The organism is Pseudogracilibacillus sp. ICA-222130, from assembly GCF_037892545.1.
Classification (GTDB): domain Bacteria; phylum Bacillota; class Bacilli; order Bacillales; family Amphibacillaceae; genus Pseudogracilibacillus.
Map to the genome: position 1 here is coordinate 1 of NZ_JBBKBG010000020.1, position 46,701 is coordinate 46,701.

A 46,701-nucleotide genomic window follows, 5' to 3' on the forward strand; every position below is an offset into this window, starting at 1 on the left:
ATTTATGGATAGTTTTTTCTTTTGCTATAATACGTGGATGCAGAAACTGTCGATATCATTGACAACTTAGAACGCCGAGATGCTCGAACCATCAAAAAACATTTCATTCGGAATTCTCATGTAAAAGATTTGAGTAAACAACAAAATGAAACGTAGGAAATGTACGTAGACTCCTGCGTGAGGATAGGCCTAGATAAGACAAGGGAAGGCAAAGCCTGAGCTTGGCTTAGCAGCCGCACGCGGAAAGCGGAGTACATTTCCGAAGTGACATATTTACGCTATTCTTATTGGCATGTTACATGACTTTATGAAAGTCACTAACACTATTTGACAAAAAGCCAATTGTTCTCCCATGGTATTTAATGAATATTTGGTCATTAATATAAGAAAATGTATAGGTAATATGATTTGATTAGGGAAATTCCAATATCACAAAACTTGCATGAAATGGTACATAAATTTAAATTGTAATTAATTTTTACTTTTTGTCATGTTTAAAAGAAGAGCATCAGAGAAAAATGTAGTATAATAAAGAATGGCATATAATAGTTGCGTTCATTCATTTTTATATGTTTGAATGGATGTAGACGTAAAATAAAGGAGTTTTTTCATGAAGAAAGGGTTAATAGTTTTCTTATCTGCCATTCTTGTATTTATTTTAGCTGCTTGTGGTGGGGATAAGAAAGAAGAGACAGAGGAAACGACACAATTTGAAGTGCCTGAAGAGGAACGTGTCGGAGACGATGAAGTGGTTGCAGTTGTAAATGGAGAAGAAGTAAAAGGTGCAGTATATAATTTAGTATATACACAGTTAGCATTACATGCATATCAAATGCAAAAAGAAACAGAGAATGATGAATTAAAAGAAGCTGCATTAACATCTGTTATTGACCGACAAATTGTATTACAAGAGGCGAAAAAGAAAGATATTGAAGTGACAGATAAAGAAGCGGAAGAACATTTAAAGAAATTAAAAGAAGAAAGTGGCGACGAATTAGAAACACTTTTACAACAATACCAAATTTCCGAAAATGAATTTAAAGATCAGCTTGTTTTTGAATTAACTTTAAATGATTATATGGCTAAAACGGTCGATGTGGATGTAACAGAAGAGGAAATTAAAGAGTATTATGAAAAAGCGAAGGAAGGAACCGATGATATTCCTCCTTATGATGAAATAAAATTACAATTAGAAAAACAATTGTTGAATGATAAAACATTAGAGACGTTTCAAAGTCATATCGATTCTATAAAAGAAAAATCTGATATCGAAACAAAAATTTAAAGAGTTTTGCCGTTTAGCAGTAGTAAGGTGTGAACAAAATGAATAAAAAATTAACCTTTACATCGCATTTGGCGATAGGGTTTATGTTATTTGCTTTATTTTTTGGAGCTGGAAATTTAATATTTCCAGCTCAATTAGGTCAAGAGGCTGGTTCTAATGTATGGCCAGCTGTCTTTGGCTTTTTAACGACGGGTGTAACTTTACCGTTTATTGGAATTTTAGCTATCGGGTTTTCAGGTAGTAATAATTTACAAGAATTAGCAAGTAGAGTGCATCCAATATATGGAGTGCTTTTTACTTCCATTCTTTATTTATCTATTGGGCCTTTTTTTGCTGCGCCAAGAACGGCAACAGTAGCATATGAGGTCGGGATTACTCCATTTATCCAACATAGTAATAATCAAATTGGTTTATTCGTGTTTTCAATCGTATTTTTCCTTATCGCTTTATATTTTTCCTTACGCCCTGGAAAAATTGTCGAAAATATCGGAAAGATTTTAGCTCCTTTATTAGTAACTTTACTCGTTATTTTACTCATCATCGCATATATCAATCCTATGGGTGCTTTTCAAGATGCTACTGGATCCTATGTTCATCAAGCATATGTGACAGGATTTCTGGAAGGATATCATACGATGGATGCACTTGCATCATTAGTATTTGGAATTATTATTATTTCCATTATTCGCTCACATGGTGTGACATCGAAGTGGAACATATTTATTGAAACAGGTAAGTCTGGAATTATTGCGACTTGTTTATTAGCGTTTATTTATGTCGGTATTGCGCTTTTAGGCGCAAGTAGTGTAGATACAATCGGTATGCAAGAAACAGGTGGGGCTGTTCTTAGTGGTACTGCAAACCATTATTTCGGTATATTTGGAAATACGATGTTAGCCATTGTAATGATGTTAGCTTGTTTAACGACAGCAATCGGTTTAATCATGGCAAATGCGGAATATTTTCAAACATTAATTCCGAGATTTTCATACAAGCAATTCGTATATTTTTTCACGATTTTAACATTCGGATTTGCAAATTTTGGTTTAGCGAACATTATTACTTATTCTGTTCCAGTATTAATGGTCTTATATCCGTTAGCTATTGGCATAATGATGTTAAGTTTTTTATCTCCATTGTTTATGCATAAACAGTTCGTTTACATCGGTTCTGTTGCACTTATTTTTGCGGTTTCATTATTTGATGGATGTAAAGCACTTGCAGATTCATTAGGTGTTGAACCGTTCACATGGACAAAACCTTTTGTTGCATTTTATGAAAAAGTATTGCCATTGTATGAAGAAGGATTAGGATGGTTTGTACCAGCATGCTTGTTCATCCTACTAATGATTGTATTTTTCCAACTAAAACGTTTTTTTGGAAAGCGAGTTTCAACAACTTAATGAAGAATCGTTCTTGTACCTATTCTTTTTACGTTATAATATGTAGAAAGGATAGGTTTTTTTATTGGAGGGAATAGCATGCAACGTATCTTTATTATTGAAGATGATAAAAAAATCGCACAATATTTACAAGAAGAAGTACAAAAGTATGGATATGAGGTTCAAGTTGCGACAGATTTTACAAAAATAATGGACCAATTCAATGCATATGCACCTGATATCGTTTTATTGGATATAAATTTGCCGAGTTATGATGGATTTTATTGGTGTCGTCAAATCCGTCTCGTATCTACTTGTCCAGTCATTTTTATTTCTGCTCGTGTTGGGGATATGGATCAAGTGATGGCATTGGAAAATGGCGGAGATGATTTTATTACGAAACCATTCTCTCCTGAAATTGTATTAGCAAAAATTCGTAGCCACTTGCGTCGTGCATATGGAGAGTATGCGGTGCAAACGAAAGAAAGAGTTGTCGAACTGGAGGGGTTACAACTGTTTGTTGAACGATTAGAATTGCATTTTAACGGGGAAGTTGTGGCTTTGACGAAGAAAGAATCAGATATGATAGAAATGTTATTGGAACGTTTTCCGCGTGTAGCAGGAAGGGAAGCATTATTAGAAAAACTATGGGATGACCAAATGTTCGTGGATGAAAATACATTGAATGTGAATGTGACACGCGTCCGCAAAAAATTCCAAGAACTAGGAATTGAACATGCAGTCGAAACTGTACGTGGGGTAGGGTATCGTTTGCACATCACATGGTGAAGGAGCATGTGTTATGAAATTATTTATTCGTGAACATCTTTTGTTAGTGATCGTTCAATGTATTCAAATGAGTACATTTATGGGTATATTACTACTCGCTCAATTTGATGATATTGCCATTATTGCCTATTGTATTTTCATTAGTTTTTTTATTTTACTTTTGTATTTAATATATATGTATTGGACGAGAAGGCATTTTTATAAAAAGATGAGCAATCCGATTGCAACATTGGATGTATCTTTAGAAAAACTTGATATGGCACCAATTTCACAGCATTTACAAAAAGTATTAAAAACACAGTACAATGCGTATGAATCAAATCGGTTAGCTTTAGAAAAGAAGCAGGAACAATATTTTATGTTTTTAGATCGCTGGATTCATCAAATGAAAACACCTGTATCTGTACTTAATTTGATGGCAAAAGATTTAGATGAACCAGAAGCATCTAACTTTCAGGAGGAAATTGATCGGTTACAAAAAGGATTAAATATGGTGTTATATATGTCTAGAATACGTACGATGGAACATGATTTTCGTATTCAACGATTAGATTTATTACATATGGTACAAGATGTGATGAAAGAACATAAACGATTATTTATCCGCAATAAAGTGTATCCGAAAATACATATTCCAGAAAATACAATGATAGAAACAGATGAGAAGTGGTTTCATTTTATATGGACACAACTAGTCGAAAATGCTGTGAAATATTCAGCCGGTAAAAGCAATCAAATGGATATTGTTTATACGGAAACAAATAAAAGGAAAGTGCTATCGGTTTCAGATGAAGGAGTAGGGATTCCAGAAGAAGATATTCGACGTATTTTTGATCCGTTTTATACCGGAGCAAATGGACGGGTCTTTCGTGAATCAACAGGAATTGGACTCTATTTAGTAAAAGAAGTGTGCACCTACTTAGGCCATCATATAGAAGTGGAATCAACGGTCCATAAAGGGACCACTTTTCATCTTGTTTTTTAAATTTATGTTTTTCACGCTTCATTTTTTATGAAAAAGAAAAATTCCACCTTACACCAATGTAAGATAGGTGAAAGATAGTTCGATTTTTAAACATGTCTATCTGTTATAAGCTATATATAGAAGGAAGGAAAGGGGAATTCACATGTTAGAAGTGAAAAACTTAAGTAAGGTGTATGAAGGGAAAGTGCCTTACCGTGCTTTAACAGATATAAATTTGACAATTGAAAAAGGGGAATTTGTTGGGATCATGGGACCTTCAGGAAGCGGGAAAACAACATTGTTAAACATGATTGCAACGATTGACGAACCGACGACAGGAGAAATTTTAATTAATGGAAAAAATCCACATACATTAGGGAAAAATGAGTTAGCAAAATTCCGTCGCCGTGAAATGGGTTTCGTTTTCCAAGATTTTAATTTATTAAACACATTAACATTAGAAGAAAACATCGTTTTACCACTAACATTAGATAATGCAAAAGTGAAAGAAATGGAAGAAAAGGCATATGCGATTGCACAAAAACTAGGTATCGCAGAAATATTAAACAAACGAACATACGAAATTTCAGGCGGTCAAGCACAACGGGTAGCTATTGCACGTGCGATGATTCACGAACCTTCCCTTGTTTTAGCAGATGAACCGACAGGGAACTTAGATTCAAAAGCATCTAAAGATGTGATGGAAATGTTATCTCGTTTAAATAAAGAAGAAGCGGCAACAATGATGCTCGTAACACATGAAGCACAAGCAGCAAGCTATTGTGATCGTGTTATCTTTATTCGAGATGGAAAGCAATATGCTGAAATCCATCGGGGGGATAGCCAAAAAATATTCTTCCAGAAAATCATTGATACATTATCTTTGTTAGGAGGAAATGACAATGACTTTTCGGAAGTTCGCATTTAATAACGTCATCAGAAATAAGCGATTATATGCAGCATACTTCATTAGTAGTATGTTTACGGTAATGGTATTTTTTACGTTTTTAAATTTTGCATTTCATCCGTTATTTTCGGAATCAGATATCAATAAGGCTGTATTTACAGGGATGTCTGTTGCTGGTGGAATTATTTACGTGTTCTCGTTCTTTTTCATTTTATATTCGATGAGTTCTTTTTTACAGTCACGTAAAAGAGAATTCGGAATTTTAATGATTCAAGGAATGTCAACACAACAAATTCGCAAAATGGTTTTTTTAGAAAATATGTTAATCGGATTGTTAGCAACGATGCTTGGGATTATATTTGGTGTCGTCTTTTCAAAAGGTATTTTACTCATTGCAGAAAATCTTTTAGTAATGGATGAGGCATTGAATTTTTATTTCCCGACAAAGGCAATTATTGTGACGTTTATTTCGTTTATCTTATTATTTTTAGTTATTTCGATTTTCGTGACATTTATTTTAAATACGAATAAAGTCATTACGTTAATGAAAGGTGACAAAATTGGAAAAAGTGAGCCGAAAGCGAATGTCTTTTTAACCTTGCTAGCGGTAGTTTTATTAGGAACAGGTTATTTTATTGCGGTAACTGTAAAGGGTACGTCTGTAGCAGTTGCGTTATTGCCAGTAGTGATCCTCGTTACAATTGGAACATATTTATTGTTTAGTCAATTAAATGTTTACGTTATTCGTATGTTGAAAAACCGTAAAGGACTTTTTTGGAAAAAGACGAATATGTTATTGTTTTCTGATTTAGCTTTTCGGATGAAAGATAATGCGCGTGTATTTTTTATGGTGACAATTATTTCGACGGTCGCATTTAGTGCAATTGGTACATTGGTTGGTTTCAGTTCATTGATCACAAATGGAATGAAAGATGTGAATGAATTTACGTATTCCTATACACAGGCCGAAAAGGATGAAGAGGAGATAGCGACGGTTAATCGTATTTTAGATGATTATGGTTTAGAATACGAGGAGCGTGAAATAGCAGCATATTCCGCTATGATGGATGATCGTTATGTGACAATCGTTACGCCCGAAATGTACAATGAATTTGCTTCCTTAATTGATCAGGAACCAGTTTCTCTTAAAAAGGATGAAGCGATCATTGTGGAGCCAGATAGTAAGCGAGAAATGATTCCTATGAATATGATACCTTTACCGAGTACGATTATGTTGAAAGATGGTTCAACGGTAGAGGCGGTAAAAACAGAGGAAAAAGTGAATCCGAATGTGATGTTAACGATGGGAGCTTTTTATGTTGTCGGTGAAAGTATTTATGAACAATTACCTGAGCCTGAAAACATAGAATATATGTATGTATGGGAAGTAACGAAAGGTTCTAAAGAGGACATTATCGATGCTGGTAGAGAGATATCACAAGAAATAGTAGGACTCACAGCAGTTGATTATATTGTTTACGATATTAATAAAGTATGGAGTCCTGTGTTATTTGTCGGCTTATTTATTGGGATTGTATTCTTCGTTTCAGCTGGTAGCTTTTTATATTTTCGACTGTATACGGATTTAGATAGCGATAGAGAAAAATTCGCCGCAATAAGTAAAATTGGTTTAACAGAAAAAGAGATGAACAAAGTGATTAGCAAGCAAATTGGTTTACTCTTCTTTATTCCGATGAGTGTGGCGGTCATTCATGGTGCAGTTGCATTAACAGCATTATCACACATGTTCGGTCATAATTTAGTGAAAGAATCCGTGATGGTTTTAGGGAGCTTTTTCATTATTCAGGTACTCTATTTTATCGTCATACGTTATTTTTATACTAAACAAATTCGCCGTGCGATGTAATAGGGCACACAAAAAGGTTGGGAAAACGAGGAAGAGATCCTTGTCTTTCCCAACCTATTTTTATGGACGGATGATTCGTTTGATCGCCCCTAGAAGTGTCGCCATTTCTTCATCCGTACCAATCGTAATACGTACATATTGTTGGATGAAAGTAGTTCCAAAATAACGGATTAAAATATCTTCCTCGCGTAATGTTTCATAGAGCATTTTCGCATCGACATTTGGATGTGTCACAAATACAAAATTTGCACTAGATGGGAGTACATGAAACCCTAAAGATTGTAGCTCCTCCGTTGTTTTTTCACGTGTTGCAATAATTTGCTTCGTCGTTTCTTCAAAATATGCCTCATCTTCAATCGCTGCAATCGCCCCTGCCATTGCGAGGCGATCAACTGGATAGGAGTTAAAAGAATCTTTCATACGAATGAGTGCTTCAATTAATGTTTCATGTCCGATAGCAAAACCGACACGCAGTCCTGCAAGGGAACGTGATTTTGACATCGTTTGGATGACGAGTATATTATTATATTTCTTCGTTAAAGAAATAGCAGAAGCTTCTGCGAAATCTACATATGCTTCATCGACGATCACAACACTGTTCGGATTATGTTGCGCAATTTTCTCTATTTGCTCTAACGGCAAATAGATGCTTGTCGGTGCGTTCGGATTTGGAAAGATCACGCCACCTTCTGAATCGAAAAATTTTTCGACGTCGATGGTAAAATCACCAAGCAATGGCACCTCTTCATAATCAATATGATATATATTCGCATAAACAGGATAAAAGCTATAGGAAATATTAGGAAATAGAATCTTTTTACCAGGTTCAAAAAATGCCATGAAGGAAAATGCTAATACTTCATCTGAACCATTTCCAATAAAAACATTTTCCTTTTGAACGTCATAATATTGACCAATGCTCTCTCGTAATGTATCCATCGTTGGAGAAGGGTACAGGCGTAAGTTGTTTCCAATTTCCGCCTTTATGGCTTCTGCGACTTTGGGAGAGGGACCATATGGATTTTCATTCGTATTTAATTTAATAATATTTGTTTTATTTACTTGTTCCCCTGGAATATAAGGTTTGGCACGTTTTGCCATGGAACTCCAATATTTACTCATGTCACTCTTCCTTTTTTGCAAGATGTCTTTCATATAACACGTTTTTTATATCTGTGATCGTAACGTCCGTCATGTTCATTAAAACGAGCGTGTGGTAAACGAGATCGGCAATTTCCCACTTAATTTCTTCTTTATCATTATTTTTTGCACCGATAATGACTTCTGCCGCTTCTTCGCCCACTTTCTTTAACACTTTATCGATACCTTCGTTAAATAAATATGTGGTATATGCACCTTCTACAGGCTGTTGTTTTCGTTGTTCAATCGTATCGACAATTGTATGGATGACGGTTCGTGTGGATGTGCCCCCGTCGACATTATGGAAAAAGCATGTACGTTCTCCCGTATGGCACGCAGGCCCGTTCGGGGTTACTTGAATGAGTAAACTATCTGCATCACAGTCTAGTTTTATTTGCTCGACTTTTTGCGTGTTGCCAGATGTTTCCCCTTTATGCCATAATGCTTGCCTAGAACGACTATAAAACCATGTTTCTTTCGTTTCTATTGTTTTTTGTAAAGATGCTTCATTCATATAGGCGAGCATGAGAACATCACCTGTTTTCGCATCTTGAACGATTGCTGGGATAAGACCATTTTCATCAAATTTTATATTATTTAACATATTTCTAGCTCCTCTTGGAATTTTAAGCATTGTTTAAAAAGTTTTTTAAGTCTGGAATGGCAATTTCGCCGTAATGGAAAACAGAAGCGGCTAAAGCTGCTTGCACATTTTTTTCTGCTAATACAGAAGAAAAGTCTTCCATCTTTCCAGCACCTCCGCTGGCAATAACCGGAATGTTAATGGCGTTTGCGACTGCTTTGTTTAACGGAAGGTCATATCCTTGTTTTACACCATCTGCATCGATAGAGTTTAATAAAATCTCTGAAGCACCGAGTGCCTCTCCACGTTTTGCCCATGCAATCACATCTAATCCACTATCGACTTTTCCGCCGTTCGTAAAAGCATGCCACTTGTTGTCCCCAATTTTTTTCGCATCGATAGATAAAATGATTTTATCGTCACCGAATGCATAAGCAGCCTGTTCGATAATCGCTGGGTCCTTAATCGCTGCACTTGTGATAGATACTTTTGTTGCGCCTGCTTGTAATGCCTTTGCGACATCTTCGACAGAACGAATGCCTCCACCGACATATAATGGAAAAGAGGTGGCTACACGGATTTCACGTACAATTTGTAAAAATGTTTGGCGATCTTTTCCATCAATATCTAATAAAAATAATGTGTCTGCATGTTCCGCTTCATATCGTTTTGCTAATTGAACTGGATCCGCAACATCTGCTACATTTTCAAATTTTTGCCCTTTTACTACCCGTCCATTTCGAATATCTAAACAAGGAATTATTTGATTACGCATATTATCCCTCCAATAATTGTTTTAATGTAATTTTTCCATCATATAAAGCTTTTCCTACAATAGCACCATACATATTTAGTTGACGTAAACGTTGTACGTCTTCTTTTGTTGTCACGCCACCAGAGGCGATAACATCCATCGTCGTTGCTTCATGGATCGTTTGTTGTTCCTCTAAGTTAGGTCCTTGTAGCATACCGTCTTTTGCGATATCCGTATAGACGATTGTTTGGACGCCGATTTTTTCTAACTTTTTCACAAGATCAAGTGCCTTTACTTCACTCGTATCAGTCCAACCATCTGTTGCAACATAGCCATTGCGTGCATCAATTGATACTGCGATTTTATCTTGGAACTTTTCTACAGCTTCTAGTAAAAATGCTGGATTTGAAATAGCAGCCGTTCCGATAATGACACGGGATACACCTGCTTCTACATACGTCTCAATTACATCGATAGAACGGATCCCGCCACCAACTTGAATCGGAATCGTAACGGATCTTGCTATTTCTTCGATGATAGCTTTATTCACAGATTCTCCTGTTTTAGCACCATTTAAGTCTACGATGTGAATGTATGAGGCCCCTTGTTTTTCCCAACTTTTTGCCATTTCTACTGGTGAATCACCGTATACACGTTCTTTATTATAATCTCCTTGGATCAGTCGAACACATTTACCATCTAAAATATCGATTGCTGGAAATATAATCATCTTGCTACTCCTTTATCTCTTTTATAGAACCCCTTTAGTCGATGGGATTCCTTTTACTCGTGGATTCAATAAACTAGCTTGATCTAATGCCCTTGCAAATGCTTTAAAAATTGCCTCAATCATATGGTGTGTATTTGTACCATATACCACTATAATATGTAGTGTCACACCTGCATGGTTCGTAAATGCTTGAAAAAACTCCTGCACTAATTCTGTATCAAATGTACCGACTTTATCTTTTAATCCTTCGACACGATACACGAAATGTGGCCTACCACTAATATCTAAATGGACCGTTGCTAATGCTTCATCCATTGGAATAGAGACGGAAGCATATCGAGTAATTCCTGCCTTATTACCGATTGCTTCACGAAATGCTTGCCCTAAAGCAATCCCGATATCTTCTGTCGTATGGTGATCATCTACTTCGGTATCTCCATCGCAATATACATCTAAATCGAATAATCCGTGCCCTTTCAATAAAACGAGCATATGATCTAAAAAACCAACCCCTGTGTCAATTTTTCCGTTTCCATCCCCATCTACATTTAAAGCTAACGAAATTTTCGTTTCTTCCGTATCTCTAGAAATTGCATGAGTTCTCAATGAAATGTCCTCCTTTATTTATTGCCTTCGAATCGAAATCGATGCTGCATGTGCAGTTAATCCTTCTGTTTGGGCAATTGTTTCAATAAATGTTGCTTCTTTCATGAATGCTTCTTTTGAATAACGAATAATACTAGATTTTTTTTGGAAGTCATACACTCCTAATGGGGAAGCAAATGTTGCGGTTCCACTCGTCGGTAATGTATGGTTTGGCCCTGCCATATAATCTCCTAATGGTTCAGGAGAATAATCTCCGAGAAAAATAGCTCCTGCATGTTTGACCTCTTGAATATAATCTGTCGCATTTTCGATCATTAATTGTAAATGTTCTGGTGCGATATCATTAACGATTGCAAATGCTTCGTTCATAGTTTGTGCGACAATGATTTTTCCGTTTTGTTCAATGGATTGTTTTGCAATGTCATAACGGTCGAGTGTTTGTAATTGTTTTTCCACTTCGATTGCGACTTGTTCAGCGAATGATTCGCTTGTCGTCACACAAATGGAGGTGGCAGCTTCGTCATGTTCTGCTTGTGATAAAAGATCGGCTGCAACATATGCCGCATTGGCATTTTCGTCCGCAACGACACAAATCTCGCTTGGGCCAGCAATCATGTCAATCGCCACATCCCCATACACCCATTTTTTCGCACGGGCGACAAAGTCATTACCAGGTCCGACAATTTTATCTACTTTTTTCACTGTTTCGGTTCCATAAGCAAAAGCTGCGACTGCTTGAGCACCGCCCATTTTATAAATCGTTTGAATGCCAACGATATTCGCTGCCGCTAATACGTATTGATTAATGGATCCATCCGTTTGCGGTGGTGTCGCAATGGCGATATTGTCGACCCCTGCAATGATCGCTGGAATAGCATTCATTAAAACAGTAGAAGGATATGCAGCTTTTCCACCAGGGATGTAAATACCGACTCTATCTAAAGGTGTGACTTGTTGACCGAGCATCACTCCTTCACGTTCATGTAGAAGCCAAGATTTTTCCTTTTGTGCTTCATGGAATGCTTGAATATTTCTTTTGGCAACCGTCATTGCTTCGATAAAAGAATCCTCAACTTGTTCTACAGCTGTTTGGATTTCTTCTGCAGAAACCGTTAATTGTTCTAAGTTTGCTCTATCAAATTGTGCTGCATAATCAAGTAGTGCGGCATCTCCTCTTTGTCGAACCGTTTGAATAATTTGTAAAACTGCTTCATCAATTTTTTCATTTCGTTCGACTTCGGTCCGCTTTTCTTCACCAAAATAATTTTCGGCACGTATTATTTTCATGTTTATCACTCCACTACAACTTTTAGTTTTTCAATGAACCGTTGAATTTCGTCTGTTTTTGTTGCAAAGCTTGCTTTATTGACCACGACCCGTGTACTTATATGTTCTATATCTTCGATGATCGTTAAGCCGTTTTCGCGTATGGTACTTCCTGTTTCAACGATATCGACAATGCAATCTGACATGCCAATTAATGGTGCAAGCTCTACAGAACCGTTTAATTTAATGGCTTCAATCGTCATCCCTTTTTTAGCGAAAAATTGCTTTGCAATATTGGGATATTTTGTCGCAACTTTTATGGTTTTTCCTTTTTGTAATGGTATATCGTGTAAGCTCGCTACAGAAAAACGACATTGCCCAATTTTTAAATCGAGAAATTCATATAAATCTGCTTCTTGTTCCAAGATGTTGTCACGACCAACGATACCGATATGTGCGGCACCTTGTTCCACATAGGTCGTTACATCGACAGATTTGACGTATAACATTTTAATCGTTTTATCTGCACTATAAAAAATTAGTTTGCGTGAATCCCCGTTAAAATCAGGGAATGTAATATTCGCCTTTTCAAGAAGTTTGATCGCATCTTTTGCTGTACGACCTTTTCCGATTGCTAAAGTAATTTGTTCCAATTATGTTCGCTCCTTTAGACGATGGATAATTCCTTGAACCGTTTGAAATGGGATTTGATCCCCGTCTAATAAAATATATTTTTTCTCTTTTTCTATGAAAATTTCAATGGCATCTTCACGTACTCGCTGCAAATCAATTCCTTTTTCATATGTGACCGTTTTGATCTGTTCTTCTCGTAATTGTTTTGCTAACTGTAACGCTTGTTTTATTTCCGATGCTTCATATAAAACTACGATATTTATTTCCTCTTTTTCTCTCGTGTCGATCCCATCGAGAAGTAATTCGACATTTGCCGCAAATCCGATTGCCGGAATGTTTGCTTGGAAGTAGTTTCCTAATGTATTGTAACGACCACCCATTAGTACGGGGCGACCGATATTCGGTATAAACCCTTGAAAAATAACGCCTGAATAGTAATCCATCTGATTGATTAAGCTAAAATCGATCGTTAAATATTGTTCTAATTCGTATGCACATAAAATTTCATAAGTTGCTTCCAATCTTTCTATTAACGTTCGTAAGCAATCATTTAATGGTAAAGTTTTCGCTTTTTTTAATACGACATCTGGTTTGCCATATAAAAATGGTAGAGCAACCATTACCTCTTTCATTTTTTCATCGATAGCTAAATCACGTAATAATAATTCGATTTCTGCAACGTTTTTCGATTGAATAAGATGAATGAGTTCTTCTAAGTCTTCCTGTGGTACATCGATTTTTTCAATCAATTTTTGAAAAAATCCTGCATGGCCGATTTCTATTTTAAAATCTTCGATGTGTAAATCTTGTAAAAGATGTGCAGCGATCGCAATAACTTCTGCATCAGCTTCTGGTGCATCATAACCGAAATATTCAATACCAGCCTGTGTGTTTTCCACATATTCATTCGTAAGCTCTGCTTGACGAAACACATCTAACATATAAAAGTAACGCAAATCTTTTGTTAATGTTTCGTTGTTCATTGCTAATTGTTGTGTAATCGGAATCGTAATGTCTGGTCGTAAAACGAGGACATTTCCATTATTATCAATTGTTTTAATCATTTCCCGTCGATTGACAGAACCATTCATTTTTGCATATAAATCATAATGCTCAAATGTAGAAGTGTAAATTTCGTCATAACCATTGGTCATGAAGCGCTCCTTTATTTGTTCCATCATCATTGTTCTACGTTTTATTTTTTCTGTGTCGATAACTAAGTCATTTTCTATGTTATGATGTAAATACATGTAATACATAACTCCTTCCATTTGAACAATTTATTGTTAATGGTGTATCTTGTTCTGTTTCTATGGATGAACAAGATGTACACGAAATGAAAAATCACTTTATTACTTTATCACTTTACCAGACTAAAGTGGACAAATATAATTGTATGCGTAATATTCGAAAAAGTCAAAGGAAAACGAGGGGGAATTTTTTATGTACGATTTTCATATGCATAGTAATTACTCAGCAGATTGCGACACACCAATGGAACAGACTATTCAATCAGCCATTCAAAAAGGGTTAAAAGAAATTTGTTTTACAGAACATGTTGATTATGATTATCCAGATCCGACGATTCAATTTGATTTGGATGTGGCACGTTACACAGAAGAAATTACGAAATTACAAAAAAAGTATCACGACCAACTTACGATTCGTAAAGGAGTCGAAATCGGTGTGCAACCACATGTCCTTAAAGCATGCGAAAAGCTAGTAGATGAAAACTACTTTGATTTTATTATTTGTTCGTTACATGCTTCTGATAGAAAAAATTTACACCATGGGGACTTTTTTGAAGGACGCACGGCGGAAGAAGCGTATCAATTTTATTATGAAGAACTACTTCAATGTGTGAAAGCTTATGAACATTATTCCATTTTAGGGCATATAGATTTAGTAAAGCGATATAAAAAATTAGACGTCGAGCGCAATTTCCATGAAATTTTAGAAGAAATTTTTCGCGTTATTATTCCTAAGGGAAAAGGAATTGAAGTAAATACTTCCGGTTTTGCTTATGGATTAGGGTCTGCAATGCCGAGTAAAGATATTTTGCAATTGTATAAAGATTGTGGGGGAGAAATTATAACGATCGGTTCCGATGCACATAAAGCGGAACATGTGGCACATGAATTTCCGAGAACATTACGATTGTTACAAACGATTGGCTTTGAATATATTGCAACATTCGAAGCGCAAAAGCCAATATTTCATTCGATTGACAATATCATTACAAGATAGCATAATCATAGGACAAAATTTGAATAATTGATTATAATAGAGAGTAAATTTGATTGATTTGAGGAATGATTTTAGTGAATATAGAAAAACGTTTAAAAGCATTATTAGGTGACGACAATGTGGAAGTAGATAAACCGTTAAAAAACCATACGTATACTCGCTTAGGCGGGAATGCGGATTATTTTGTTACTCCGAAAACAGCAGAACAAGTACAAGAAGTCGTTCGTTTAGCCAATGAATGTGACGTACCGTTTATGCTTTTAGGAAATGGTTCGAATTTAATTATTAAAGATGGTGGCATTCGTGGTATCGTTATGTATTTAGGAGAATTTAATGAAATTGAAGTTGTCGATACGACTGTCCGTGCACAAAGTGGTGCATTAATCGCAGACGTGTCAAAAGAGGCGCTGCACTATCATTTAACAGGGTTAGAATTTGCTTGTGGAATTCCTGGTTCTGTCGGTGGTGCATTATTTATGAATGCTGGTGCATATGGTGGGGAAATAAAAGACGTATTAAAAGAAGCGATCGTTATTACACCTGACGCGGAATTATTAACGATTCAGGCTGAAGATCTCCACTTATCATACCGTACGAGTACCATCCAAACGAATGGATATATCGTATTGGAGGCATTATTCGAATTAGAAGTTGGGAAGTATGAAGAAATTAAATCGATGATGGACGTATTAACATATAAACGTGAATCGAAACAACCGCTAGAATATCCAACTTGTGGAAGTGTGTTCAAGCGACCACCGGGAAATTTTGCTGGAAAATTAATTCAAGATAGCGGACTACAAGGAGTCCAAATCGGTGGAGCGGAAGTATCGAAAAAACATGCTGGCTTTATTATTAATAAAGATGAGGCGACAGCAGCAGAATATATCGCTTTAATTGAACATGTACAAAAAGTAGTAAAAGAAAACTTTGATGTGGAATTAGAGCGAGAAGTACGTATTATCGGAGAAGATAAATAGTAATAGTGATGGAGACTGCATATAATAGATCGAAAAACGCCAAACAATATGTTGCAACAGTTCTTGCTACTATGTGTGGAAAAGGCTCGTTTGTTCTTTCTATTATGCAGTCTTTTTTGTATAGTGGTTTTAAAATAGTGGAAAGGAGGCGGTGGCGTGTATATTGTTATTATTATTTTATTAGGCTATTTATTTGGATGTTTAAATGGTTCGCAAATGATTGGCAAATTAAAAAATATGAATATAAAACAGAGTGGCATGAAAAATGCGGGTGCAACAAATACGACTATTTTGCTCGGTTGGAAATTCGGATTTATCGTCGCATTTATTGATATTATAAAAGCGGTTATTTCATTGATGGTTGCAACCGTCTTTTTAAACAAAGTTGGTGTTGCCATTGAATGGCATGTTTTATTATTATATGTGAATGCATTATTCGTTATCGTTGGGCATAATTATCCAATTCAGATGAGCTTTCATGGTGGAAAGGGTACGGCATCCTTATTCGGTGTTCTATTATTTATCGATTGGAAGTTTGCGGTGTTAGGGCTATTTATTTTATTATTATTCGCAATCGTGACAAACTATTTTGTAACTGGAACATTGATGCTATACCTATCTTTCATCGGGTATTCGCTCTATTATTTTGGGCGTGGTCCAGCGATGATTGCATGTTTATTTACGATGTTGTTCGTTGTGAAACACGTTGAAAACGCGAAACGGATTATCAATAAAGAAGAAGTAAAAGTGACGAGCCTCTTCAGAAGGGAAGTAAGTTAAGTTGACCTACTTATATTGGACATTGATCATTATTTTGTTTATCCTTAGCTTTATAGGTGTGTTTGTGCCAATTATTCCTGCTGTACTTTTATTGTGGGGTGGCTTTTTATTATACCATTTTATGATCGATACAGAATCGTTATCGGTCATTTTTTGGGTCACTTCAGCTGTCTTGACAGGTGTGTTGTTCTTAGCTGAATTTTGGACCAATCGATATTATGTTAAAAAGTATGGTGGGTCTAAAACTAGTGAATGGGGCGCCGTTGTCGGTATTATAATCGGTACATTTTTATTTCCGCCATTAAGTATTATTATATTGCCATTGTTGTTTGTATTTTTCATTGAATTAATTGAAAGAAAAACAGTAAAAGAGGCTACTTTCGCGATGTATGGTGCATTTTTGGGTTTTTTAAGTGGTGTTTTTGCTAAAATTTTCATTCAACTTATGATGATTATTTTCTTTATGAGTCAAATTATATTTTGATGAAAATTGTCGAGTATTCATCATTTCCCGGGAAATATAGTGGAAATTGCCGAATGTTTCCTCTAAAATGAGTGTGATAAAGCAATTAATTTTAGGGGAAAGAAGGATTAAACATGGAAAAACCAGCAAGAGCATTGACCATTGCCGGTTCAGCAGCCGGTGGTAGTGCGGGGATTCAAGCGGATTTGAAAACGTTTCAAGAGTTAGATGTATATGGTATGAGTACAATTACAGCGATTGTTGGCCGCCATCCTGAAACAGATAAAAATGTTCACCCACAATCAATTGAGGCGATAGAGGCACAGTTCGATACAGCGAATAAGCAAATTGCTTTTGATGCAATAAAGACAGGGATGCTATTTTCAAAAGAAGTGATTGAAACGGTTTCGACATTAATTGAATCAGTTGATGTAGAGCATATCGTTGTCGATCCGGTAATGGTTGGAAAATTAGATTCTAAGTTATTAAAGGAAGACGCGATTGTTGCATTGAAGGAAAAACTAATTCCATTAGCTACCGTTATTACACCAAATATGACAGAGGCATCTATTTTATTAAATGATCGCCCATTGAAGACGGTGGATGATCTAAAACAAGCGGCGATTGATCTACATGAGTTAGGGCCAGCATTTGTTTTAGTAAAAGGTGGAAGATTAGATGGTCCTGCTGTAGATGTGTTGTATGAAGGGACGAAGCTGACAACATTAGAAGCTCCAAGAATCGATACGGTAAATACAAGTGGAGCAGGATGCACGTATTCTGCTGCGATTGCTGCATATTTAGCAAAAGGAAAAAACATTCACGATGCTGTGGCATTAGCGAAAAGTTTTATTACGACAGCGATTGAACATAGTTTTTCCTACAATGATATGGTTGGTCCGACATATCATGCAGCAGAACGGAAATTTGGCGAAGCACATCACATTCAAATCCATACGAAAAAAATATAATTTATCCTGGAGGTATTTCTGTGAAAAAAGCATTAATCAATATTGATTATACGTATGATTTTGTTGCAGAGGATGGAAAGTTAACTTGTGGAGCACCAGGACAAGCATTAGAAGATAGTATCGTGCAGCTTACAAAGGAATTTATTGAAAATGGTGATTTTGTCGCATTTGGCATTGATGCACATGAAGAAGGAGACAAGTACCATCCAGAATCGGCATTGTTCCCACCACATAATATTGTTGGAACAAGTGGCATGGAATTATATGGGGCTTTAAAAACGTTATACGAACAACATAAAACAGACGAGAATGTTTATTACTTTGAAAAAACAAGGTATAGTGCATTTGCTGGAACCAATTTAGAAATAAAATTACGTGAACGTCGAATTGAAGAAGTGCATTTAGTTGGTGTATGTACGGATATTTGTATTTTACATACCGCAGTTGATGCATATAACAAAGGTTTTAAAATTGTTGTCCATGAAAATGGGGTAGCAAGTTTTAATCAAAAAGGACATGAATGGGCATTAGAACATTTCGTAAATACGTTAGGTGCAACGGTTGTGAAGTAAGTTTTTGAATTTGTATCACAAATTTATTGACAATTGTAAAGATTTTGCTATGATAAAGATGAAAACTAAATGACATAATTATGACGAGAAAGACATGTTTGTTAATTTGGTAGCAAAAGAGAGCTAGTGGTTGGTGAAAACTAGTGCATTGAATTAATGAATAGCCCTTTTGAATAGACGGACAGAATGAAGTATGTTCGTACGTACAGTGTGCGTTAAACACGAAGCCAATGAAGACTATATGAATACATATAGTGAAAAAGGGTGGTACCGCGTAAATATAACTTTTCGCCCCTTATTTTATAAGGGGTGGAAGGTTTTTTTATTTTTATAAAAAAGAAAGAAGGGTTGTCCAGCAAAAGAAGAGCGCTAGCAAGATATGGTTGGAAGAATTGAGCGAATTATACGAAATTTTACTTAATATGAGGAGGACTACGGTCGTGTTCAAAATTTTAATTAGTGATCCTTTAAGTGAGGATGGAATTTACCCATTAAGACAGGCAGATAATTTAGAAGTTGTGATTGAAACAGATTTAACAGAGGAACAGTTATTGCAAAGAATTCCAGAGTTTGATGGTTTATTAGTACGAAGCCAAACACAAGTAACTCGTGAAGTGATTGAAAAGGGCCATAATTTAAAAGTAATTGGTCGTGCTGGTGTTGGGGTTGATAACATCGATTTAGATGCTGCGACAGAAAATGGTATTATCGTTGTGAATGCACCAGATGGAAATACAAACTCAGCTGCAGAACATACGATGGCTATGCTAATGTCTTTAGCGAGAAACATTCCACAAGCTTACTTATCTATTAAAGAGAAAAAGTGGGATCGTAAATCTTATGTTGGGGTAGAATTACGTGATAAAGTTCTAGGAATTATCGGATTAGGTCGTATCGGTGCAGAAGTAGCACGCCGTGCGAAAGGACAACGTATGAAAGTAATCGCATATGATCCGTTCTTTACAGAGGAGAAGGCTGAAGCGATGGGCATTGGGTATGCAACATTTGACCAAGTGCTAGAGGAAGCAGATTTTATTACGGTTCATACACCGTTAATGAAAGAAACACGTCATATTATTAATGAGGACGCATTTGCAAAAATGAAAGACGGCGTTCGTATTATTAACTGTGCACGTGGAGGAATCATTCAAGAGGATCATTTATATGATGCTGTTGTTAGTGGCAAGGTTGCTGGTGCAGCGCTGGACGTTTTTGAAGAGGAGCCAGCCGTAGACCATAAAGTATTAACATTACCACAAGTTATTGCGACGCCACATTTAGGTGCAAGTACAGTAGAGGCGCAAGAGAATGTTGCTATTGATGTAAGTGAAGACGTCGTCCATATTTTATCTGGTGGTTTGGCTAGAAACCCAGTAAATATTCCATCTGTACCACGTGAAATTATGCGTAAAATTGAACCATATTTCTACTTATCAGAAAAACTTGGTAAGTTCTTAGCGCAATTAGATGCGGGTGCGATTGAAGAAATTAATATTAATTATGCTGGAGATTTAACTGCTTTAGAAATTGCTCCATTAACGCAAAACACGTTAAAAGGTTTATTAAGCAAATATGTAGGTGCGCGTGTAAACAATGTTAACGCAAGCTACTTAGCAGAACGTCGTGGCATTACAGTTCATGAAAATAAAACATCAGCAGCTCGTGGATTTACCAACTTAATGACAGTTGAAATCGTAACGAAGGATGCAACACGTCGTGTATCTGGAACTTTATTAAATGGTTTAGGATCACGTATCGTTAAAGTAGATGACTACAGCATGGATGTCATTCCAGAAGGTCATTTAGTATTAATCCATCACCAAGACCAGCCTGGTGCAATCGGTCGTGTCGGAAACTTACTTGCTGCAAATGATGTAAACATCGCAACAATGCAAGTAGGTCGCTCAAAAATTGGTGGAAATGCGATTATGATGCTAACAATCGACCGTCCATTAACTGATGATGAAGTCAATCAGATCCGTGAGATGGAAGGATTTGAAAAGGTTACAAAAGTTGATCTATAAATTGCATAAAAAATCGAAGAGGCTAATAGCTTCTTCGGTTTTTTGTTTTTATAGTGGTTATGCTTATTTTTATTCTTCATTGTATCTACCACACGTTGAATTGCATCTATTTTCGCGTTTGTTGCATCTAAAATTTTGTTTATTGCATCTATTTTCGTGTTCGTTGCATCTAAAATTAGTTTATTGCATCTGATTTCGTGTTCGTTGCATCTAAATTTTATTTATTGCATCTGATTTCGCGTTCATTGCATCTGAAATTCATTTATTGCATCTATTTTCGCGTTCGTTGCATCTAAAATTTTTTTATTGCATCTGATTTCGCGTTCGTTGCATCTAAATTTTTTTTATTGCATCTGATTTCGTGTTCGTTGCATCTAAAATTCATTTATTGCATCTGTTTTTGCGTACGTTGCATCTAAAATTCATTTATTGCATCTGATTTCGTGTTCGTTGCATCTGAAACTTGTTTATTGCATCTGATTTCGTGTTCGTTGCATCTAAAATTTTTTTATTGCATCTGATTTCGCGTTTGTTGCATCTGAAATTTTTTTATTGCATCTGATTTCGCGTACGTTGCATCTGAAATTCATTTATTGCATCTATTTTCGCGTACGTTGCATCTGAAATTTGTTTATTGCATCTGATTTCGCATTCGTTGCATCTAAAATTCATTTATTGCATCTGTTTTGCTTGGAGTTGCATCTAAACTTCCATCCATCGCATCTGTTCAACTCGTGATCACATCTACACTTTCATTATCGCACCTTTTCCATCCAGAGTCGCACCCATTACACTCGCCATCGCATCTACTAGTGACACGTTTCACCTCAAATGTGCATGCTTGACAATCGCATATAGTATGTATATATTTAACAGTATACAAGGAAGAAACGTTGATGTGGAATAGTATAGTTTTTACCTCTTTTTACAGAAAGGAAATGGTGATGAGAATTTCCAAAAGAGCGAACTAGAACCTACCAGCTGAGTTTGTGTTATCTCCTTTTTAAGCTAGGAGTATAATGCACGGTACATACCGTTATAATGAAAGAGTGTATATACGAGAAGCGAACGATCCATTCATTCGTATATAAACAAGGGTGGTACCACCAAATCCTCGGTCCCTTATTGGATTTCGGGGGTATTTTTATGTTTTTTGATTGAAAATAATACAAGTGTGAGGGAATAATAATGAGTAAAAAGAAACAATTTGTGGAACAAATTACGTCGATGGAAGAAGACTTTGCACAATGGTATACAGACGTTGTCAAGGAAGCAGAATTAGTTGATTATGGTCCGGTTCGTGGGACGATGATCATTGAACCATATGGGTTTGCGTTATGGGAAAACATACGTGATGAACTCGACCGCCAAATTAAAGAAACGGGACATGAGAACGTACAATTCCCACTATTTATTCCTGAAAGTTTATTACAAAAAGAAAAAGATCATGTAGAAGGTTTCGCACCTGAAGTTGCTTGGGTAACACATGGGGGAGATGGAGAATTAGGAGAACGTATTTGTGTTCGCCCAACATCTGAAGTACTTTTCTGTGATTACTATGCAAACAAAATTCATTCTTACCGTGATCTTCCAAAATTATACAACCAATGGGCAAACGTCGTTCGTTGGGAAAAAACGACACGTCCATTTTTACGTTCGTTAGAGTTTTTATGGCAAGAAGGGCATACGGCACATGCGACACGAGAAGAGGCAGCAGCAGAAACAGACCGTATGTTAGAAGTATATGCAGATGTAGTAGAAAATTACTTAGCGATACCTGTGCTAAAAGGTCGAAAAACAGAATCTGAAAAATTCGCTGGTGCAGAATATACATTAACGATCGAAACATTAATGCATGACGGAAAAGCACTACAAGCTGGAACATCACATTTATTTGGAGATGGATTTTCACGTGCATTTGATATCACGTATTTAGATAAAGAAGGGAAACAACAATACGTACACCAAACTTCATGGGGAATTACAACTCGTTTAATTGGGGCTCTTATTATGGTACATGGAGATAACCGTGGATTAGTCATCCCACCAAAAATTGCACCGAAGCAAGTAATGATTGTTCCGATTGCACAACATAAAGAAGGTGTACTGGATCGTGCATATGACTTACGTGATCAATTAGCAAAAATTGCACGAGTGGATATAGATGCAAGTGATAAAATGCCTGGTTGGAAGTTCAATGAATGTGAAATGAAAGGTTATCCAATTCGTGTAGAAATTGGTCCGAAAGATATCGAGAAAAACCAAGCAGTACTTGTTCGACGAGATACAGGCGAAAAAGAATTTGTAGCATTAGACGAGATCGAGGCACGTATTCCAGCATTATTAGAAGAAATTCAACAAAACTTATTTGATCGAGCATTCGAACATCGCAAGAACAAGACGACTGCTGTTACGAGCGTCGATGAAATGGAAAAAGCATTAGAAGAAAATACTGGATTTATGAAAGCAATGTGGTGTGGAGATGAAGCTTGTGAAGAGGAAGTAAAAGAAGCATTACAAGTTACATCAAGATGTATTCCAAGAGAACAAGAAAAAATTGCTGACACATGTTTCTGCTGTGGAAAAGAAGCAGATCAAATGGTGTATTGGGCAAGAGCATATTAATTAATATAGATAACACCTTTAACTAGTGAACCATCCTCTAGTTAAAGGTGTTTTGTATGGAGTATATGAAATATGGTTAGGAAAACGAATTTTTATGTAATACTTGTCCATCTATATTATAATAAAAACTAAATCGTATTATGAAGGAGAAAGAGTATGATAGGAAATAGACCCGTCATCATTGGGGTAGCAGGGGGAAGTGGTAGTGGAAAGACTTCTGTTACCCGTGCGATATGTGAGCGTTTTGGAGAAGAAAAAATATTAGTTATTGAACAGGACTATTATTATAAAGATCAAAGTCACTTAACTTTTGAAGAAAGATTAGAAACAAATTATGATCATCCACTCGCATTTGATAATGAATTATTAGTGGAACATGTCAAAACATTATTAAACAATGAACCGATTGAAAAGCCGGTATATGATTATACAATACATACGCGTTCCAAAGAAGTGATTCATGTAGAGCCAAAACAAGTCATTATCGTTGAGGGAATCCTCATATTAGAACATTTACCTTTGGTTGAATTAATGGATATTAAAGTATTTGTAGATACAGATGCGGACGTACGAATTATTCGCCGCTTATTGCGAGATATTAAAGAACGTGGTCGCTCGTTAGATTCAGTTATTCAACAATATATAGAATCTGTACGTCCGATGCACTTGCAATTTGTCGAACCTGCGAAAAGATATGCAGATATTATTATTCCTGAAGGTGGAGAAAATCATGTTGCGATTGATTTGCTTGCAACAAAAGTAAAACACATATTAGATGATGTCCAAGCATAATTAAGTTAAAAAACGTTTTTTAATTTCTGGAGTGACAACTAAACATGTATGATTCGTTCGAATGATTTTATGGCGATGATTCGCAAAGAAACGGTAGGCAATATTTCGGATAAACGGTGGAATGATCACAAATGTATACAAAACTTTCCAAGGAGCCGGTAAATATTTGCAAATGTGTAACACGGCAGAAGAGGCAGTATATGCTCTGTTTTCATCGATGAAAACAAGATTATCGATGTCGTGTTGTAAATGATTTAACGCAAGTAATTCTTGACCGATATCACTTTGAAGGGGCGCGAAATGAAATAAAGCATCTCGGTCTCTTTGAATGATAAATTGTACACTTTTATTGCAAACATTACATTCTCCATCAAATAAAATAATTTTCATTTTGCTACACTCCTTATGTGTAAAAAAACGGTTTGGATTCTTGTCATTGCAATCCAAACCGTTTTGTATTATACGAGTTCTTTTTCTAATGCAGCTAAACGCTCAGCCACTTCTTCTTTAGTTAAACCATGTTCTTTCACATATAAATTTCTTTCGCTACGACGGCATGCATCTGTACATCCACGTAAATATTTATGTTCATTTTCCTCCGAACATAAAATTTGTTTGTTACAGACTGGGTCTGCACAGTTTACATATCGCTCACATGGTGTCCCATCAAAATGGTCACGTCCAACGACAACATGTTCTTTATGATTTACCGGTACGGTTAATCTATTATCAAAAACATAGCACATGCCATCCCATAGTTCTCCTTGAACTTTTGGATCTTTTCCGTATGTGACAATACCACCTTCTAATTGAGCAACATTGTCAAAACCTTCACGTTTCATCCAACCAGTGAAAATTTCACAACGAATGCCACCCGTACAATATGTTAAGATCTTTTTCTTCCCTTCAAAAAGGTCCTTATTTTCTTGGACCCATTCAGGCAATTCACGGAAGCTATCGATGTTAGGGCGAATTGCTCCTCGGAAATGTCCTACATCATATTCATATTCATTTCTTGTATCTAAAATAATGGTATCTTCATCTTGCATCGCTTCGAACCATTCTTCTGGAGATAAGTATTCTCCCGTAATTTCGTTCGGGTCTACTTCCTCATCTAAACGTAATGTGACAAGTTCCTTTCGTGGACGCACATGCATCTTTTTGAATGCATGGCCATCATGTTCATCGATTTTAAAGAAAGTGTCTTTAAAACGCTCATCAGCATGCATATGATTCATATATTTTTCTGTTTGTTCCACTGTTCCAGAGACAGTTCCATTAATTCCATTATGGTTTACTAAAATACGTCCCTTTAAACCCAATTCATTACAAAAATCTAAATGATCTTTTGCAAATTGTTCATGATCCTCAATTGGCACGAACTTGTAATACAGTAATACTTGATACTTTTCCTTTTCCATTTTACCTACCACCTATAATAATATTTACAAGATATTTTATCGGTAGCATAACGATTTTTATTACCTTGCAATTTATTATTATAACATTTTTCATGATATTATGTAATAAATGAAAACATTTATACGAAGTTTATTTACTCTTTTGTCATAATTTTGTATAGTGATATAAATAGACTAAAAATTGCATAAATTCATCTTGTAAGGGGGAATGAAAGTGGAAGAAGAACGTGATCAATGGACATCCAAAATTGGATTCATATTATCGTCTGCTGGTGCAGCGATTGGTCTTGGTGCAATCTGGAAATTACCATATGTGACAGGAATGAGCGGTGGAGGAGCATTTTTTCTTATTTTCGTTATCTTTACATTGTTAATCGGATTACCGATGCTTATTTCTGAATACATTATCGGTCGTGGTGCAGGAAAAGAGGCGATAAGCGCTTATAAAAAACTTGCCCCCGATAGTTTTTGGGTATGGATTGGCCGTATCGGTGTACTTGGTTGTTTTTTATTATTAACATTTTATAGTGTGGTTGGTGGCTGGGTATTAATTTATACGTTCAAAAGTATAATCGGGCAAGTGATACAAACTGGGGCAGATTATGAAGCGTTATTCGGCTCTGTTGTTACGAGCCCAACCGTGACATTAGGTGGACTTTTATTATTTACTTTATGTAATGTAGTCGTTATTTCCTTTGGGATAAAAAATGGAATCGAACGTGCGAACAAATATATGATGCCACTGCTATTCATTTTTTTCTTAATTATTGTCGTACGCGCGTTAACATTAGAAGGGGCAATGGAAGGAGTAAAATTCTTTTTAGCACCTGATTTTTCTAGTATTACAGGAGAAGCTGTTTTATATGCACTAGGGCAGTCCTTTTTCTCTTTAGCAGTCGGATTTTCTTGTATGGTGACGTATAGTTCCTATTTGAAAAAGGATGTAAACTTAACAAGTTCAGCAGCATCTGTCGTTGGGATGAACATTTTCGTTTCACTATTAGCAGGGCTTGCAGTGTTCCCAGTCGTTTTCGCTTTAGGAATGGAACCAGCGGAAGGGCCAGGATTACTGTTTATGGTTTTACCTGCGGCTTTTGGGGAAATTCCATTCGGTGCATTTTTCCTAAGTTTATTTTTAATTTTATTTTTATTTGCGACATTAACGTCTTCCTTCAGTTTATACGAAATTATTGTGTCCGCATTTACAGCAGATGGAAAACATTCGCGCACATCTGTTACGATGATTTTAGGAGCAGTATTGTTTATCGTTGCAATTCCGGCAGCATTATCAGATAGTTTACTGTCCGATGTGACGATAGCAGGAAAGAGCATTTTTGATGCAACAGATTATTTAGTAAGTAATATTATGTTGCCCCTCGGTAGTTTATTAATTGCATTATTTGTTGCATACAAAATGGATAAAACATTGGTAAAAGAACAATATCATATCGGTTCAACGAGCAATTTGAGCCTTTATGGGCTGTGGAGAGTACTAATGTCTATTGTTGTTCCATTGACTATTATCATCGTTTATTTAAATATGTTAGGAATTGTTGGAGGAACAATGTAAGTAAGTTGGAAATTTTTAAATAATTTAGCAATTTGCTTGCAATTTTGTTCCATAAGGAGTAAAGTAGTAAGTAGCAAAAGGCAATTGAGTAATAAAATACTTTACGATCTCTTTTATCAAGTAGGTGTAAAGGTATTGATTCAATTACTTTGCACGATATTTGTATAAGGAGGTCATTCATAATGATGACTGGTAAAGTTAAATGGTTTAACGCTGAAAAAGGATTCGGATTCATCGAACGTGAAGACGGAGATGACGTATTCGTACACTTCTCAGCTATCCAATCTGAAGGATTCAAAACTTTAGAAGAAGGTCAAGACGTTGAATTCGAAATCGTCGAAGGAGAACGTGGACCACAAGCAGCTAACGTTTCTGCACTATAATTGATAAACGTAAAAGGACTTTTCAAACTGAAAAGTCCTTTTTTGATTGGATAGATATTACATACATTAAAACGTCATGTGAGAGGTGCAAGATGAATACTTTGAAACAAGAATGGTTCGGGAATATTCGAGCAGATATTTTAGCGGGTATGGTTGTTGGGTTAGCTTTAATTCCTGAAGCATTGGCATTTGCGTTTATTGTCGGTGTAGATCCACGAGTAGCGTTGTATGCCTCATTTACAATAGCTGTTATTATTTCATTCGTCGGTGGACGGCCAGGATTAATATCTGCTGCAACAGGTGCGATGGCTTTAGTCCTTGTTAATTTAATGGCAAATCATGGTTTAGAATATGTACTGGCAGCTACTATTTTAACGGGCATTATTCAATTTTTTCTCGGTATATTTGGTGTAGCAAAGTTGATGCGATTTATTCCTAACTCCGTAATGTTAGGGTTTGTGAATGCGCTAGGTATTATGATCTTTATGACACAGATGCCTTATTTAATTGGGTTTAATATGATGACATATGTGTTTGCAATCATTACACTAATTTTAGTATATGTAATTCCCCGTTTTTTGAAGGTTATTCCAGCCCCGTTAGTTGCTATCGTCGTGATGACAACTATTGCTTTGTTAGCGGATGTTAAGCTCCAAACAATTGGAGACCTCGGAACGATGCCAAATACGTTGCCGACATTTTTTATACCGAATATTCCAATTACATTTGAAACATTGAAAATAATTTTTCCTTATGCTTTGGCATTATCGATTGTCGGTTTACTTGAATCGTTATTAACGTCACAAGTGTTAGATGATATGACAGATACCGAAAGTGATAAAAATAAAGAGGCTCGCGGGCAAGGGATTGCTAATTTTGTGAATGGATTTTTTGGAGGAATGGCTGGGTGTGCGTTGATTGGGCAATCGGTTATTAATATAAAGTCAGGTGGTCGTGGGAGATTATCTACATTTACGGCTGGAATCTTTTTAATGTTTTTAATTATTGTGTTAGGGGATACCGTTCAAAAAATACCTATGCCAGTGCTTGTTGGGGTTATGATTATGGTAAGTATGACGACATTTAATTGGGGGTCATTTAAGTTTATAAAACAAGCTCCAAAATCAGAGTCAATCGTGATGATTACAACCGTTATCATTATTTTATATACACAAAACTTAGCGATTGGGGTTGTTATTGGTGTCATTTTAAGTGCCCTTATGTTTGTCGGAAAAATTTCTCAAGTAAAAGTAATAAAGGAAAAATCGGAATATAAAGTGCAAGGTCCCTTGTTCTTTGCTTCGACAACGAAATTCATTCAATATTTTCGTCATATAGAAGAAGATCGTATCGTGATTAATTTTATCGATAGTCACATATGGGATGAATCAGCTGTAGGAGCAATTATAAAGGTAAAACAAAAGCTAGAAGAAAAAGGGGTACAAGTTCGCATCGTTGGCTTAAATTCCATGAGTAAACAATTATATGAACAATTAAGGTGAGGAGTGGTTTCATGAGGATTGCAGTAGCGATCGACGGTTCTGAAAATGCATTACGTGCTGCTAAACATAGTATTTACTTGGTAAAGCATTTACCAGAAGCGGTGCTAGAACTTATTTTTGTCGTCGACTTTGATAAAGTGAAAGATGATTATTTATTGACACAAAACAAGGATAGTTTAGTGTTAGAACGTGAGAAAAAAATAAAACCGGTCTTACAAGAAGCTGAAAAAGATCATATACCGACAACTGTCACCATTTTAAAAGGTAATCCAAGTCAAGAAATTATTCGGTATGTAAACAATGAATCGATTGATCAACTCATTCTCGGAAGCCGTGGTCTAAATTTATTCCAAGAAATGATGCTTGGAAGTGTTAGCCATAAAGTAATGAAACATGTGCAATGTCCTGTGACGATTGTAAAGTAGCCTACATATATTATTTGTTTGGTTGAAGGCCGTACGAAAAAGAAAGTTGAATGGGCAGCTAGTGTCATTATTTTCACTAGCTGCCCATAAACATGATAAAGGAAAAACTATTTATGAATGGTGGATTGTTTTCATATACCAACCACTATATTACATCTCTATTTCTTCTGCGTTTTCAATAACGTCATCTGGTACGACGATTTCATCCACCCCGTTGTAATTTGAATATGTCATTTTCATATCTTGGTTTAAGTTTATATCTTGTTCTTCCATTTTCATATCCATATCCATCGTCATATTTAATGCTTGTACATAATAATTATCTTTATCAATCTTCATTTCATAATTCAGAGAATTAAATGTCGCATTCTCAAAAATATCTCCCATCATTTGCATTTCATCTGGAAGAGATGCTTGAATCACTTCCATGAGTGAATCATCTAATGTTTCATCATCCGATTTAAAAATTAATAAATAATGATCATCTTTTTCTTCCGCTGTAAAATCCTTCATAAGTGGTTTCATTTGTACTAATTGTTGCTCAACATTTGCTTGTGCTTCGACTTGAGCTAGTAGCTGGCCTGTTATTTCATCAGGTAATTTCATCCAAGTATCAGATTCAGGATCTAACATAAAATAGCCGTCTTTTGTAAAATATGACTCTGTTTCTTGCTTTCCAGCATCAGGAATATCTGTAACAATCGTCTGTTTCATCGTCATAGGGTTCATGATGATGTCCATGGATGTGGTGGAATTAATATCCATCTCTTCTCCGTCCATCACCATTAATTGTTTCATATCTGCTTCTACTGAAAAACTTTCTAGATTATTATTCGCTTCCGTCGCTTTTTGGAGAAGTTCTTCCGCATCGCTATTTCCCTCGGCATTGTCAGTTTCTTCTTCCGCCTCTTCTCCGTTATTGTTTGCTTCATTGTTCTCGACGTTTTCTGTCTCTGTCTCAGTCTCATTGTTTGTATTATTATTGGTGGCATTTACATCGTTTGAATTATTGCCACATGCACTTAATACAATGAGTAACATTGCTGAAAAAATAGTTAGTAAAACTTTCTTCATTTGTATTCCTCCTCATACTTATTCATAATTATGTACCACATTTTATATAAGCTAAAACATCCTTTTGCAAAGACCATCCTTTTCACTCATATTAACATGTGCATCATGAGAAAAAGGTCATATGATTGGGGATAGAAAAGTATTGTAACCTCTTTTATTTTGTTTTATTTGGCATTTTTTTATCTATTGTATATTCTAGAGAATGAAGTGGAAAAAGAAGTATGAAATATCTTTTTATACAGGAAGAAAAATGAAATGTAATGTAAAAAGGGTGATGAGGATGAAACGTAGTGAACGTGATCAATTTATTATTGACCAATATACAAACGATGAAAAAATGATGGTATTAATTTTTACGCAGTGGTGTGTGAATCATGATCTTGACCCTTATGTTGTATATGAAGAAGCATACCCGCATGAACGCAAAAATAATGCAATTACAGAAGCATTAGAACAGACGGTGTCAAAAAAAGAGTCGGAAGAAATTAGTGTGGAAATTGTGCAACACGTATTACAGTTGTTTGGAAATGATGATTTAGCATTTGTCGTACAACAATATGCAGATGCAAAAAGTAAATAATCCAATGAAAAAGTGGAACAGATACGAAGACGAACGCCGTCTTTCACTGTTCCACTTTTTTAATTATTCCTCATAATATTTTAATAATGCATGAATACCGTTTTCACTTTCCCCGATTTCCGCTAGCTTTTCATACATCGTTAAAGCAAGCTCTAAGCCAGGTGTTTGCATGTTCATTTCTTTTGCAGATTCGAGTGCAATTTTCATATCTTTAATATAATGTTTGATCGCAAATCCAGGGTCAAAATTGCCGTCGATCATTCTCGGTGCATAATTGTCCATGGACCAACTTCCGGCAGCGCCTGTAGAAATGGAGGCAAGTACTTCTTTCGGATCAAGCCCAGCGTTTTTGGCATACATTAATGCTTCACAAAGTCCAACCATTGCTGGTGCAATCGAGATTTGATTTACTGCTTTCGTATGTTGTCCACTTCCAGCAGGACCTTGTAAGCGAATATTTTCTCCCATTATTTGAAATATTGGTAACATCTCACGGAAAACATTTTCTTCGCCACCGACCATAATAGCTAATTTAGCATTTTTGGCACCGACATCCCCACCAGAAACAGGTGCATCAAGCGCGTGTAAATCTTTTTCTTTTGCTTTTTCATAAATTTCTTTTGCTAAGGAAGGTTTGGAAGTCGTCATATCGATTAAATATGTACCTGGTTTTGCATGGGCAATAAGACCGTTACGGTTAAAATATACATCTTCCACATCTTTTGGTGTACCGATTATCGTAATAATAATGTCAGATTTTTTGGCGATGTTTGTAACAGAGTCTTCCCAAATCGCGCCTTCTTCCATTAATGTATGTGCCTTTTTTTTCGTACGAGTAAAAATATGTAATGGATAGCCGGCATTCATTAAATGACGTGCCATGCTTTCGCCCATCACTCCAATTCCGATAAAACCAATCGTCGCTTTTTCGGTCATATACTATTTCCTCCCTATAAATTTTTAGAGAATTAAGAAAATGATGCATATGCATATTTTAACATAAAATTGTTAGGAAATTAAAGAATCAAAAATGTGTGTTGATGCATAGTATACAAAGGACGTTTTATTTAGGAGGGATTCGATGTTAACGAATAGAAGGAAGGAAAAATTAAAGGAGATGTTGCTTGAGCGGCAAACAGAAATGATTGAAAAAGTCGGATCAGAGGAGATTAGTGAAGAAATGACAGGAGAGTTATCGAATTATGATAACCATCCGGGTGATCAGGCAACGGAGTTATATGATAAAGAAAGGTCTGCAACCTTTCAACGACATGCAGAGGAGGAATTGGAAAATATTAACGAAGCATTACATGCAATGGAAGATGGAACATATGGGATTTGTCGCGTTTGTAGTGAACCGATTTCTTATGAAAGATTGCTTGCGATACCTTCAGCAGATACATGTGTTGCACATAGTGAAAATAAAATAGATGTACCAATACAGGAGGAACGGGAACCTTTTGGGGAGATGGATATTTTCACTTTTGTCGAACGATATGGTACATCGAGCAGTTCACCAATAGATCGAAATTAAGCGGAAATTATATTTTTATCCTATTTTTTAGTTAAAAATACATGACAAGACGCATAGCATCATGTATACTAAGTACGCTTTAAGATACTTAATATAGGGAGCGTACATGAATGAATTTAAGAGAAGATATTCGAAATATCGCAATTATTGCTCACGTTGACCATGGAAAAACGACATTAGTCGATCAGTTATTACAGTACTCAGGGATTTTTCAAGAACATGAACAAGTTGAATCAAGAGCGATGGACTCTGATGATATAGAAAAAGAACGTGGTATTACCATTTTATCTAAAAATACAGCCGTTCGTCATGGCGAAACGACGATTAATATTTTAGATACACCAGGACACGCGGACTTTGGGGGAGAAGTTGAGCGAATTTTAAAAATGGTAGATGGAGTTATTTTAGTCGTAGATGCTTATGAGGGGACCATGCCACAAACGCGTTTCGTTTTAAAGAAAGCATTAGAGGCAAAAATTAAACCGATTGTCGTATTAAATAAAATTGACCGTCCGAACGCACGACCAGAGCATGTCGTTGATGAAGTGCTCGATTTATTTATTGACCTTGGTGCAGATGATGATCAACTGGAGTTTCCTGTGTTATATGCATCTGCATTAAACGGAACTTCTGGAAGAGAGCCTGAAGACCAACAACAAACGATGGATCCAATTTTTGAAACGATTATTGAACATATTCCAGCACCTGTTGATAATGTAGAGGAACCATTACAATTACAAGTGACATTATTAGATTATAACGATTATGTTGGTCGTATCGGTATTGGACGTGTCCACCGTGGTACGATTAAAGTAGGGGACCGTGTCGTTTTAATAAAACAGGATGGAACAGAAAAAAGTTTCCGGGTAACCAAACTATTCGGTTTCTTCGGCTTAGAACGTTTAGAAATTAAAGAAGCGAAAGCTGGGGACATTGTGGCAGTTTCTGGTATGGAAAATATTAATATTGGTGAAACGATTTGCCCGGCAGATCATTTAGAAGCTTTACCGTTATTGCATATTGATGAACCAACATTACAAATGACGTTTTTAGTGAATAACAGTCCGTTTGCAGGAAAAGAAGGTAAATATATTACATCAGCAAAAATTGAAGAACGTTTATTAACACAACTGGAAACGGATGTAAGTTTACGTGTTACACCGACAGAATCACCAGATGCGTGGATTGTTTCTGGGCGTGGGGAGCTCCACTTATCTATTTTAATTGAAAATATGCGTCGTGAAGGATATGAATTACAAATTTCCAAGCCACAAGTAATTACGAAGGAAATAGATGGAAAAATTTGCGAACCGATGGAGCGAGTACAAATTGATGTGCCAGAGGAATATACTGGTAGTATAATGGAGTCGATCGGGGAACGTAAGGGAGAAATGCTCGACATGATCAATGATGGAAACGGGCAAGTTCGTCTTATTTTCACGGTTCCATCTCGTGGATTACTCGGTTATATGACAGAGTTCATGTCGCAAACTCGTGGATATGGTATTTTAAACCATAGTTTCAGCGGATATGCTCCAGTTGTAAAAGGCTATGTTGGTGGCCGTCGTCAAGGTGTCCTCGTTGCACTAGAAAATGGCAAGGCGACAGCATACGGAATTTTGCATTTGGAAGATCGTGGAACAATCTTTGTAGGACCAGGAACAGAAGTATATGCAGGAATGATCGTTGGAGAACATAACCGTGAAAATGATCTAACGGTGAATATTACGCGCGAAAAACATTTAACGAATATTCGTTCTGCGCACAAAGACCAAACATCTATTATTCGTAAAACACGTTCCATGTCATTAGAGGAAGCAATTCAATATTTAAGTGACGATGAATATTGTGAAGTAACACCTGAATCAATTCGTTTACGTAAAAAATATTTAGATAAAAATAAACGCGATAAAATGTCGAAAAATAAATAGATAAAATAAAGGACCAACGCTCTTTATGAAGTGTTGGTCCTTTATTGATTTTGGTGGCGTGTTGTTATAGCATCCGTTTTGCGTCGGGTTGCATCTGTTCCACTGTTTATTGCATCCATTTTCCTCGAAGTCGCATCTGCTCTGCTGTTTATTGCATCTGTTCTGCTATTAATTGCATCTGTTTTCCGCGAAGTTGCATCTGTTCTGCTATTTATTGCATCCATTTTCCGCGAAGTTGCATCTGTTCTGCTGTTTATTGCATCCATTTTCCGCGAAGTTGCATCTGTTTTGCTGTTAATTGCATCTGTTTCCCGCGAAGTTGCATCTGTCCCACTATTTATTGCATCTGTTTAGCACGAAGTCGCATCTGTTCCACTATTTATTGCATCCGTTTCCCGCGAAATTGCATCTGTCCCACCATTTATTGCATCCGTTTAGCGCGAAGTTGCATCTGTTCTGCTATTTATTGCATCCATTTCCCGCGAAGTTGCATCTGTTCCACTATTTATTGCATCCGTTTCCCGCGAAGTTGCATCTGTTCTGCTGTTTATTGCATCCGTTTTCCGCGAAGTTGCATCTGTACCACCATTTATTGCATCCGTTTCCCACGTAGTCGCATCTGTACCACCATTTATTGCATCCGCCACCCGCTTCAACTCCACTTTTCTGCGTTTACTGAAGTCTAGTCTTTACGCACGAAGTCGTGATCTGTCTGCATATCCCACTCATGAATAGAATAATCTCTTGCACCAAGTGTAATGTAAGGATCTTCCTTCACCCAAGCTTCTACCTCTGCTCGCGTCTCAGCTTCATAAACGACGAGGCCTCCACTTCCATCTGGAAAACGACCGAAAAGTAATACTCGGTTTAATTTTCTCATTTCGTCTAAAAAGTCTAAATGAGCTTGACGGTGTGTTGCGCTTTTTTCTTCATCTTTCATCGATAAAAATACTGCGAATTTTTTCATGTTGGTCACTCACTTTCTACAAAATTACGTTCCTGCTCTTCATTGTTTTTTTTATTCGGAATGTATTTCGTGAAATAGGCAGCAAATATTAGTAACAAAAAGGCAATTGCCCATGTAGCGATGCCCGCCCATCTTACTTCAGATTTCATGCCGATAAAGACAACAATCATACTAGCAATAACGAAAATCGTCGTTAAATATCGTTTCACGACAAATCCCTCCGTATGCATTTCATTCTAGCATTATCATACCATAACATATATAATAATTCAGAAAATTACGTCTGATTTGCCATAAGCATTACATGAAATGAAAAATAATAGTACAATGTAATTAATGAATGGATGTGGGGTGAGAATATGCGTGAAGTGGTGATTGTTGAAGGATGTCGAACGGCAGTAGGAAAAAGAAACGGAGCATTAGCTCATTATCGTTCAGATGAATTGCTTGCAGACGTGTTGGAAGCGTTAGTTCAACGAGCATCGATTGAAAAGGATATGGTGGAAGATGTCATTATTGGTTCTGTTACACAAATAGGGGAACAAGCGATGAATGTCGCACGGACGTCCTCTTTAATGGCTGGTTTTCCGACGACCGTTCCGGGTGTCACGATCGACCGTCAATGTGGATCAAGTCAACAAGCTGTTCACTTTGCTGCACAAGCAATCATGGCAGGGGATATGGATGTTGTTATTGCAGGTGGGGTAGAGAGTATGACACGCGCACCGATGTTTCAAAATATTGGAGAGACAAAGCATAGTGAAAGATTACTAGAAAAACATCGTATTGTAAATCAAGGAATATCCGCAGAACTCATCGCAGAAAAATGGAAACTATCACGAGAACAATTAGACACATTTTCTGTGAAAAGCCATGAAAAAGCATTAAAAGCAATAAAGGAAGAAAAGTTTTCCGATGAAATCATACCGATTGAACTAGAAGATGGCACTATTTTTAAAGTGGACGAAGGACCTCGACAAAATAGTTCACTAGAAACGTTAGCGAATTTACAAGCCGTTTTTCAGGAAGATGGGAAAGTTACAGCAGGAAATGCGAGTCAAATGAGTGATGGAGCAAGTGCTGTATTATTAATGTCTCGTGAAAAAGCGGAAAAACTTGGACTTCGCCCGCGTGCAAAAATTGTCGCAAGGTCTGTCGTTGGTTCAGATCCGACATTGATGTTAACAGGACCGATTGCAGCGACAAAAAATGTGCTAAAAAGAGCCAACATAACGATGGATGAAATCGACTTATATGAAGTAAACGAAGCATTTGCCTCGGTCCCTTTGGCATGGCTTCAAGAAATAGACAATGCAAAAGAGGAAAAATTGAACGTAAATGGTGGAGCGATTGCTTTAGGACATCCATTAGGAGCGACAGGGACGAAATTGCTCGTTACTTTATTACATGAATTAGAACGACGCGACGGTAAGTATGGATTACTCGCGATTTGTGAAGGAATGGGAATGGCAAATGCGACCATTATAGAAAGACTTGATTATTAATAACAAGTTATAAAATTATGATGCACCATTTTAGAAGCAGTTTTCTATTCAGATGTAGAAAGGATTTGCACCATGAAGATGAAAAGAACCGTTTTCCTATTCATCATGCTCGTTGTCATATTAGCGGCATGTGGACCGAAGGAGATTTCCTTAGAACATACAATTGTACAGCATGAACAGGAAGACGAAACAGAAACGAATAATGTAGAAAAAGAAACAACAAATAATGTAGCAAAAGAATCGGAAGAAGCTCCGGTTATGAATGAAGCACAACGAGAAGCCGAACAAACCCCTAAAAAAGAGGAAACGGAAATAACGATTGCGGCTATTGGAGATGTGTTGCTCCATGATACCGTATATAAAGATGCCAAAACAGATGATGGATATGATTTTATGCCGATGTCAGAACTCGTTAAACCGTATTTAAAAGAAAGTACGATTACCTTCGCAAATCAAGAGACGATGATTGGCGGGGAAGAAATTGGTTTGTCTTCTTATCCACAATTTAATAGCCCGACAGAAATTGGCGATGCATTGAAAGAGAGTGGTGTAGATATTGTTTCACTGGCAAACAATCATACATTAGACCGTGGAGAAGAAGCGATTCAAAATGCACTCGCACATTGGGATCAAATAAATATGCCCTATGTCGGTGCATATAAAGATAAAAAAGATGCGGAAAAATTGCGTGTCGTGGAAACAGAAGAAGGAATCGATGTTGCATTTCTTGCATATACGTACGGAACAAATGGTATACCAGTACCAAAAGGGAAAGATTATTTAGTTAATCTAATTGATAAAGATAACATTGCCGCAGACATCAAACAGGCAAAATCAGAAGCGGATGTCACAATCATTAGTTTGCATTTTGGTGACGAATATAATCGATTGCCAAACGATGCACAAAAAGACCTCGTACAATTCGTTGCTGATTTGGAAGTAGACGCTGTTTTAGGGCATCATCCACATGTGTTGCAACCGACAGAATGGATAGAAGGGAAAAATGGAAATGAAACACTGGTCATTTATTCCTTAGGTAATTTTTTATCTGGACAGGATGAGTTGCATCGTTTAATTGGCGGGATGTTTCGTTTTACCGTGAAGAAGATAGTGGAAGGAGACGATGTCAGCATCGAACTCCATACACCACAATTTTTACCGACATACAATTTTTATGAAAACTGGCGCAATTTTAAAGTGATTCCGATGCATGAATTAACAGATAAACAGCTGAAAGATGCACAAAAACATTATAAGGAAATAGAAGAACATATGTCACAATGGATGCCTGAATTAGAATTTGTTCAATAAAAAAGTTGGGGCACAACTAGTTCGAAAAACGCGTTCCATAAACGGTTTTAGCTACTAATGCCCCAACCTTTATTTCTTTTTATTTAAATGAACGACGACACCACGCACATAACGAATGTTTTCATCGTCTACCGTTCCTTCTCTATCTTCCTCTATTTTTCCCCACTTAAATAATATAGCTAATAACGCAACAGCATAACTTGCTAATTGAATTAATTTCAAAATGCCTCCTGCAGCCTGTTGGTCATAGACAGCCGTAAAGGCAGGGAAAAATGTACCGGCAGTCTCTATATACATCGGAAAAAACTCGTTTTGAATAATAACATAGAAAAATCCGATTGGAAACAGTGCAACAGAAGCTAAGAAAATATACAATGCACGCATTAAATGTCCGAACCCTTTAATTTCTGGGACAGGATGAATAATTACCCACCACATGAATACAGCACTGAAAAAAATAATGACCTGTACAATATATACTACGATCACATTCATATGAACTAAGTTAAAAACAGATGGAATTAAATATAAAGTAAGCAATCCATTGAATGTAACGAGTGTTAACCATGGATGTGCTAAAATATTTAATGCAAACTTTGTTCGATGTCCCCAAATATACTTTCGTAAAAAGTTTACTGGTAAAGATAAAATAAGTAGTGGAATAATAACGAAATATGCAAAAGACATTTGGAAAACATGTACACTAAAGAAATAATGACTTCCTAATACATCTAGTGGTGTACACTTTATAAGGAAGCCTAAAAAAACTGCCGTAAAAAAATATGTTTTTTGCCATGTGGTCACATTATATAAAGGTGACTGGATAACATTTTTCACATAAAAATAAACGATGGCCAATATAAGGATGAGCCAATGAAGTTTAAACAAGGCATAAAGTGAATGTTCATGCAGTAATAATTCAAACAATGATTGACACCACCATTTCTCCTCCATATCAATTTCACTTTCACATGTTCTCTCTTAATTTTAACAGAACCGTATCGGTAAGAAAAGAACAGACTAAAAGTACTTCCCGATGAGACCGAACACAACTAACACAATTAAAATAATCCAAAAAATATTTTTTCGTAACGCAGATGGTTGACGACGCTTTTTCTTCCAACGGTCTGGATCAAATCCAATCTCATCATCGTCACGTCGTTTCACACGAACACTCGCAATAAAGAATGGAACTGCATGTTTTAAAATAATTGGTCCAGTTGCAAAGCCGGCAATAAATCCGAATATATGTGCAGCGATATTAATATTCGGCTGGATAAATGTCATAACAAATCCAATCACAAAAACGACTGTTACAATATTGGCACTACCTCTGTCTATTAAATCTTTTCGCATCCATACCATATAAATATAAAGACCGAATAAGCCGTAAATGGCCCCTGAAGCACCTAAGTGTGGTACCGATGAAGTCGGATCAATAATGTATGTACCAAGATTTCCGACAATTCCTGCAAATAGATAAACGAAAATAAATTTAGGAATACCTAACATTCTTTCAAGTGCAGGACCAAAAATGACAAGCGCAAATGAGTTGAAAATTAGATGCCCGAATTGTGCGTGTAAGAACACAGGGGTAAGGAGCCGCCAATATTCCCCATGCGATACTGAAATATTATGGCCGATTCCTAAATCAAAAATCATCGCACCAATCGGAAGGCGTAATAAAGAAAAGCTCGCCCATAAAACGAAATGGATTATAACGATGATGGAAACGACAGGATATAGTTCAAAAAACTCTTTAATGCTACGCTCTGTTCGGATGAACATATGACTTCCCTCCAAATAATAGGAATATTACATATTAATGATATGATAGAATGGACTAAAAATGAAGGAAAGGTAACTTATATGGTAAAAGGAATAGGAATTGATATTGTAGAAATAACAAGAATGAAAAAAGCGATAGATAAAAATAGCCGTGTTGTGAAACGAATTTTAACAGAAAATGAATATATCCACTATACGACATTGTCAACGGAACGAAGAAAACTTGAGTATGTTGCGGGACGTTTTGCAGCGAAAGAAGCATATGCAAAAGCAGCAGGAACAGGGCTTGGTAAATTGAGCTTGCAACATATTGAAATTTTATCTAATGAATGTGGTGCACCGGAAATGTTTGTGCAAGGCGCTTCACATGATATTTTCTTATCTATTTCACATAGTGAACATTATGCAGTTGCACAAGTTGTTTTAACATAAAAGCATAAGTACATTTTTTCTCTCATATATATGTTGTACGAACTATAGAGGAAGGGGAGAAAAAATGTGAAACGGATATTAGCAACATTTTTGACGATGCTCGCAATTATTTTATTAGCAGCTTGTTCTAATACATCGAAGGAATCAATCGTAGAAAAGTTATCATCAGAGCTCGAAGATATGACGAGCTATAAGATGGAAGCGAAGATGACCATGCATACAGGAAAAGAACCACGCACATATGATGTAGAAGTTTTATACAAAAAAGAGGAGAACGATCATTTCAAAGTAACCTTAATGAATGAAGAAGAAAAAACAGGGCAAATTATTTTGAAAAATGATGAAGGGGTGTTTGTATTAACGCCCGATATAAAAAAGACCTTTAAGTTTCAATCGGAATGGCCTGAAAACAGTAGTCAACCATATTTATACCAATCCGTCATTCGCGATATAATGGAAGATAAAGAAGTGACATTTACGGAAATGGATGATTATTATTTGTTTGAGGCGAAAACAAATTATGAACATCAATCTAATTTGCCGTCGGAAGAAATTTATATTAATAAAAAGACATTGCTCCCACAAGCGGTACATGTACTAGACGAGGAAAAAAATACATTGATTGAAGTAATTTTCTCCAATGCAGAAACAGATGTTGCATTTGAGGAGGGGACATTTCACAAAGATAAAGTGCTAGAGAGCCTACATACTAGTGTGGATGGAGAAGTTGATTCAAATGTGTTGGAAGTACAATATCCGCTGGAAACATTTGGTGCGACTTTAGTCGAGGAAAAAGAAATACCAACAGAAGATGGAAAGAGAATTATTATGACATTTGAAGGGGACGATTCGTTTACGCTCATTCAAGAAAACGAAGCAGTAAAAGATGAAACCTATACAGAAGAAGTATATGGAGAAATGGTGGAAATGAAAGATTCCGTTGCCGCCGTATCAAATGGAACGATAGAATGGACAAAAAACGGCATCAAATATTATGTTGCTAGTGAAACGATGTCTACAGAACAGTTAACAGAAGTAGCAAATTCATTAGAAGGAAAAGGGATCAAATAAACGTATGTACAAATAATTGTGACAGACAATTATAAACATCTTTTAGAACGATTCATCCTTCGTCATTTATGAATGATCATGATAGGTGAATAACATTAACTATTTATCTTTATATAACGATAAATATAATTGAAATATCCCTAATCATAAAGTAAAATTTAATCATATTAACATTTAACAAAATATTCGAAAGAAATGAACATACAGATGTAGAAAGGGGTATTTTATGTATCGTCGCACAAAAGCAGTCATAAATTTACAATCGATTGGACATAATATACGTCAGTTACAAAGTTTATTAGACGATGAAAGCCATGTAATGGGCGTTGTGAAAGCTGATGGATACGGTCATGGGAGTGTAGAAGTGGCAAATGTGCTACTTAATGCAGGGGTAGACTTTTTAATGGTAGCTTTATTAGAAGAGGCAATTCATTTACGGAAGCATGGAATTGTCGCACCAATTTTAGTTGTCGGTCGTGTCCATCCAGAAGATGCCCATGTTGCCGCATCACATCATATAACGATAAACGTCTATGAACATGCATGGGTAGAAGCGGTAAAAGAGATGCAATTTGAAGCCCCTTTACACATACATGTGGAATTTGAAACGGGAATGAACCGTACAGGAATTTGTACAGAAGAAGAATTACGACAAATCGTCACAGCAATCCATAGAAATCCACAACTAAAGTTAACAGGTGCTTTTACTCATTTCGCTACAGCAGATGTTATTGATAGTGCCCATTTCCATAGACAATATAAAAATTACGAAAAGATGTTGCATATTTTAGCGAATATACACGACGAACCAATCATGACACATGTCGGTAACAGTGCGGCAGGAATTCAATATCCTGAAAAAATGAAACGATATACGAGATTTGGTGTTTCCTTATATGGTTTATATCCATCTGCGGAAATCAGACAGTTAAATAATGTTACATTAGAACAGGCCTATTCTTTATATAGTGAACTGGTCCAAGTAAAAAAAATTAAAGCAGGGGACTTTGTCGGCTATGGCGCAAACTTTGTCGCTGAAACAGACATGTGGATTGGTACGATCCCAATTGGATATGCAGATGGTTGGACAAGAAAATTACAAGGTTTTGAAGTGCTCGTTGCTGGTAAAAGAATGCCGATTGTCGGAAGAATCTGTATGGATTCAATGATGGTGCGCTTAGATGGACCATATGAAGTGGGAGAAAAAGTTACATTAATAGGTGGCGAGGGCGATGCGTTCATCGACATGGATGAAGTAGCAAATTATCTAGAAACAATCAATTACGAAATTCCGTGTATGATAACAAGTCGAGTACCTCGACAATATTACTGAAAAAAAGACAAATTTACTGAATTCTTTTTGCATAAGCATAGATAACATGCTATTATAAAAGAAATATGTTAGGAACTTCACGGATTAATGGAGGTGTTGGGTGTTGCCAAATCGATTTGAAGAGTTACGCATTACACTACCTAAAAAACTATTTGCGGAAGTAGATATTTTGGCGAAGCACGAGAATAAAGACATTAATGAATTAATTTATCATGCAACGAAAAGTTATATTGAGTATAAACACGAAGTACGGGAGTTGCATGAGACGATGCAAAAAGGCTATGTGGAGATGGCAAAAATTAATTTACATCTTTGTTCAGAAGCATTTTTAGCTGAAGAGGAGGCCGAAAACACCTATGACCGCTTAGTGATCGGGGTGTAGCGTGTTGATCGTACAACGCGGCGATATATATTTCGCAGACCTATCACCAGTAGTCGGATCTGAACAAGGTGGGGTAAGGCCAGTATTGGTCATCCAAAATGATATCGGTAATCGTTTTAGCCCGACGATTGTAGTCGCTGCTATAACTGCGAAAATTCAAAAGGGAAAATTACCTACCCATGTTGAGATAGATGCCAAAGAACATGGACTTGAAAGAGACTCCGTTATTTTATTAGAACAGATACGGACGTTAGATAAGCAAAGATTGACAGATAAAATTACGAGATTAGATAAAAAAACGATGAAGCAAGTCGATCACGCTTTAGAGATTAGTTTAGGGCTAGGATTTAAATCGTTTTATGAAGAAGAGCAGCATGAAGACGAACGATAAATGTGGGAATAGAGCAATCATCATTCATTATTTATATCTTCCCATTTATGTTCGTCTTTTTGGTTTATATAGACGAAAAAACTATCGTAAAAAAACATCCTAGCTTCATCGTAAGCGATAGGATGTTTTTTTATTAAAGGTATTTATATCATTTCTTTTTAAAATTTCTCCATATAAAGGCAAGTACACCAATAGTACTAGCGGTTAAAATTATCGGTTTCTTTTTTAACCTATTATTTTCATATAGTTGATTTTTAATAATAAGTTCCATATTCCTTGGTCGTTCTGCTAATCTTCTCATGAAATATCCGAACCAATCTTCTCCATATGGTAAATAAACCGTGAATCGATACCCTTCATTTTTAAGTTTTTCTTGAAGCTCTTCTCTAAAACCATATAACATTTGAAACTCTACTTTATTTTTATCAATGTTTTCCTCTTCAATATATTGAAGTAGAGAACGAATCATATGATGGTCATGTGTAGCGATAGAGGTAAATCCCCCTTCTTTTAAACGTTTTTTTGCTAAGTGTAGGAATTGTGCATCAATCTCTTCTTTTTGTTGATAAGCGACTTCAGCACTTTCTTTATAGGCTCCTTTTACAATTCTTAAACGAACATCTTTTAATTGTTCCATTAAAGCCTCTGCATGATAATAATAACTTTGGATAACCGTCCCGACATACTTATAGTCCAATAATAATTCATTCAAAATACGAACTGTAGCATGATAATGTACATAATCTTCTGTATCAATATTGATGAAAATATGATAGTTATTTGCGACATCTAATATTTCCCTCATTAGTTGTAAACAAAATTCTTCAGAAATATCTAATCCGAGTTGTGTAAGTTTTAAAGAGATATGGCAATCGAGTTGTTCCTCATTTATACAGTGCATAAATTGAATGATCTTTTCTTTCGCTTGAATAGATACCTCTTTTTCTGTAACGAATTCCCCTAAGTGGTCAACCGTACAACTAAATCCTTTTGCATTTAATGTTCGGACGGTTTCTAAGGCGTCTTCTAAATTTGTTCCAGCAATGAATTGATCGGCGACAATTCGGTATCCCCATTTTTGTGCCATTGTTTGAAGTGTCTTATTGTTGGACATACCGATAAAAAGGTTTTTCATGAAATAGTGCATCGTAAAACACCTTCTTTCGATATAAGTTTATGTTTATTATATCATTACATAGTAAAAGAAAGGAGAGAAGAATTGGAGGAAACATGATGAAACAAAGCTTTTTATAATGTTGATATAAAGTAAAGACAATTCGAAAAAAACAATCAATTTGTAGCGAGCATCAAAATGATTGCATATAAAATAAAAACGATGTAATATAATTTCTAGTGTCAAACGAAGCGGTTAAAAAACCGTTGTACGCTTTAGTATATTAATTGACGAAACAGCATAAAACATGATAAATTAATTTAAGACAAACGGAATTTAAAACTTTTTCAAAAAAGAATTTAAAACTGTTGACATTGAAAAGTAATTCATGTATAGTAGTTCTTGCTGTTACAAAAAAAGTGTTATAAAACGTTCTGATGAATATTAGTATATAACACATGATAGAACAATAAGCGCAAGCGATAAGGCGAAAATGCAAACATCAAAAAACTTGCATTTCTGAGTACAATTAAATATAGTAATAAAGTAGCATTTATTATTTGTTTGTACAAAATCATCAGTAACTAAGTAATTTACAGACGAAGTGAATACTTTGTATAATTATGAAGATACAGATTATCCGAATGGATGCAAACAATCATATTCCACAGTAGCTCAGTGGTAGAGCAATCGGCTGTTAACCGATCGGTCGTAGGTTCGAACCCTACCTGTGGAGCCATTATGGAGAAGTACTCAAGAGGCTGAAGAGGTACCCCTGCTAAGGGTATAGGTCGCTATCGCGGCGCGAGGGTTCAAATCCCTCCTTCTCCGCCATTAGAATTCATGGCCCCTTGGTCAAGTGGTTAAGACATCGCCCTTTCACGGCGGTAACACGGGTTCGAATCCCGTAGGGGTCACTTTAATTTTAACCGAATCATTAAGTAATGATTGGGCTATAGCCAAGCGGTAAGGCAACGGATTTTGGTTCCGTCATTCCTAGGTTCGAATCCTAGTAGCCCAGCCATTTCTTTTTCAAATGAGTTTAAAGTATTTCAAACTTGATGCTCTGTTAGTTAATGAGTTGCCTAGTTTTGATGCTTGATCATGCGAAACATAAATAGGAGCCATTAGCTCAGGTGGTAGAGCATCTGACTTTTAATCAGAGGGTCACAGGTTCGAATCCTGTATGGCTCACCTTAATAAAGAGATAACTGAGTAAGTGAAGTAATGTCATAAACGCATATTACTTGAAAGCACATATACTTTCTGCGGTCGTGGCGGAATGGCAGACGCGCTAGGTTGAGGGCCTAGTCGGGTTTACTCGGTGGAGGTTCAAGTCCTCTCGACCGCACCAAAAAATAAATAAACAAATTTGTTGCAATTAAGTTCTGAATATGTTAAGATTGAACTTGTCGCAAAAAAACATTTACTTTTACATGCGGGTGTAGTTTAGTGGTAAAACTCCAGCCTTCCAAGCTGATGTCGGGGGTTCGATTCCCCCTACCCGCTCCATTATAACTAATATGATGGGCCTGTAGCTCAGCTGGTTAGAGCGCACGCCTGATAAGCGTGAGGTCGGTGGTTCGAGTCCACTCAGGCCCATATCGTTCAAAAATGAGCGATCGAT

General features: G+C 36.3%; 48 protein-coding genes, 8 tRNA genes and 2 other annotated features. Of the genes, 38 read left to right on the top strand and 18 right to left on the bottom strand.

Annotated elements, in window-relative coordinates; all coding sequences use genetic code 11:
* Positions 1 to 610 precede the first annotated feature (610 nt).
* The 6 genes from WKT09_RS08860 (at position 611) to WKT09_RS08885 (ending at position 7,194) form a co-directional block, all read left to right on the top strand.
* On the top strand, positions 611 to 1,285 hold the full coding sequence (locus tag WKT09_RS08860) for a SurA N-terminal domain-containing protein (RefSeq protein ID WP_340415709.1): 675 nt from the start codon (positions 611 to 613) through the stop codon (positions 1,283 to 1,285).
* A gap of 38 nt (positions 1,286 to 1,323) precedes the next feature.
* Positions 1,324 to 2,688: a branched-chain amino acid transport system II carrier protein gene (gene brnQ, locus WKT09_RS08865; RefSeq protein ID WP_340415710.1), complete on the top strand. Its 1,365-nt coding sequence runs from the start codon at positions 1,324 to 1,326 to the stop codon at positions 2,686 to 2,688.
* Positions 2,689 to 2,766: 78 nt separating this feature from the next.
* Positions 2,767 to 3,456 carry a response regulator transcription factor gene (locus WKT09_RS08870; protein ID WP_340415711.1) on the top strand — a complete coding sequence of 230 codons (690 nt, stop codon included), beginning with the start codon at positions 2,767 to 2,769 and terminating at the stop codon, positions 3,454 to 3,456.
* 13 nt (positions 3,457 to 3,469) lie between these two features.
* Positions 3,470 to 4,441: a sensor histidine kinase gene (locus tag WKT09_RS08875; RefSeq protein WP_340415712.1), complete on the top strand. Its 972-nt coding sequence runs from the start codon at positions 3,470 to 3,472 to the stop codon at positions 4,439 to 4,441.
* 142 nt (positions 4,442 to 4,583) lie between these two features.
* On the top strand, positions 4,584 to 5,348 hold the full coding sequence (locus WKT09_RS08880; RefSeq protein ID WP_340415713.1) for an ABC transporter ATP-binding protein: 765 nt from the start codon (positions 4,584 to 4,586) through the stop codon (positions 5,346 to 5,348).
* A complete protein-coding gene (locus tag WKT09_RS08885) occupies positions 5,323 to 7,194 on the top strand; it encodes an ABC transporter permease (RefSeq protein WP_340415714.1) in 1,872 nt (623 codons plus the stop codon). The genes WKT09_RS08880 and WKT09_RS08885 overlap by 26 nt, the downstream gene beginning before the upstream one ends.
* A 60-nt stretch (positions 7,195 to 7,254) precedes the next feature.
* Here WKT09_RS08885 and hisC read toward each other — a convergent pair whose 3' ends face one another.
* Genes hisC through hisZ form a run of 8 tightly spaced genes read right to left on the bottom strand, consistent with a single transcriptional unit; the run spans position 7,255 to position 14,156 of the window.
* The gene (gene hisC, locus WKT09_RS08890) at positions 7,255 to 8,316 is read right to left on the bottom strand and encodes a histidinol-phosphate transaminase (protein ID WP_340415715.1); all 1,062 of its coding nucleotides are present in this window, start codon (positions 8,314 to 8,316) and stop codon (positions 7,255 to 7,257) included.
* 1 nt (position 8,317) lies between these two features.
* On the bottom strand, positions 8,318 to 8,938 hold the full coding sequence (hisIE, locus tag WKT09_RS08895) for a bifunctional phosphoribosyl-AMP cyclohydrolase/phosphoribosyl-ATP diphosphatase HisIE (RefSeq protein WP_340415716.1): 621 nt from the start codon (positions 8,936 to 8,938) through the stop codon (positions 8,318 to 8,320).
* Positions 8,939 to 8,960: 22 nt separating this feature from the next.
* On the bottom strand, positions 8,961 to 9,692 hold the full coding sequence (hisF, locus tag WKT09_RS08900) for an imidazole glycerol phosphate synthase subunit HisF (RefSeq protein WP_340415717.1): 732 nt from the start codon (positions 9,690 to 9,692) through the stop codon (positions 8,961 to 8,963).
* Position 9,693: 1 nt separating this feature from the next.
* Positions 9,694 to 10,401 carry a 1-(5-phosphoribosyl)-5-[(5-phosphoribosylamino)methylideneamino]imidazole-4-carboxamide isomerase gene (gene hisA, locus WKT09_RS08905; protein ID WP_340415718.1) on the bottom strand — a complete coding sequence of 236 codons (708 nt, stop codon included), beginning with the start codon at positions 10,399 to 10,401 and terminating at the stop codon, positions 9,694 to 9,696.
* A 21-nt stretch (positions 10,402 to 10,422) separates the two neighbouring features.
* Positions 10,423 to 11,007, bottom strand: coding sequence for an imidazoleglycerol-phosphate dehydratase HisB (hisB, locus tag WKT09_RS08910; protein WP_340415719.1), 585 nt, complete (start codon positions 11,005 to 11,007; stop codon positions 10,423 to 10,425).
* A gap of 18 nt (positions 11,008 to 11,025) precedes the next feature.
* Positions 11,026 to 12,294: a histidinol dehydrogenase gene (gene hisD, locus WKT09_RS08915; RefSeq protein WP_340415720.1), complete on the bottom strand. Its 1,269-nt coding sequence runs from the start codon at positions 12,292 to 12,294 to the stop codon at positions 11,026 to 11,028.
* 5 nt (positions 12,295 to 12,299) lie between these two features.
* On the bottom strand, positions 12,300 to 12,926 hold the full coding sequence (gene hisG, locus WKT09_RS08920) for an ATP phosphoribosyltransferase (protein ID WP_340415721.1): 627 nt from the start codon (positions 12,924 to 12,926) through the stop codon (positions 12,300 to 12,302).
* Positions 12,927 to 14,156 (bottom strand): ATP phosphoribosyltransferase regulatory subunit, encoded by a 1,230-nt coding sequence (gene hisZ / locus WKT09_RS08925; protein ID WP_340415722.1) that lies wholly within the window; start codon positions 14,154 to 14,156, stop codon positions 12,927 to 12,929. It abuts the gene before it with no gap.
* A gap of 193 nt (positions 14,157 to 14,349) precedes the next feature.
* Here hisZ and WKT09_RS08930 point away from each other — a divergent pair, with 193 nt between their 5' ends.
* The 9 genes from WKT09_RS08930 (at position 14,350) to udk (ending at position 24,360) form a co-directional block, all read left to right on the top strand.
* On the top strand, positions 14,350 to 15,153 hold the full coding sequence (locus WKT09_RS08930) for a histidinol-phosphatase HisJ family protein (RefSeq protein WP_340415723.1): 804 nt from the start codon (positions 14,350 to 14,352) through the stop codon (positions 15,151 to 15,153).
* 65 nt (positions 15,154 to 15,218) lie between these two features.
* Entirely contained in the window at positions 15,219 to 16,133 is a 915-nt protein-coding gene (murB, locus tag WKT09_RS08935) for a UDP-N-acetylmuramate dehydrogenase (RefSeq protein WP_340415724.1), read from the top strand.
* Between the two features lie 156 nt (positions 16,134 to 16,289).
* A complete protein-coding gene (locus WKT09_RS08940; RefSeq protein ID WP_340415725.1) occupies positions 16,290 to 16,913 on the top strand; it encodes a glycerol-3-phosphate acyltransferase in 624 nt (207 codons plus the stop codon).
* 1 nt (position 16,914) lies between these two features.
* Positions 16,915 to 17,397 carry a DUF456 domain-containing protein gene (locus WKT09_RS08945; protein ID WP_340415726.1) on the top strand — a complete coding sequence of 161 codons (483 nt, stop codon included), beginning with the start codon at positions 16,915 to 16,917 and terminating at the stop codon, positions 17,395 to 17,397.
* 113 nt (positions 17,398 to 17,510) lie between these two features.
* Positions 17,511 to 18,347, top strand: coding sequence for a bifunctional hydroxymethylpyrimidine kinase/phosphomethylpyrimidine kinase (gene thiD / locus WKT09_RS08950; RefSeq protein ID WP_340415727.1), 837 nt, complete (start codon positions 17,511 to 17,513; stop codon positions 18,345 to 18,347).
* A gap of 20 nt (positions 18,348 to 18,367) precedes the next feature.
* Complete coding sequence (locus WKT09_RS08955) at positions 18,368 to 18,919, top strand: cysteine hydrolase family protein (RefSeq protein WP_340415728.1); 552 nt, start codon at positions 18,368 to 18,370, stop codon at positions 18,917 to 18,919.
* Positions 18,920 to 18,993: 74 nt separating this feature from the next.
* Positions 18,994 to 19,218, top strand: a binding site (T-box leader).
* 123 nt (positions 19,219 to 19,341) lie between these two features.
* Complete coding sequence (gene serA / locus WKT09_RS08960; protein ID WP_340415754.1) at positions 19,342 to 20,943, top strand: phosphoglycerate dehydrogenase; 1,602 nt, start codon at positions 19,342 to 19,344, stop codon at positions 20,941 to 20,943.
* A gap of 884 nt (positions 20,944 to 21,827) precedes the next feature.
* Positions 21,828 to 22,069, top strand: a binding site (T-box leader).
* Between the two features lie 62 nt (positions 22,070 to 22,131).
* A complete protein-coding gene (gene proS, locus WKT09_RS08965; protein ID WP_340415729.1) occupies positions 22,132 to 23,568 on the top strand; it encodes a proline--tRNA ligase in 1,437 nt (478 codons plus the stop codon).
* A 156-nt stretch (positions 23,569 to 23,724) separates the two neighbouring features.
* Complete coding sequence (udk, locus tag WKT09_RS08970; protein WP_445324012.1) at positions 23,725 to 24,360, top strand: uridine kinase; 636 nt, start codon at positions 23,725 to 23,727, stop codon at positions 24,358 to 24,360.
* On the opposite strand, the gene WKT09_RS08975 is transcribed toward udk, so the two are convergent.
* The gene (locus WKT09_RS08975) at positions 24,361 to 24,750 is read right to left on the bottom strand and encodes a thiol-disulfide oxidoreductase DCC family protein (protein WP_340415730.1); all 390 of its coding nucleotides are present in this window, start codon (positions 24,748 to 24,750) and stop codon (positions 24,361 to 24,363) included.
* 68 nt (positions 24,751 to 24,818) lie between these two features.
* Positions 24,819 to 25,781: an oxygen-dependent tRNA uridine(34) hydroxylase TrhO gene (gene trhO, locus WKT09_RS08980; protein WP_340415731.1), complete on the bottom strand. Its 963-nt coding sequence runs from the start codon at positions 25,779 to 25,781 to the stop codon at positions 24,819 to 24,821.
* Positions 25,782 to 25,995: 214 nt separating this feature from the next.
* Here trhO and WKT09_RS08985 point away from each other — a divergent pair, with 214 nt between their 5' ends.
* The 4 genes from WKT09_RS08985 to WKT09_RS09000 all read left to right on the top strand — a co-directional run bounded on the left by WKT09_RS08985 (position 25,996) and on the right by WKT09_RS09000 (position 29,661).
* The gene (locus WKT09_RS08985) at positions 25,996 to 27,351 is read left to right on the top strand and encodes a sodium-dependent transporter (protein ID WP_340415732.1); all 1,356 of its coding nucleotides are present in this window, start codon (positions 25,996 to 25,998) and stop codon (positions 27,349 to 27,351) included.
* A 182-nt stretch (positions 27,352 to 27,533) separates the two neighbouring features.
* The gene (locus WKT09_RS08990; RefSeq protein ID WP_336266422.1) at positions 27,534 to 27,734 is read left to right on the top strand and encodes a cold shock domain-containing protein; all 201 of its coding nucleotides are present in this window, start codon (positions 27,534 to 27,536) and stop codon (positions 27,732 to 27,734) included.
* A gap of 92 nt (positions 27,735 to 27,826) precedes the next feature.
* Complete coding sequence (locus WKT09_RS08995) at positions 27,827 to 29,236, top strand: SulP family inorganic anion transporter (protein ID WP_340415733.1); 1,410 nt, start codon at positions 27,827 to 27,829, stop codon at positions 29,234 to 29,236.
* A gap of 11 nt (positions 29,237 to 29,247) precedes the next feature.
* The gene (locus WKT09_RS09000; RefSeq protein WP_340415734.1) at positions 29,248 to 29,661 is read left to right on the top strand and encodes a universal stress protein; all 414 of its coding nucleotides are present in this window, start codon (positions 29,248 to 29,250) and stop codon (positions 29,659 to 29,661) included.
* 150 nt (positions 29,662 to 29,811) lie between these two features.
* Here the strand turns inward: WKT09_RS09000 and WKT09_RS09005 are convergent, their stop codons facing one another.
* Positions 29,812 to 30,735: a DUF6612 family protein gene (locus WKT09_RS09005; protein ID WP_340415735.1), complete on the bottom strand. Its 924-nt coding sequence runs from the start codon at positions 30,733 to 30,735 to the stop codon at positions 29,812 to 29,814.
* 280 nt (positions 30,736 to 31,015) lie between these two features.
* Here WKT09_RS09005 and WKT09_RS09010 point away from each other — a divergent pair, with 280 nt between their 5' ends.
* A complete protein-coding gene (locus tag WKT09_RS09010) occupies positions 31,016 to 31,315 on the top strand; it encodes a hypothetical protein (protein ID WP_340415736.1) in 300 nt (99 codons plus the stop codon).
* A 63-nt stretch (positions 31,316 to 31,378) separates the two neighbouring features.
* On the opposite strand, the gene WKT09_RS09015 is transcribed toward WKT09_RS09010, so the two are convergent.
* Positions 31,379 to 32,251, bottom strand: a complete 873-nt coding sequence (locus WKT09_RS09015) for an NAD(P)-dependent oxidoreductase (RefSeq protein WP_340415737.1) — start codon at positions 32,249 to 32,251, stop codon at positions 31,379 to 31,381.
* A 145-nt stretch (positions 32,252 to 32,396) separates the two neighbouring features.
* Between WKT09_RS09015 and WKT09_RS09020 the strand changes: the two genes are divergently transcribed.
* The 3 genes from WKT09_RS09020 to WKT09_RS09030 all read left to right on the top strand — a co-directional run bounded on the left by WKT09_RS09020 (position 32,397) and on the right by WKT09_RS09030 (position 35,134).
* Positions 32,397 to 32,849, top strand: a complete 453-nt coding sequence (locus tag WKT09_RS09020; protein ID WP_340415738.1) for a TraR/DksA C4-type zinc finger protein — start codon at positions 32,397 to 32,399, stop codon at positions 32,847 to 32,849.
* 110 nt (positions 32,850 to 32,959) lie between these two features.
* The gene (gene typA, locus WKT09_RS09025; protein ID WP_340415739.1) at positions 32,960 to 34,780 is read left to right on the top strand and encodes a translational GTPase TypA; all 1,821 of its coding nucleotides are present in this window, start codon (positions 32,960 to 32,962) and stop codon (positions 34,778 to 34,780) included.
* A gap of 78 nt (positions 34,781 to 34,858) precedes the next feature.
* The gene (locus WKT09_RS09030; protein WP_340415740.1) at positions 34,859 to 35,134 is read left to right on the top strand and encodes a hypothetical protein; all 276 of its coding nucleotides are present in this window, start codon (positions 34,859 to 34,861) and stop codon (positions 35,132 to 35,134) included.
* 80 nt (positions 35,135 to 35,214) lie between these two features.
* On the opposite strand, the gene WKT09_RS09035 is transcribed toward WKT09_RS09030, so the two are convergent.
* From WKT09_RS09035 to WKT09_RS09045, 3 genes are read right to left on the bottom strand one after another with little or no spacing between them, the layout of a single operon-like run.
* Positions 35,215 to 35,427 (bottom strand): hypothetical protein, encoded by a 213-nt coding sequence (locus WKT09_RS09035; protein WP_340415741.1) that lies wholly within the window; start codon positions 35,425 to 35,427, stop codon positions 35,215 to 35,217.
* Between the two features lie 35 nt (positions 35,428 to 35,462).
* On the bottom strand, positions 35,463 to 35,747 hold the full coding sequence (locus tag WKT09_RS09040) for a YciI family protein (protein ID WP_340415742.1): 285 nt from the start codon (positions 35,745 to 35,747) through the stop codon (positions 35,463 to 35,465).
* Between the two features lie 5 nt (positions 35,748 to 35,752).
* Complete coding sequence (locus WKT09_RS09045) at positions 35,753 to 35,956, bottom strand: hypothetical protein (RefSeq protein WP_340415743.1); 204 nt, start codon at positions 35,954 to 35,956, stop codon at positions 35,753 to 35,755.
* 150 nt (positions 35,957 to 36,106) lie between these two features.
* Between WKT09_RS09045 and WKT09_RS09050 the strand changes: the two genes are divergently transcribed.
* Positions 36,107 to 37,252, top strand: a complete 1,146-nt coding sequence (locus WKT09_RS09050; protein ID WP_340415744.1) for a thiolase family protein — start codon at positions 36,107 to 36,109, stop codon at positions 37,250 to 37,252.
* A gap of 72 nt (positions 37,253 to 37,324) precedes the next feature.
* A complete protein-coding gene (locus tag WKT09_RS09055; RefSeq protein ID WP_340415745.1) occupies positions 37,325 to 38,563 on the top strand; it encodes a CapA family protein in 1,239 nt (412 codons plus the stop codon).
* A gap of 69 nt (positions 38,564 to 38,632) precedes the next feature.
* Here the strand turns inward: WKT09_RS09055 and WKT09_RS09060 are convergent, their stop codons facing one another.
* Positions 38,633 to 39,490: a cytochrome c oxidase assembly protein gene (locus tag WKT09_RS09060; protein ID WP_340415746.1), complete on the bottom strand. Its 858-nt coding sequence runs from the start codon at positions 39,488 to 39,490 to the stop codon at positions 38,633 to 38,635.
* Positions 39,491 to 39,583: 93 nt separating this feature from the next.
* Positions 39,584 to 40,351 (bottom strand): rhomboid family intramembrane serine protease, encoded by a 768-nt coding sequence (locus WKT09_RS09065; protein WP_340415747.1) that lies wholly within the window; start codon positions 40,349 to 40,351, stop codon positions 39,584 to 39,586.
* A gap of 81 nt (positions 40,352 to 40,432) precedes the next feature.
* Between WKT09_RS09065 and acpS the strand changes: the two genes are divergently transcribed.
* From acpS to WKT09_RS09090, 5 genes are all read left to right on the top strand, one after another.
* A complete protein-coding gene (gene acpS / locus WKT09_RS09070; RefSeq protein WP_340415748.1) occupies positions 40,433 to 40,783 on the top strand; it encodes a holo-ACP synthase in 351 nt (116 codons plus the stop codon).
* A 66-nt stretch (positions 40,784 to 40,849) separates the two neighbouring features.
* Positions 40,850 to 41,854 carry a LolA family protein gene (locus tag WKT09_RS09075; RefSeq protein WP_340415749.1) on the top strand — a complete coding sequence of 335 codons (1,005 nt, stop codon included), beginning with the start codon at positions 40,850 to 40,852 and terminating at the stop codon, positions 41,852 to 41,854.
* A gap of 226 nt (positions 41,855 to 42,080) precedes the next feature.
* Positions 42,081 to 43,187 carry an alanine racemase gene (gene alr, locus WKT09_RS09080; protein WP_340415750.1) on the top strand — a complete coding sequence of 369 codons (1,107 nt, stop codon included), beginning with the start codon at positions 42,081 to 42,083 and terminating at the stop codon, positions 43,185 to 43,187.
* A 103-nt stretch (positions 43,188 to 43,290) separates the two neighbouring features.
* Positions 43,291 to 43,569: an antitoxin gene (locus tag WKT09_RS09085; RefSeq protein ID WP_340415751.1), complete on the top strand. Its 279-nt coding sequence runs from the start codon at positions 43,291 to 43,293 to the stop codon at positions 43,567 to 43,569.
* A gap of 4 nt (positions 43,570 to 43,573) precedes the next feature.
* The gene (locus WKT09_RS09090; protein WP_340415752.1) at positions 43,574 to 43,960 is read left to right on the top strand and encodes a type II toxin-antitoxin system PemK/MazF family toxin; all 387 of its coding nucleotides are present in this window, start codon (positions 43,574 to 43,576) and stop codon (positions 43,958 to 43,960) included.
* 148 nt (positions 43,961 to 44,108) lie between these two features.
* Here WKT09_RS09090 and WKT09_RS09095 read toward each other — a convergent pair whose 3' ends face one another.
* Positions 44,109 to 45,107, bottom strand: coding sequence for a proline dehydrogenase family protein (locus tag WKT09_RS09095; protein ID WP_340415753.1), 999 nt, complete (start codon positions 45,105 to 45,107; stop codon positions 44,109 to 44,111).
* 631 nt (positions 45,108 to 45,738) lie between these two features.
* Between WKT09_RS09095 and WKT09_RS09100 the strand changes: the two genes are divergently transcribed.
* The 8 genes from WKT09_RS09100 to WKT09_RS09135 all read left to right on the top strand — a co-directional run bounded on the left by WKT09_RS09100 (position 45,739) and on the right by WKT09_RS09135 (position 46,676).
* Positions 45,739 to 45,813 (top strand) — tRNA-Asn (locus WKT09_RS09100).
* Positions 45,814 to 45,817: 4 nt separating this feature from the next.
* Positions 45,818 to 45,908, top strand: a tRNA-Ser gene (locus WKT09_RS09105).
* Positions 45,909 to 45,919: 11 nt separating this feature from the next.
* Positions 45,920 to 45,991, top strand: a tRNA-Glu gene (locus WKT09_RS09110).
* Between the two features lie 32 nt (positions 45,992 to 46,023).
* A tRNA-Gln gene (locus WKT09_RS09115) sits at positions 46,024 to 46,098 on the top strand.
* A gap of 97 nt (positions 46,099 to 46,195) precedes the next feature.
* Positions 46,196 to 46,268: transfer RNA gene (locus tag WKT09_RS09120), tRNA-Lys, on the top strand.
* 74 nt (positions 46,269 to 46,342) lie between these two features.
* Positions 46,343 to 46,428: transfer RNA gene (locus tag WKT09_RS09125), tRNA-Leu, on the top strand.
* A gap of 84 nt (positions 46,429 to 46,512) precedes the next feature.
* A tRNA-Gly gene (locus tag WKT09_RS09130) sits at positions 46,513 to 46,586 on the top strand.
* A 16-nt stretch (positions 46,587 to 46,602) separates the two neighbouring features.
* Positions 46,603 to 46,676, top strand: a tRNA-Ile gene (locus WKT09_RS09135).
* The last annotated feature ends 25 nt before the right edge of the window (positions 46,677 to 46,701 follow it).

What these genes read in the sequence shown, in the direction of transcription:
- WKT09_RS08860 (WP_340415709.1), top strand. Translation starts at nt 611, where the DNA reads ATGAAGAAAGGGTTAATAGTTTTCTTATCTGCCATTCTTGTATTTATT.
- brnQ (WP_340415710.1), top strand. Translation starts at nt 1,324, where the DNA reads ATGAATAAAAAATTAACCTTTACATCGCATTTGGCGATAGGGTTTATG.
- WKT09_RS08870 (WP_340415711.1), top strand. Translation starts at nt 2,767, where the DNA reads ATGCAACGTATCTTTATTATTGAAGATGATAAAAAAATCGCACAATAT.
- WKT09_RS08875 (WP_340415712.1), top strand. Translation starts at nt 3,470, where the DNA reads ATGAAATTATTTATTCGTGAACATCTTTTGTTAGTGATCGTTCAATGT.
- WKT09_RS08880 (WP_340415713.1), top strand. Translation starts at nt 4,584, where the DNA reads ATGTTAGAAGTGAAAAACTTAAGTAAGGTGTATGAAGGGAAAGTGCCT.
- WKT09_RS08885 (WP_340415714.1), top strand. Translation starts at nt 5,323, where the DNA reads ATGACTTTTCGGAAGTTCGCATTTAATAACGTCATCAGAAATAAGCGA.
- hisC (WP_340415715.1), bottom strand. Translation starts at nt 8,316, where the DNA reads ATGAGTAAATATTGGAGTTCCATGGCAAAACGTGCCAAACCTTATATT.
- hisIE (WP_340415716.1), bottom strand. Translation starts at nt 8,938, where the DNA reads ATGTTAAATAATATAAAATTTGATGAAAATGGTCTTATCCCAGCAATC.
- hisF (WP_340415717.1), bottom strand. Translation starts at nt 9,692, where the DNA reads ATGCGTAATCAAATAATTCCTTGTTTAGATATTCGAAATGGACGGGTA.
- hisA (WP_340415718.1), bottom strand. Translation starts at nt 10,401, where the DNA reads ATGATTATATTTCCAGCAATCGATATTTTAGATGGTAAATGTGTTCGA.
- hisD (WP_340415720.1), bottom strand. Translation starts at nt 12,294, where the DNA reads ATGAAAATAATACGTGCCGAAAATTATTTTGGTGAAGAAAAGCGGACC.
- hisZ (WP_340415722.1), bottom strand. Translation starts at nt 14,156, where the DNA reads ATGTATTTACATCATAACATAGAAAATGACTTAGTTATCGACACAGAA.
- WKT09_RS08930 (WP_340415723.1), top strand. Translation starts at nt 14,350, where the DNA reads ATGTACGATTTTCATATGCATAGTAATTACTCAGCAGATTGCGACACA.
- murB (WP_340415724.1), top strand. Translation starts at nt 15,219, where the DNA reads ATGATTTTAGTGAATATAGAAAAACGTTTAAAAGCATTATTAGGTGAC.
- thiD (WP_340415727.1), top strand. Translation starts at nt 17,511, where the DNA reads ATGGAAAAACCAGCAAGAGCATTGACCATTGCCGGTTCAGCAGCCGGT.
- serA (WP_340415754.1), top strand. Translation starts at nt 19,342, where the DNA reads ATGAGGAGGACTACGGTCGTGTTCAAAATTTTAATTAGTGATCCTTTA.
- proS (WP_340415729.1), top strand. Translation starts at nt 22,132, where the DNA reads ATGAGTAAAAAGAAACAATTTGTGGAACAAATTACGTCGATGGAAGAA.
- udk (WP_445324012.1), top strand. Translation starts at nt 23,725, where the DNA reads ATGATAGGAAATAGACCCGTCATCATTGGGGTAGCAGGGGGAAGTGGT.
- WKT09_RS08975 (WP_340415730.1), bottom strand. Translation starts at nt 24,750, where the DNA reads ATGAAAATTATTTTATTTGATGGAGAATGTAATGTTTGCAATAAAAGT.
- trhO (WP_340415731.1), bottom strand. Translation starts at nt 25,781, where the DNA reads ATGGAAAAGGAAAAGTATCAAGTATTACTGTATTACAAGTTCGTGCCA.
- WKT09_RS08990 (WP_336266422.1), top strand. Translation starts at nt 27,534, where the DNA reads ATGATGACTGGTAAAGTTAAATGGTTTAACGCTGAAAAAGGATTCGGA.
- WKT09_RS08995 (WP_340415733.1), top strand. Translation starts at nt 27,827, where the DNA reads ATGAATACTTTGAAACAAGAATGGTTCGGGAATATTCGAGCAGATATT.
- WKT09_RS09000 (WP_340415734.1), top strand. Translation starts at nt 29,248, where the DNA reads ATGAGGATTGCAGTAGCGATCGACGGTTCTGAAAATGCATTACGTGCT.
- WKT09_RS09005 (WP_340415735.1), bottom strand. Translation starts at nt 30,735, where the DNA reads ATGAAGAAAGTTTTACTAACTATTTTTTCAGCAATGTTACTCATTGTA.
- WKT09_RS09010 (WP_340415736.1), top strand. Translation starts at nt 31,016, where the DNA reads ATGAAACGTAGTGAACGTGATCAATTTATTATTGACCAATATACAAAC.
- WKT09_RS09015 (WP_340415737.1), bottom strand. Translation starts at nt 32,251, where the DNA reads ATGACCGAAAAAGCGACGATTGGTTTTATCGGAATTGGAGTGATGGGC.
- WKT09_RS09020 (WP_340415738.1), top strand. Translation starts at nt 32,397, where the DNA reads ATGTTAACGAATAGAAGGAAGGAAAAATTAAAGGAGATGTTGCTTGAG.
- typA (WP_340415739.1), top strand. Translation starts at nt 32,960, where the DNA reads ATGAATTTAAGAGAAGATATTCGAAATATCGCAATTATTGCTCACGTT.
- WKT09_RS09040 (WP_340415742.1), bottom strand. Translation starts at nt 35,747, where the DNA reads ATGAAAAAATTCGCAGTATTTTTATCGATGAAAGATGAAGAAAAAAGC.
- WKT09_RS09050 (WP_340415744.1), top strand. Translation starts at nt 36,107, where the DNA reads ATGCGTGAAGTGGTGATTGTTGAAGGATGTCGAACGGCAGTAGGAAAA.
- WKT09_RS09055 (WP_340415745.1), top strand. Translation starts at nt 37,325, where the DNA reads ATGAAGATGAAAAGAACCGTTTTCCTATTCATCATGCTCGTTGTCATA.
- WKT09_RS09065 (WP_340415747.1), bottom strand. Translation starts at nt 40,351, where the DNA reads ATGTTCATCCGAACAGAGCGTAGCATTAAAGAGTTTTTTGAACTATAT.
- acpS (WP_340415748.1), top strand. Translation starts at nt 40,433, where the DNA reads ATGGTAAAAGGAATAGGAATTGATATTGTAGAAATAACAAGAATGAAA.
- alr (WP_340415750.1), top strand. Translation starts at nt 42,081, where the DNA reads ATGTATCGTCGCACAAAAGCAGTCATAAATTTACAATCGATTGGACAT.
- WKT09_RS09095 (WP_340415753.1), bottom strand. Translation starts at nt 45,107, where the DNA reads ATGCACTATTTCATGAAAAACCTTTTTATCGGTATGTCCAACAATAAG.